The organism is Paenibacillus sp. 1-8 (assembly GCF_056316205.1).
The window spans coordinates 1494384-1551765 of record NZ_CM149995.1 but is presented as its reverse complement, the minus strand read 5'-3'; the positions used below and the strand labels follow the sequence as shown (position 1 = coordinate 1551765).

Genomic DNA, 57382 nt, shown 5'->3' with positions numbered 1-57382 from the left:
TTTCTTTTTTTACGAATCAGCCCGAACAAGGAGAATCCAAACTGATAGACCGCGATCAGCGCCAGTATAATCTGGAGCGTCACGAAAATGGCGTCTAGCATAATCTCTTGTTACCCCCTTTTTTATACCCCTTTAAAAATCCTGCGTTTGTTTGTTTTCTATCTGTGTAGCGCAAGTTGCGGCGCTTTGCGCGCCTTTTTTGTAGTTTTTGACCCGACCCTTACTTTTTTCATTGACTGTGCGCAGCCCCCTATTGGCTGACACAGGGACGCCATTACGATTTTCGTTGGTTTTCAATCTTTTGTCAAAGCCTTTAAACCGTTCTCAGCAGCAAAAAAATACGACAAACTCCCGTTTGAACCAGGAATGCGACGCTGAGCCTTTCATACATGACGGTAGGTCTTATTTTCATCCATTTGCTAACTTTTTATTTCTTTAGTCCCTCCTTTTTGTGGCGCATTTAACAGCCACTTCTAAATACTCTATCGTATTAGACGGATGAACGCAAAGAAAGTTATACAATTCAACTTATATTCCATTAACATTTTTGTGTAGAATTGAACCAGATAAGTTGTGATTCTTGAAATGAGCAGCGTTTAAAAATATGATGAGAGCAAGAGAATAATGACTTATCGCCTGATTCTGTCCAAGTGATTCAAAATATTTGCCGACCAACCCGGCACGGCAAGCGGAGGAAACCAAATGCAACGTCTAGTCGTAAAACTTGTAAATCTGGAGCAGCAGTTGTTCAAATGGATCAACGGACGCTTACACAATCGTTTTTTGAACTTCTGGCTTTATTATCTTACACATCTGGGTGGGGCGACCTTTACAATCACCTCCACACTGCTTGTATGGCTGCTTGCTCCGCTTCCATGGAAGGAATCCGGTATGAAGGGAGCTATCGCGCTTGGAGTCAGCCACATCCCTGTAGCCATCGCCAAGAAGCTGTACCCGCGGATTCGTCCGTACCTGGCACTGCCAGATACGAATACGTTCCGTAACCCCCTGTCGGATCATTCTTTTCCTTCAGGGCATACAACCGCTATTTTCTCAGTGACCGTTCCATTTATGCTACAGTCACCCATACTAACACTGCTTTTGCTGCCTGTCGCGCTGATTGTGGGTTTTTCCCGGATTTACCTGGGGCTCCACTATCCTACGGACGTACTCGCAGGAGCGGTCATCGGCACATCTGCGGCAATAGGAACGGTTGCATTCTGGCCTTAAAGCCGATATGGTATGATTGAGAACATCTCAGCAGGAACAGGTGAAATGAGAGTGGCTAAAAAACGAGTGTTATTATTATCGGAAGGTTTCGGTGCCGGACATACTCAAGCTGCGTACGCGCTCTCAAGCAGTTTGCGCAAGCTTTCTCCGAATGTGCAGACCAGAGTGCTGGAATTGGGGAGCTTTTTGAATCCGAGAATGGCTCCGCTCATTATTACAGCGTACAAGAAGACTATCATATCGCAGCCTCGCCTGATCGGAATGGTTTACCGTCATCAGTATAAAAAATCATTAAACCGTCTTACAACGCTCGCTTTGCATCGTCTGTTCTACACGCAGACCCGTAACATTCTCCGGCAGCTTCGTCCTGATTTGGTGGTATGCACTCATCCCATCCCAAGTGCGGTGATTTCACGTTTGAAGCGCTTGGGCGTACATGTCCCGCTTTGTACCGTCATTACAGATTACGATGCACATGGAACATGGATCAGTCCCGAGGTTGACCGTTACTTTGTATCTACGCCTGAAGTCATGCGTAAGCTGCGCGTACGTGGAGTGCCTATGTCGAAAATTCAAGTCACGGGTATTCCGGTTCATCCAAATTTTTGGGAGCATCCGGGGCACGACGAAATACGGGACCAATTCGGTCTTAAGCCGATACCCACCGTGCTCGTTATGGGCGGCGGCTGGGGTCTGATGAACGACGAAGTCATTCATCGCTCGCTTACCCATTGGAGAGAAAACATTCAATTTATTTTTTGTCTAGGTCATAATGATAAAATTCGTCGTAAAATGCAGCTGGACCCCCGCTTCGATCATCCGAATATTCATATTTTCGGATTTACGCGGGAAATCGACAAATTAATGGAGGTATCGAATCTGCTTATTACCAAGCCCGGCGGAATGACATGCACCGAGGGGCTTGCAAAAGGGATTCCTATGTTGTTTCACAAACCTCTCCCCGGACAGGAAGAAGAAAATTGCCAATACTTTACGGCTCAAGGCTTCGGAGAACCGATTACTTCGCTGGATGTTGTCGTTAAATGGATGAACCGGCTGTTACACGAATTTCCGGAAATCGTTCGCAAGCGACAGGATCATGTTCATAATGTAGCGCGATATTATCCTCTTCAGAGTGCACAGAGTATTTTGGATATACTGGAACCAAACAGGGTGCTTTCCTAAAAAAGGAAGCACCCTGTTTTATTTTATTATTTTCCATACTTCTCAAGACGTATTTTCTCATACTGTTCCAAAGCATCTTTGCCGATCAGCACCTCGACACGATGGATGTTCATGCCTTTGCCCATAAATTTATGCTCATATTCGGTCATGACATGCTCTTCGTTGATACCATCACGATGAAGGTTCAATGATATGTTCGTCATTTGCAGACCACTGTCGGCAAACGAATTTAGCGAGAACTCAAACAGCGTCTCCGAATCGGTTTTGAAATGAATTTGCCCCTTGCTGTTTAAAAGCTGACGGTACTTGTCCAAAAAGCGCGGATGCGTCAAACGACGACGCGCATGCTTGGCTTTAGGCCACGGATCGCTAAAATTCAAATAAATGCGCTCAATTTCCCCAGGTTCAAAAACATTTTCAATCTGTTCAATGTTCGCCAGCGCCAATTTGATATTAGGCGGTGTATCAACCTCTCTATCACTCCAGGCCAGACGCGACTTTTCCGCTGCACGACGAACCAGTTCATCGTACATATCAAAGCCAATATAGTTGATTTCCGGATTCCGATAGCTCATTTGGCTGATAAAACGCCCTTTGCCCATACCGAATTCCACATGAATCGGACGATCATTGCCAAAAAGCTGCTGCCACTTTCCTTTATACTGTCCCGGCTCCAAGATGACCAGGTCCTGCTGTTCTTCCAGACTTTCCCGTATTCCTTTTCTTCCGCGTAAACGCATGTTACTCCTCCATATGCTCTGTTATCAAGGAAAAAGGAATTTCACCCCCGCTTGAAGATACGGAAATGAAATTCCTTTTTCAATATATTTGGATTGGGGTCCAACTAATTTAATTGTTCATAGTCTACCCCATCAGCAGGTGAAAAATCAATCGTCTTTTGGCAAGCGGCTCTGATTTTTTGACGTGCGGCCGTTCCAATCTGGCGGTCCTGCCCAAAACGGACACCGGTTAGCGCCAATGCCTCATCAAAGGTTAACTCAACAGTAACTTTATCCATACGCGTTTTATCCTGCGTACTCATAAAAGATCACCTCACGGGTTATTAGTGATGGAACCGACGTGCATTTACCCTAAAGCAGGCGATAGAAGCAGCATAGCTGCCCTGAAAAATAATCATTAGCCGATGGTTAACTTTTATTTTCAGGATCGAAAACAGTCCTTTTATAGTATGTCTGGTACCGCTTACAATATAACACATGGTGTAACCTTTTTCAATCCTGAATCCAATAAAATCCGCACTTTCTCCTGCCTTTCGCTCTCAAGTGATTCCCAATTCCGACTGATTTTTGTTACAATAGGGTGATCGTAAAAAAAGGAGTACACCCATGAAAACAGATTTGTTGCCTGCTCCTCTCCTATGGGGAGATAAACGATTCCATACGTGGAATCACGAAATGCGCGAGCAATTTCAAAATAAAGTGTTTAAAGTCATGCTGGATGCGGGTTTTACCTGTCCGAACCGGGATGGTTCAATTGCCAAAGGAGGCTGCACCTTTTGCAGCGCACGGGGATCTGGTGATTTTGCAGGACGCCGCCGGGACGATCTCGTCACCCAATTCAATACGATTCGGGACCGTCAGCATCTAAAATGGCCAAACGCCCAATATATCGGCTATTTTCAAGCCTATACGAATACGTATGCCCCGGTTGAGGAGCTACGCGAATACTTCGAGGTCATTCTGGAGCAGCCCGGCGTTGTCGGTCTGTCCATCGCTACACGTCCCGATTGCCTGCCTGACGATGTAGTGGATTACCTTGCCGAGCTGAACGAGCGCACATACCTGTGGATCGAAATGGGCCTGCAAACTGTCCATGAATCCACCTCGGAGCTGATTAACCGCGCCCACGACACTCAATGCTATCTGGATGCGGTGGAAAAGCTGCGCAAGCGCAATATCCGCGTGTGCGCGCACATTATTTACGGACTGCCGCAGGAAACGCATGAAATGATGCTGGACACAGGTCGCGCAGTGGCGGCTATGGATGTGCAGGGCATCAAAATCCACCTGCTGCATCTCATGCGCAAAACGCCGATGGTCAAGCAGTATGAAGCCGGATTGCTACGCTTTCTGGAAAAAGATGAATACGTCAAGCTGATCGTCGATACGCTGGAATTTTTGCCGCCTGAAATGATCGTTCATCGGTTGACCGGGGATGCACCACGCGATTTGCTAATGGGACCGATGTGGTCGCTCAAAAAATGGGAAGTGCTTAACGCCATTGACGATGAGTTAAAATCACGTGAAACATGGCAGGGTAAGTATTGGAGGCAGCCTTAAATGGGCTTCTTGTCCGTTCTGAGCTACGCTCATCAATTGGTAGCTGCGCGAGTCCAGCCGGGCGATACCGCTATTGATGCCACAGTCGGCACTGGAGCGGATACGCTTTTCCTGGCTAAGGCTGCCGGAAGACGGGGACGTGTCTACGGCTTCGATATCCAGCAGGAGGCGTTGCAGCTCGCTCGTCGTCGGCTCGACGAAGACGAATCCCCTTCACTGGCGGAGGTGTCGCTGCTGCTGCAAGGCCATGAGCAGATGCGGGAGGCCGTTCCCGACAAGCTGCATGGCAAAGTCGCTGCGGTCATGTTTAACCTCGGCTACTTGCCCTCCGAAGGCGCTGACCCGTCTGTTATCACGCATACGGACAGCACACTCACCGCTCTTGATGCAGCAATGTATCTGCTACGCCCTCGCGGTATTCTGACCGCAGTACTGTATCCGGGGCACGCCGGGGGTGGCGAGGAGGCGGAAGCTGTCCTTCAATGGGCCTCCGTCCTCCCTGTATCCAGCGGTCAAAGCATTATTTACCGCCAATTACAACGAGCCGCTTCGCCTTACGTAGTGGCCGTTGAAAAGAAATAATGTCGGCTTTTTTAATTCGCCTATTCAGGTTATGAGCGGCTTTTTTAAGCCGCCTTACATATATCTTTTTTTGAGCGTCGTACGGGCTATTCATCCCAGTTTTATTGCCCCGGCGGCACGTTTCCGATTTCCCTATTCTGTTAGTCGCACTCATTACTCATTATGGAGGAGAGAAATTATGCTAAAGCCATACCCGCTGCAATTTCAACCTGAGTTCAAAGAGAGAGTTTGGGGAGGACGAGCCTTGGAACAATTCGGTTTGACCCCGCCGGAAGGACATATTGGAGAAGGATGGATGATTGCCGATCATCCAAATGGAACCACAACGGTCATCAATGGCGAGCTGGCTGGAAAAGGACTGGATGAAATTCGCGAAACCTACGGGCAGGACTGGCTCGGGGCCAAGGGCGTATCGGAAAAAGGCGGACGTTTTCCGCTTCTGATCAAGCTGCTGGATTGCAATGACGATCTGTCCGTGCAAGTGCATCCGACAGATGATTATGCAGGACTTCCAGCCGGAGAACTGGGAAAAACCGAAATGTGGTACGTGCTTGATGCCAAGCCGGATGCTAAAATTATTTACGGTCTGACCGAGGGCGTGACCCGGGACAGCCTGCGTACCGCTCTTGAAAGCGGAGACATCCTGGACAGCTTGCGTCAGGTTCCTGTCGAGGCTGGCGACACATTCTTCATCCCTGCTGGAACCGTACATGCGCTGTGTGCAGGTGTTGTTGTTGCTGAAATTCAGCAAAATTCAGATACCACCTATCGGCTATATGACTACAACCGTCCTGGTCTGGATGGTAAGCCCCGTGAGCTGCATATCGAGGACTCTCTCAATGTGACCTCTTACGAGGGGGCTGGTGCAACAACGATGAAAACAGGCGGTTTGCAGCCGGGCGAATGGCTTCAACTCGCAGCCTGTGAGTATTTTGTCGTAGAAAAGGGTATCGTAGAGGGAAGCTGGGCGCTTTCCACAACCGATGACAGCTTTACCATTCTCGTGATTTGCGAAGGTAGCGGTACATTAACGTGGGACAATCATTCGGCGTCTCTCTCCTGCAAAGCCGGAGATTGCTTCCTGTTACCCGCTAATCTGGGGGGGTACACGCTGAATGACGGAATGACTGTCCTTAGATCTTATCTTCCTTAAAGCTTAAAGGGTGTGTTGTCTAATCATGCGGGAATATACCTTCACCATCGCTGAAAATGACGGAACGGAGCTTTTTGCCTACCGCTGGCTACCGGATGAGCATACGCCCGTGCGGGGAATCGTTCAGATTTCGCACGGGATGTGCGAGACGTCCCACCGCTATATTCGCTTGGCTGAGAAGCTTACAGCTTCCGGCTACGGTGTATATGCCAACGATCATATCGGCCACGGACGTACCGCTGGTGATCCAGATAAACTTGGCATGCCGGGAGCGGATGCATTCAAACGAATGGCAAGCGGTATGCTGGAGCTGGGCGAAATTGCGGCCAAGGAGTTTCCGGATCGGCCTCGTTTTTTGCTCGGTCATAGTATGGGGTCCTTTTTAACCCAAAAAATCATGTATGATGACAGGCAACAGTATCACGGATTTATTTTATCGGGAACGAACGGGCGGCGCGGTCTGCTGAAACTTGGAGAGCAAGTTGCCCTGCTGCAAGCCAAACTGCAAGGAATGGATCACCGCAGCATACTGCTCAACGCTATGGTCTTCGGCGGATTTAATCGGGCCTTTCGTCCGGTGCGGACGGCGTTCGACTGGCTATCCCGCGATCCCGAGGAAGTAGATCAATTCGTGCATGATCCGTTATGCGGAGCCATCTGTACGACAGGCTTTTTTCTAGATTTTTTCCGGCTTTTGCAGGAAATACATGGGCCCTCCTCACTCGAAAAAATCAATCCCAAGCTGCCAGTCTATATTTTTGCCGGGGACCGTGATCCGGTGGGGTTGTTCGGTAAAGGCGTTCTATCACTGGTGGATATGTACCGAAGTCTGAAGCTTCAGGATGTAGAATATCGTCTCTATCCTGACGGCCGACATGAGATGCTGCATGAAACGAACCGCAACGAGGTCATGAAAGATATCGTGGATTGGCTGGATCGTCATGTCAACACAGCAGCGACCTCCGTTTCTGTTTTGTCTGGAGGCTCTGAGACATCCGGTTGATCCGCTTTGTCCAAAAATCATCCTCGCTGGAATAAAAAATAAACCTTCAAAACCACAATTACAGTGGACTTGAAGGTTTCTTTTTTGTGTTTACTTTTTACTTTGAGGTTATGTTCAAAATTACCATGCATTCCGTTCTCTTAGGGAAGTAATATGAGCTATATGATGTTTGCCATGCCAGGCATAGATGCCGATGTTTCGTTCCAGTCGAATCGTCTGACCCGATTCCGGATGGATAAACGTTCGGTGTAATTGATCAGCCCACAGCGAACGCAACACAACCACCCACCGTTCATGCAGCCCTTCCAGCAATTGCAGAGAAGGCTCCAGCGGAAGCTCCCTTGCATCCGTTATTTCGGCCCAACGCCCCTCATCATATGGCTTAATCGTGGGTGTATCCTCTGTTAGCGCCAGCTTGAAGCGAATATAACCGTTCATATGGCTGTCTGCCAAATGATGGACAACCTGCCTAACCGTCCAGCCTCCTTCGCGATAAGGCGTGTTCAACTGTTGTTCATCCAGCCCTTCCACCGCCTGACGAAGCTGAGAAGGCAGTTCAGCAATATCTTGAGTCCATGCCACAAGCTGTTCTTCTGTAATCGTATCTGGAACGACAAATGGCCCAATCGGGTAGCGCAAATCATGATCCAAAACAGTCCCCCACCCTTCTTTCGCATCTGAGTATCCTGTTACCTGTAATCTTATGTTTTAACTATGCAGGAAAAAAAGCAGACCCGCAAGAGCCTGCTTTTTCATAGACGTAAAAATTATATACAACTGTTGATGTATTTTATCCTTCTAGCAACAGCGATTCCGGATCTTCCAGCAATTCTTTGACCGTTACCAGGAAGCGAACCGCTTCGCTGCCATCAATAATCCGGTGATCGTAGGACAACGCGATATACATCATCGGACGATTTTCCATACGTTCCTCGTCAATGGCAATCGGGCGAAGCTGGATTTTATGCATACCCAAAATACCCACTTGCGGTGTGTTCAGGATTGGCGTAGACAGCAGGGAACCGAAAATACCTCCGTTGGTAATGGTAAAGGTTCCACCTTGCAGATCCGCCAGAGAAAGCGAATTGGAACGTGCTTTGCCAGCCAGCTCTGCAATGCTCTTCTCAATTTCGGCAAAGCCGAGACGATCAGCATCCCGTACAACGGGTACAACCAGCCCTTCCTTCGCAGATACAGCAATCCCGATATCATAGTATTTTTTCAGTACGATATCATCGCCGTTAATTTCCGCATTCACAGTAGGGAACCGCTTGAGCGCGCCGACCACTGCCTTTGTAAAGAAGGACATAAAGCCCAGCCCTACATCGTGCTTCTCCTTGAACTTATCTTTACGGCGTTTGCGAACATCGAGAATAGCTGTCATATCCACTTCATTAAAAGTGGTGAGCATAGCTGCCGTTTGCTGCGCCTCAACGAGACGTTTGGCAATGGTCGCTCTGCGGCGGGACATGCGCTGACGTTCTACCGGCTTGCTGTACTCTGTCTGAGACGGAGACGCAGCAGCAGGCTTATTCGCAGAGGGAGCCGCAGGTGCAGGTGATACAGTACGCGAAGCATCGGCGCTGTTCGCATGCGTTTTAACATCCTCCTGGAATACGCGTCCGAGCGGGTCCTTCCCCTGTACCTGCTCCAGATCAATTCCGCGCTCACGCGCTAGCTTCCGGGCAGAGGGGGATGCCGTCTGACCGTTCCCGTCACCGTTGGATGCAATAGGCTGTGCGGCCTGTTCCGCTGCTGATTTGCCACCGCCTGCTGTGGAAGCAGGCGAAGTAGCTACAGGCGGTGCCTCCGGCGCTTGGGTCGCTGCTGCTCCTCCGGCACCGGATTGTTCTGCGTTACCACTCCCACTACCGCTTCCGATCAAGCCAACTGATTCACCGATAACTACCGTTTCCCCTTCCTGTCGAAGGATTTTCTGGACTACGCCCGCTTCTTCTGCGCTAATTTCCAGGTTGACCTTATCGGTTTCCAGTTCCAGTAGAACATCTCCCTGTCCTACGGAATCCCCTTCCTTCACAAGCCATTTGGAGATTGTTCCTTCCGTGATGGATTCTCCCATTGCTGGCACTAAAATATCGCTCACAGCCGCTACCTCCCCAGTGTAATATTGTTTTTGGAATCCTGCTTCAACGCTGATTGAATAATTCGCTGCTGCTCTAGGCTGTGTACTTGCTGATAACCACTCGCCGGGCTGGAACGATCCGGTCTGCCTGCGTAGCGAATTTCCGCTCCTTGTGGCACTACATTCCGCAGACGAGGCTCGATGTAACTCCAGGCACCCATGTTTTTCGGTTCTTCCTGTGCCCATACGAATTCCTTAACATGTTGAAAGCGACTGAAAATATTCCGGATTTCCTCTTCCGGGAAAGGATACAACTGCTCGACGCGAATGATGTGCAGACGGTCCTCCGCTTCAGCCTTGTCCTTCTCCAACGCCTCTTCCAGATCAATAGCTATCTTGCCACTGCACAGTACAATCCGCTCTACACGATCCGGGCGCGTACCCAATCCGGGCTGCTCCAGCACGAGACGGAATGTTCCTTCGCTGAACTCGGAAGCAGGCGAAGCGACACGGTTGTTACGAATGAGGCTTTTCGGCGACATCATCACAAGCGGACGAGCTTCCTCACTTTCGCTTAATGCAGCCTGACGGCGCAGCAAATGGAAATACTGTGAGGCACTGCTCAAGTTAGCGACAGTCCAGTTATTTTGTGCAGACAGTTGGAGGAAACGCTCCAGACGTGCGCTTGTATGCTCCGGTCCTTGTCCTTCACTACCATGCGGCAACAACATCACCAGACTGGATTTCTGTCTCCATTTGGCGCGTCCAGCGGAAATGAACTGGTCGAAAATAACCTGCGCACAGTTGGCAAAATCACCGAATTGCGCTTCCCAAATCACTAACGTTTCAGGAGAGTACACGTTATAGCCATATTCAAAGCCAAGGACAGACGCCTCAGACAACGGACTGTTATGAATACTGAACGAAGCACGTGCTTCCGGCAAAGTATGCAGAGGGCAATGCGTATTGCCCGTTTCAGGCTCATGCAGCACGAGGTTACGGTGAGCAAAGGTTGCCCGCTCAGCATCCTGACCTGTCATACGAATCGGTTTGCCATCGGCCAGAATTGTAGCCAAAGCCAGCGTTTCCGCCAAGCTCCAATCTATCTTTTCGCCATCGTTCAGAGCTGTTTTTCTGCGCTGTAGAATACGGTCCAGCTTCGGATATACTTGAAAGTCTTTCGGCCATTTCAGCAGGTTTTCATTGATCTGGCGCAGCTTTTTCAGCTCTATTGCTGTACGAACCACAGAATCCGGACCCCGTTTTGCCTTGGCAGGAGCAATTTTCGGCTCCTCTTCCGGGTTATTCTTCACATGCTCGTGTGCTTCCTTCAGTCGATTTTGCACCTTATCGATAAGCCCAGCATTGTACACTTCATCCACAATTCCTTGCTTAATCAGGATTTGAGCGTACAATTTGCTAACCGTTGGATGGTTTTTCACCTTGCTGTATACCAGCGGCTGCGTTGTTTCCGGATCATCGGATTCATTATGACCGTAACGGCGGTAGCCGATCAGATCAATCAGGAAATCCTTCTTGAAACGGTTGCGATATTCACCAGCCATTCGAGCTGCTGCAATACACGCCTCGGGATTGTCCGCGTTCACGTGTACGATCGGAATTTCATAGCCTTTGGCCAGATCGCTTGCATAGCGGGTCGAACGTGAGTCCACGCTTTCCGTTGTAAAGCCCAGACGATTGTTAACAATAATATGAACCGAGCCGCCATTACGGAAACCGCGCAAATTCGTGAAATTGAGTGATTCGGCCACGATGCCTTCACCTGGAAAAGCCGCATCGCCATGCATGATAATGGTTGCCGCCTTGCTGACATCCAGCTTCGGATAGCCTGCTTCCCTGCGATCCTCCTGCGCTGCGCGGGAAAAGCCCTGCACGACCGGATTCACGTATTCCAGATGACTCGGGTTATTCGCCAATGTCAGACGGGCCTGTACCGCTTCCCCATCCTTTACAAAACGATCGGCACCCAGATGGTATTTTACATCTCCGGTCCAGCCGTAATTAATTCCTGTCGAGCCTTCCGACGGAATCAGATCCTTATTCGGAGAATGATGAAATTCAGAGAAAATTTTGCTGTAAGGCTTGCCCAGTACGTGGGCCAGTACATTCAGACGACCACGATGCGCCATCCCCATCAAGACGTGGCTTGCACCTGCATTCGTCGTAAGACGGATAATCTCGTCGAGTACTGGTACAAGGACATCATTACCTTCGATGGAAAAACGTTTCTGTCCGACAAACGTTTTATGCAAAAACTCTTCGAATTGCTCCACCTCTACCAGTCTGCCTAGCAATGCCTTGCGTTCCTGTGTGGTGAGTGGCTTGGAGGACCAGCCGGATTCAGCATAGCTGTTCAGCCAGCGGCGTTCCTCCTCATTATGAATGTGACTAAATTCATAGGCAATCGGGCCTGTGTATGCCACACGCAGACGTTGGATGGCTTCCCAGCCGTTAAGTGTTCCAGCAGGAGCGTTATCCCATATTAAAGAGGCCGGAAAAGCCTTTAGGTCCTGTTCAGTTAAACCGTAGGAGGCCGGATCAAGCAAGCGTGTATCCTGCTCCGCATCCAGTCCCAGCGGGTCTATTTGTGCTGCCAAATGTCCGTATTCACGGATGTTCCACACCATTTTCCCGGCTGTAACCGCTTTCTGTAATGTGTTCGAGTCAAGATGTCCCTGAGCACTTGCCGGGGGGCCTTGCAATTTGTAGTCTATCATGGAAGCAGCCGAGTATTCGGATTGCGGCGGCTCACCCCATTGATCAAACAGCTCGCGGTAAGCCGGATCAACTGTTCCGGGGTCCGCTACATACTTTTCATACTGGTCCTGCACATAACCTAGATTAGGTCCGTAATACGCCTGCCAAGGTACCTGTCTGCTGCTCTCTTCCATTGTCATCTCGTTCCCTCCGTCAAATTTTGAAATTCATAGCTGGACGGAAATCATTTTAATTTCAGTTTTTGCAAAATTCTCATTTTAAGTTGTTCACAATATGCTCACATTATATGAAATCCTAGATCAAAAGTCGAATTCCACAGTTCCTATCCTTCTTCCATTGTATAAAGTTTTCTAGCAATGAGCATTTCCTTTTTCTCAACATATCCATGCGTAAATGAGATGAATCGGGCTATTCTGTAATTCTTACACCCCCCATTATAGACGATTACCTTATTGATTATTTCAGACAACATATCGGACAATTAAAAGAAGCCATTCTAGATGGCGTTGAAGTGATGGGCTACACCAGTTGGGGAGCGATTGATATCATCAGTGCATCCACTTCAGAAATGTCCAAACGCTACGGATTTATTTATGTGGATCAGGATGACGAAGGTCACGGAACCCTTAACCGCAAAAAGAAGAAAATCTTTAACTGGTATAAAAAGGCGATTGCTACAAATGGCGCGGATTTAGCTTAATTATGATTGGAGACTGACACTCATTTGTGAGTCAGGAATCAAACACCTGGCTGGTTATTTAAGTTTAGTTGCTCCTCATACTACGCCAAACGAGTTTAAAAACAACTTCCCAGTCCACCCCACTATGATTATCGTTAACAGCAGAATTTAAAAGGCAGAGGGTCCGATACGATTCAAACTTAAAGTGACATTAAAGTCACTTTTCTGTACAATATTCCTACTTTTCACTATTATTTTAATTAGGCATCTAAAAACCGCTTTGAAAGCGAAAGGGATGGAACTGTGACTGGATTAAAACAAGTACTCAGAAACAAGAATTATGTCAGGTTTTTTCTGGCAACGTTCGCCTCACAAATGGGAGGAATTATTGGGGTTACTGCATTCATGTTTTATTTGTTGAAACGGTTTACGAATCAGCCATACTATGCAACGCTTGCCGAGTTAATGTATTCGCTCCCGATGCTGGTAGTATTTCTCGTGGTTGGAGTGCTGGCAGATCGGATGGACAGACAAAAAATTGCTGTTAATTGTGACTGGATCAGCGCTTTTTTATCCTTATGTTTGCTTATTTTTATTTGGGTCGATTCGATTCCTTTGATATTTGCCCTCCTCTTCATCCGTAGTGCTGCCTCCAAATTTTTCTTCCCAGCCGAAAGTGCCATTATACAGGGGATATTAAGCGAAGATGATTACACCATTGCCGCAGGGCTCAATCAAATGATGGGGAGTCTTTTCATGTTATTTGGAGGAACTCTGGGGGCCGTCGTTTACTGGCACTTTGGAATTACTGGAGCCATCCTAATTGATGCTGTTTCTTTTATTGTGTCTGCACTGCTTATTCGTTCCTGCAAAATTCCAAAGGAGGTACGCCTTCCGAACGGGGCACATCAATTTAAACAATTAAAATTCAAACTTGTCATGCATGACTTTAAACAAGGGTTTCTTTACATATTACGCAACAGACTATTGATTTGGTTGGTTTCAGGCTTTTTTATGTTCGGTATTTTAAATGGTGGTTTTAGCGTTTTACCGATGTTTATTCTTAAATATAAGCTAGCTCCAGACAACTATGAGCAGTATATGGTATGGACAGGTATTATTTTTGGAGCTGGTGTGTTGCTTGGTACCCTAATCGCTTCTCTCATCTCCGCCAAGCTAAAGCTACACCAAATGATTGCAGCGGGAGTTCTGGTAGCCGGAATGGGTATGTGCACACTTGGATTTGTTAACCACCTCTATGCTTTTCTGATTATCAACTTTGTCATTGCACTGATACTTCCGTTCATTAACATTGGCATAGGAGGATGGCTTCCTCGTATTGTAGATCCTCAAATGATGGGACGTGTGCAAGGTTTAATTAATCCGTTAATGATGCTGTCCCAGTCTCTTACATTAGGTTTCATTGCTGTAAGCTTTCCTTCATTTATTCCAATTGAAGTCTTGTTTTTATTAGTTGGGGTCTGTACCGTTATTGTAGGAATATACTACACTATTGTGCTTCCCCGTTATGCTGATTACAGCACTTCTTCTAAGACCCTTCAGGAATCTTTATAGGCAAATTAAAAAAGTCATAAATGGTGGCATTGAAGTGATTGCGATAATACGGTCCGTATTTTTTTATGGTCGCCAGTAGATGAACAACGCCCCGTGTTGTTGGACCCGCAAACCATTCCGCCAGCGATTGCGATTGTTGAATTGCCACTTCTGCCTCCGAATCCAGTGCAGAGGTGGCTTCATCATATCTCCCCTCAAATGTTCCACAAGTACATACATTCGTTGCATACGACTAGCTCGTCAAAATCCAGTAGAGACAAAGACCGATAGGATCTATAATATTCAAAAAAAACGCCCGGCAGACGCATTAGCTGCATCAGCAGGACATTTTGATTGAAATCGGAGTAGCGGGATTCGAACCCATGACCTCACCCACCCCAAGGGTGCGCGCTACCTGACTGCGCTATACCCCGATAACCCAGTGTATGTAGATCGATGCTGTTATTTACTATTATATTCTGGTCATAAAATTCTTTAAAGGGATTATTTCCCCATTCTTTCGTTGCATTCTTAAGTTGTTTTTATTATGGTAGATACAAAAGTTAAGAGGTCAAAAAACAGAGATCATAGGAGCTAACCATGCAAAGCAAAAAAGTGCTTATACCAGTTGCATTACTTCTTTTAATACAGTTAAGTGTTCCTATCTGCTGTACCTTTGCACAGGATAACCTTGTCATAGATCATAAAACGAAAGAGAGAATCAAAGAACAATATGGCTTGGAAGAACCTCAGTCACCTATATTAGAGCAGCAGCAAAACATTTTATTCGGAGGTGATTGGGGCTTTAGTCCTTCTGCTGGTGCTGTGATGCTGGAATTGACCATATTGATTCGGAATCCGCTCATTTTCATCAGTCAACAACTGATATATTCGGTGAAATCATAAGCTTTTTTTTCTATTCGGTAAGTTCCATGATATAGAGCATAAGGATCATTTATTTCGTAGCAAGTTGCCTGCCACTCGGGGTCACTTCATCCTTCTTATTGAAAAGGTTTAATTCAATGGGGCCCCTACCATGTAGCCACAGCAGTTCATCGAATAAAAATGTCAGTCCATCCTTGGCGCGTAAGCGTTCGATGATCTCCGTGACAACTTGCATAACCTCCCCTTGTATTCCCTCTGCCAGTTGCAGACCTCCGCTCTCTCCATCCAGATAAAGATGCGTATGATATGATTGCTCCACCTTCTTCACATGGCGCAGACACAGTATGCCATTTTCGAGGTAAAAGAAGTATTGATGGTCATAAAGAACCCCTTCGCATATCTCATACATATGAGGTGAATTATACGGCCCCTGAACCATGGATACCCGTTCCAATCCCATTACCCATTCTGTCATACGTCCTCGCTCCATTCCTTTGTCTATTTATCACAGCTTAGTTCGATGAAATATTAACATAGTGACTGTTGCTAATTTTAAAACATTTTGATACTATGAAGGCATCAGCTTAGTTTACTTATAATCTTGTTAACTAGATTACTTATTTACAAATATACACTTCTATCCTATACATGTCAACTAGTTTACTTGATTACTTTTGGAGGAATTGTTGTGATTAGATTTTCTCTTGATAAAATTATGAAGGACCGTGGACTCGAACAGAAAGATATTGTTTCTATTACGGGAATTAATAGGAATACGGTTAAAGCTTTGGCCTCCAACGCAAACGCCCGAATTGACTTTCCAACCTTGAACACACTCTGTAGAACCCTTGGCGTACTCCCTGGTGAACTGATCGAATACCTGCCAGAAGACGACGAAGAGAGCCGTTAACATGCTTAACGGCTCTCTGTTCTTTATATAATATTCAAATTTTTAACGATCTTCCCACTCAAATTAGGTTCGAAGATCATAATCCCTTCCTATCAGCGATTTCAAATAAACTCTTCCCACGTATGATAAATATCAAATAATGCATTAGGGTTACGTTGCCCTTTTAAAATTGCGTACATTTTATTCGATACAATCCTGATCACATCCATTTCTTTTTTCCTGAATCCAATAATAATTGGGCAATTAACGCTAACATAAGACTTAGGTTTAAAAACAACTCCTCAATCCAACCCACTGTGATTACTTTTTACAACCTCTCCTAGATAAATGGCAATATCCAGTGTAAAAGCTTGGGATTTTGTGTCGAGTTTATTCTCATATATATAGCTCTTCAACCATTCTTCGGTTTCTGAATGCTCCTCTTCTAATTCCGAAGCACTTTTACTTTGAATCTGTACACTCCCTAGATACCATTCCCAAATATCTATGAGCGAACGATCACTGTAATCCAGATGTATCTGTGAAAATGCGCCAAGTTGCTCTAAACGCGAAGGTATTTGTTGTTTAAACCAATTAAAATGTTCTTTTGCTTCCTTATTACTCATTTCTGAATACTCTTTCATATTAAAAGGTGGTTGCATTAATTTATATTCCATTTCAAAAATCCCTTCTTGCTTTGCTATCTTAATTCGAAGAAAAATTCACGGTAACACCGCCTGATACCAAGATCGTTAAAAGATCCATAAAATATTGCTGTGGTGAAAATCCATAACATCTCTCTTCTTGATCCCATTCTTCCTCGAATCTTTCCAAGAAATAATGTGCGTTTTTCCAATGGATCGTGAACGGTCCTACTGTCCCAAAATCTCCACAGAGACTGTCCGATATACTGTCCAAGCTAAATCCATAGTACCCTCCGGGCCCATTAATTGCTTCACCAAGTGCTATAAAAAATGTTGTAAAATCAGATATGTATTTCCCGTCTAAAGTGTAGACTTCTCCTCGTTTATCCAGTCTGGCAAAATGATTAGATGCAGAATGTATTCTAGTCACGTTTAGCCACCCGGACCGTTCTTCTTTAGAAAAGCCTTGCCATATATTATTTTCAAGCAACTGAGCTCCCTTTAAAAACTCCCATAATCTCAATTCCACAGGAGAGGGCTTAGTTTCAAGTATACCTGTTAGCTCCAGATTGAAGTTTCCTTTATTGTAATTTAGTTTATCGATTAGGTAGGATTCAGGTAGGTGATAATAATAGCTTCCAATCACTTTTTCTTCATCATTTAAAATAGCAATGTACAAGTTGTATACAGATTTTTTTGTCTTTGTTATGTTTCCTATGAAATCCTCATTAAATACAAATTGCTCAAAAATCACCTTTTCGTACGTTTCAACGATGAGTTCACCCGTTAAGCCAACCACATCTCTACAATAGCCAACTGTGAGCCCACTTTCAGCGTCAATGACAGCAAATCTATATTTCATATCACACCTCTTTTTGTATAAATTCCCTTAAAATAAAAGTGGATTATACCTTGGAGTTAATCTATAAACAATTCCCCTAAAACAGCCATTATTCGCATATATAACTGTGGTAATAAATCACCCGGTTCTTCACCTTCTTTTACGTATACTAGTTCTATTTCCACAGTGGTATACAAACGAAATAGTTTATATGCGAGACTCTTAGAGATGACCTGCTTGCCTTTTAAAATCTCACTCAACTGATCAAGGCAATTTAATATTTTATTAAATTCATGATGTAATATTATATTTTTCACTTTCAAAGCAGGAATTACTGTCAAAATAAGATTAGATACTTTATTTTCCAATTCATCTTCTATCATGAGTAAACCTCACAATCGTAAATTCAAATATAAAACACAAAACAACGAAAAGAGCACATAAAAGTGCCTGCGATTCTCTTGTCGTTTCTATAAACATGATAATCAATTAATTTGAAGCCAATAAGGATAAAAGTCCTCTACACTTTTTATTTTTTTTAGATCTTCTGCAGGTATTGCAAAATGAATTTTTCCCTTCTCGGACTTAAATGTTAACGAAGCATCGTACCTTTTTTTAACAATCCACCGCTTTATCTCCAACATTTCTTGAAGATACTGAGTGGTTGAGAAGTCACATTTAATATAAATTGAAGCTTCTGAGGAGAGTTTCTGACTAACCATAGAATAGCTTGGAACCTTGTCATGGTATGTTATACTATCCTCCCTCATAAGATTAACATTTACGATGACTTCGGCATCTGAACCTGTAACTTCCTTTGTTTTTTGTGTTACAGCTTTTTTTAACTCATCCCTCCACACAGAAGAGGCATAGTTATCCATCATTTGCCCATAATAGTCTTCATCCACCAAAAAAGAAATCCCTGAGCCAGAGATCACATTAGCTATAAATTTATCATTCTTAAAATCATAATCTACTGAGTCAATTTTCCAGTCCATAGTGTACATTTTATGTAGGTAGTCAGTAACGTTACTCCGAAATTGGACTCTTTCTATCGGACTTCCTGTTGTAATTGATATAACTGCATATGCAATTACAATAATCAGTATTAACCAAAACCCTTTTTTCAGCACTCTATTAACCCCTCCTGTTAAAAATACATTGTTGGCAATCTGAGTAGAATTAATAATTCTACTCAGATTGCCAATTTATTTAGTAATATATTTCTTACTTATGTTGAGAACACTGTTTAAAGATCAATGGCCCCTGGTAAATCTGTTCTTCCTAACAATATATTAATTCGATACATATTAAATTGAGCAAAGTTTATTTTACTATTTAACCAACCCATGCGTGAGTATGAATCATAGGAATCATGCAATTGTTTATTATAATCACTTATTGTAAAAGCATCGTTATAAAAAGTACTTTTAAATTCTTTGGCAGCATTATTTGGAATTTGGTCTCCAGTTGTCTCATCACTCCAAATACCATCAAAAAATCTGGATGCACTAGTTCCATTGTACAACTTACCTAATGAAAGTATTTGTACTGTCATATCAAGACAACTTGAGCCTATAAATGCATAATCTTTGTTCTTACCCCCAGGTAGATGAGCGTCGGCCAAATCCATAGCTTTCTTTGAACTTTCATTAAAATCCCCTTTTATATATGTCGATTTTGTATAACCTGATTTATTAAACCCTGCTAAAATCCCCTTGTCTCGTCCCCATTTATTTAAATTATTCAAACTTTTTAAGGCTTTAGGATCTTTGATTTGCTCATATTGTACATTTTTATCTCCCCAATAAAAATAAGACCAAATTTTATTTTTATCTTGAATTAATGCCGAAGTATGCCCAAATCCAAAAGCGAGATCAGGATTCGTAATAATAATAGCATCATGTCCGTTTGGATCAGCATAGCTTAACGGATTATTTTTCACATACGTGTATAAGTTCAAACTTAATGTGTCATTAATATCCCCTTCATGCGTATCCTCATTGATAAATCTTCCACTATCAGGGTCATACCATCTCGCACGCAGGTATTGCAGTTCCGTCGTATCATCCCACAATTCGCCCGAATAGCGGAATGGATTGTGGACTTTTTCTTCCTTGACCTCTTCATTACCCCAAATATCATATTGATATTGATTCAGCAAGGCTCCGGAGGAATCCCTGATTTCGATAATATCTCCATGACCATTGTAGACGGGATAGGCTTCCGTTTGATCTGCATATGCTATGGCCTCTAATTTTAGACCCCGAATATAATTGGCTTTTAAAACAGGTTTTCCATTTTCAATTGTAGCTTCTGCTATAATTTGGGCACTGTTTCCATCATAGTAGTATCGGGTTTGAACGCCATCCTGTAAACGGTCTGTCAGTAATCCATCCCCGTTGTAACGGTATTCTACGATCTTTCCGTCGATCTTGACTCGGGTCAATCGATTCTGATCGTCGAAGCTGTTCTCCCTCGGCTTCGTATGAGGAGCTCTCTCCGTTTCCATCGTAAGACGATTCCCTCTGGCATCATACGAATATGCATCCTGATTTTCGGTGGAGGTAGCAATCCGATTTAGCTTATCGTACGTAAAGGCATCCTCTACACCATTTTGAGTACGTTTGGTGATATTTTTACCAGGATCGTAGCTATATTGAAAGCTATTGGTTTCCGCATCGGATCGTGTGTGCTTCAATTCAACTAACTGAATCCCGTTATATTGGTTTTGCTGACGATAACCATTTGCAGATACGGTTGTGTCCAACAATCCATTTTTGGTGTAGGAATATTCTGAAACGGGCTTATCTTTTGTATTGCCTACGGTCTTCAATCTGTTCAAATGATCATACGTATAGTTTACTTGCTCGCCAAATGGTCCTGTCATTTCGGTTCGATTCCCATTAGCATCATAATGATTGGAGAGCTTTAGACCATCCGGGTAAGACAAGGTATCTAATTGCTCCGTATACGGATCATACGCATAGGAAGTTGTACCCGTTTGATCTGTCATGCTTAGGCGTTTGCCTGCCGCATCGTAGACATAGCTGACTGTCTCATCTTTGCCTACACGCGACTTCAACCGATTACGGCTATCGTATTCAAAAGAAGTGACGTTCCCGTTGCGATCTATTTTCTTGGATAAGTTCCCATTAGCATCAAAATAGCGCTTCTCAACCTGGTTTTTCTCATCCTTGGTTTGAATCACTCTACCCAATTCATCATACGACTTCACCTTAGCCTGACCATCTGGATACGTGATCCGAGTGAGATTACCCAGCATATCGTAAGTGTACTTCGTCGTTTCGCCGTTAGGCTCCGTCACAGCTGTCTGATCGCCCAGGGCATTATATGAAAATTGTGTCTCGTTTCCATTCGCATCGGTTTGTTTCAAAATCTGATCGTTTACAGCATCATAGGCCACTTTGGAGGTTAATTTCTGATTACCATCCATTGCTGATTTTTCTTCGTTTTGTACTAGACGGTTCCATTTGTCGTAGGTTTGAATTTGTTCATTCAACTCACCGTCTCGTTGCGTTACTTGACGAAGAGCATCATTATATCCTACTACAACTTCTGAACCGTCCGCGTAGGCTGTTGACGTAGTACGGCTCCAAGCGTCATAGCCATAACGTGTCAGGTGCCCAAGCGCATCTTCACTGGATACTAATCTGCCGTTGGGATCATAAGCTGATTTGGACTTGATCACGTAATCATTACCTTCATACAGCCCCGACTCGATATTCCAGCCCAAAGCATTGTAACGTGTTCTTGCTCGTATTCCCAGTTCATTCGTAACGGTTACGGTGTTTTCAAGATCATCATATGCAACACGGATACTTTTACTGTCTGGATAGGTTACAGCTTTTACGCGATCAAGTGCATCATATTGGTACTCTGTTTTTTGACCTTTACCATCCAGCGAGAAAGTTATTAATCCTGTTGCCTTGTCATAATCTGACTGTATGGTAACTGTAGATTTTTCTCCATCTATATTCGTAACCTCTACACTTTGTTTCGTTGGAAAAGCATGATCGTAGCCACTACTATACTCCGTTGTTGTCGTCACGGACTTATTACCATTCGCAATGGTCTGAACCGTTGTATTTCCGTAAGCATCTATACCCGAATAATTTACTTTTTGTAGTAATTCACCCCCGGAATGATCCTTGGAGACGATGACCTGTGTTACTTTCCCTTGCGGGTTTCGAGTGTACTCTGTAACTCCAGTGCTGTTGGAATCAATCGGTTCAGTAACGGTTTTAATTCGATGCTTGTCGTCATACGTATAAGCAGTTTGTGACCCCTTTTCATCTACCGAGCTTGTCATATTACCGTAATCATCATATTCAGCAGTCGTTGTCAAAACGTCTCCATTTTGATTATTGCTGGACGAGGTACGAGTAGGAATAGGTACGGTATAGGCTTTGCCTGTCACCTGCTTGCCATACTGATACGCTGTGTTCTTTTCAGAATCTCCTGCTTTGACCACTGACTGATCCAAGTAATACTGTGGTGGCGTATCTGCACTAATAAACTTTTTATTGTAATTGAAGGTCGAACGAGTTAATCCATTGTCTGTAATGGTAGAGAACGAAGTATCTTTCACATAGCTCTCACCCATATCGGAATTGTAATGAATGGTTTCCTGATTATAGTTTTCGGTTTGATTGTTTTGATATGTGATTTGATCTACACGTGAGACCGCTCTATACGTCTCGTTTACTGAGTTGGAGCCAATATAGCGTTTTACTGGCTGGTCCTCGTAAGTATACAGAGTAGAAGCTCCTGTAGGATGAAATACTTTGGTTAACAAAGCGTACGGATTAGAGATTTGTCTTTCAGGATGGGACGCGCTTAAATTAAACTTGGCAGGTGCTAATGTATATGAATATGTGGTTTTTCTGCCTTCGGCATCTGTCACGGAATCCAGTAATTCAACACCTTGTTCTGTATGTTTATGATAGACAATAGTGCGGTTTCCTTTAGACAGAGTGACATCTGTAGCCGTATATTGAATATCAATCGAGTTGCCGATTGCATCTTCTACCTTACTAAGCAATTTGCGTTTATAAGTAGCATTGAGTTCATAATTAAATTTTATCGTGTTATGGTATGCATCTTCAATTTGCAGCAACTGACCGTCTTTGGAAAAATATTGTTTTTTCGTCCCATCAACAGAAGTTAATACAGTAGCTGAGTTCTCCCCATTAACTGTTACTGAAGTGTCAGGAGTGAAGGTCAATCCTTTCCAGTCGTAACCTTTGAGCTGGTCACCCTCAATTTCATAGCTGCCACCATCCCCCAAGTGTATATACTGCTTGCCCTCTTTGGTTTCTACATAAGGTAAATTCCAGGACCACCCCTTGCCAAGAGGGTTCAATTGATCTTCTAGTGCAGGATAGGTACGGTTTTGAAAGATAAATGAAGGTTGATAGGCTACAATCTCAGCAAAAACGGTAGCATCCGCATCTGCTGCAATATAATATTTATTCCCATCATCACCCGGAATTTCAGCCTGAGGACTGCTGTTAATTATATCCCTATAGTGCTCAGCCTCAGCAATGGTTGTGAACAGTGCTGTCTGTCGACGAACAGCCGTTTCAAGCCCCTCAGAAACAATCGTTTCAATTTGTGGTGAGCCTTCCATGGTAAAGGCCGTTCTTGTCCTTCCGCCTTTTCCATTACTTGTCCACTCGCTATAACCAATATCGCTTGTATAACCGGGCTTAGTAACGGTTCCGCTATAATCTTGCCTCCATTCTCGGGTATCAGCAGTTCCCTTATTGTACACTGTTCCTGAATAATACGCTGTTCCGTACTCGCTACACATGATTCTACCAGGAGAAAAGCTAGGGCATCTTTGAGGAACAATCATACCTGTTAAGGACAAATCCCCTTCATATGAATCCCTGTCGTAATGTAATTTAGAGTCTCCGCATGACGAACCACTTGGATAATTCCGTGTTATATTTCCAGCGCTATCATAAAAGAACGTATTCATAACACTACATTGTTCCCCGAATACATTTTTAAAACTTGGAGCTGTATATGATCCCTTGATGACTCTAACTTGCCCATCTTTATTTAAGGTTCCAGTAAATCCGTCTTTACTATACTTTATTGAATCTGGAAAAGCCTTCTCCCATTTTCCAGTCCTAGAGTCTTTCTCTGTTCTGGATTCCGGGGGTGTAGTATAAGTTACTTTTTGTCCCGCCGCTTGACTAGCAGCTTCATAAGTTGTGTATGTGCCTATAACTTTTGTTTCTGGCTGAAGATTATAGGTGTTAATATCAACAGTTCCATCACCATTTGTATCCTCTTGCATCCACCTTTTTTGCTGATATGTCGCCTTGTATGACTTTGTGATGGGCTTCATCATCGCCTTAAAGTAAACATAGTAATTTTGTATGGCAGCACTGTTGTCAATGATTTCAGCGCCTTTGTCAAAAAACTGAGCACGATTCGTATCATATTGACGCGTTAATGAAAAGCCTAGTCCGTTTCGTCCAGGCAGTGTTAAATCTGTATTTTGCAGCGATAGGCTACCTGATAAAGTGGATATGGATTCCTTATCATCGCCAACAGAATAAGGCGCTTCATTAAAGGAGGATTTATTGTACACTGGGGCTTCTTCCCTGATCGGAGGAAGTTGCGGTACATTTGCCATGAGACTCTGTTTCAGGAAATCCATTTTATATACATCTTCGGTAACTTTTATTGCTGGATCAAGGTCATCTTTTGGATAAACATCATTTGTAACGTTATGGGAGATCAGGTTATCTAATGGGGCATCCGATATCTTATTATATATGTCACTTGTTACGGTCTGTGATTGGTTCTCTTCTGAAGGAAATAACGAAGCTACAGCCTGCTCATAGCTTATATGATCCTGTTCAGCCATATATAGCGCCGTATAAATTTGATTTAATGAATAACCTTTTCTTAATTGTTCTGAAACAAAAGATGATGTGACTCCAAATCGGGCAGACATTTGATCCGCCGAATATTGCGAATTGTCATTCCCCGCACCGAATACATTTGGAGGAACAAGTCCGCTAATTGTACCGAAAATAAATGTGATGATCATGATTATCGCTATATGACGTCTTGTTGTTCTAAATCGCAAGTTCTTCTCTCCATTCCTGACTTTAAATTTGGCTACATATCATTTATTTAGAAACTGCTCACTTTAGAAACTGCTCACTTTATAATCTGTATCAGGTTACCATTGGCATCGTATTGATATTGGAAAATAACCTGACCATCCTGCTCAATATGTTCAAGCCTTCCATTAGCGTCATAAACATATTTATACTTTCTGGATAGGCCGCTTTTAACACTATTGCTAAATTCCGAATAGTTACCAGCTGCATCCTTGGCTTTCACTGCAAACCTGTAAATTTTCTGAGGCTCTAGCTGGTTTACTTGAAAGGTTAACTCCTTGGTATTACCTATCATTTGACCATTACCATAAACATCATAGCTAACGACTCCAACATCATCGGTAGATGCTTCCCACGTTAAAATAATGCTGTCCGGCGTAGGTCTGGAGCCTGCTAACTTCTTAGGTTTGGAAGGGCTTGTTATATCCTTGGGCAAATCGTCAATAGCTGGTATACGATCTAAGCGGTCGTTAAGCTGTTGTTTGTCTGCATCATTGAGATGGACTAGTAAAGTGCGGGCCATATTAATCTCCGTTTGCAATTTTGAAGATTCTGCTTTTTCAACTGCCTGCGTAGCTGTCGTCAATTGTTCAGCATATGCAGCTTGGACATCAATGATTTTTTGTACTACAACCAATCTTTCAACCAACTTGCTCTTGTCTGGATCACGCAGCTTGTTTATTAGTTCTACTGCTGCATTTATATCCGTCTGTAATTGGGTTGTCTCTGCTTGTGCTACCGTTGCTTCAGCTTGTGCCAGTTGCTCTGCATATTTGGTATCCAAACCTTTAAAAACATAATAATACCCTTTTGAAACCCCCTCTTGCGGATAAGCTGAAGGATCTTCGCTTGTTACCTGACCTACAAGCTCCCGGTTGGTAAACTTATGAGCCCCTTCCTCTATTAACGCTTCAGCAGCCATATAGCTAATGGGTTTTACTGAGCTGGAGTAGAAATCAACTAAATATATATCATTAGCTTTAAAATGAAGTCGTTCTTCACTTGGTACCCCCTCATAAAACGGCTCAGACAAAGAAGTGGCTTCTGACCCTTTCATAAAAATTCGAAGATTACTCAATCTGTCCCATCTTTTAGGATCCCCAGTAAATAAATTTACGTATTGTACAATTTTTGGTTCCCGCCCGTAAAGCCAATCAATAACTGTGAATTTGCTAACCCCATCCGTTATACTTTCGGTAACAACTCCAGTTGTTTTCCCTGTACTATAGCCGGTGAAGTCTCCATACACATTTGGAATTTGGCCTAAAGCCTTAAAGAAATTTTCCTGTTCCATTTCTCCTACTTTTAAAGGTCTATCAGGTCTCCACCCCCCCAATTCTCCTACTTTTCCAGGTACTCTAGTCAGTTTATATGTCTTCACCTCAGTACCCTTGTACTGATCCCAAATATAATACTCTGTAGCTGCATAAGATACTCCACCGTTCCAGCCCACAGATGCCACCATAAGAACACCTAGCATCAATATTAATGTCCATTTTTTCAACATCATCTCTTAACCTCTTTTCTCCAAGTACCCTCAGATAACCATTAGTATTATAACTTTTCAATAATTCTACTAACAGTTAAATATTAGAAAAAAAATAAATTTCAAGCATGGATACTTGGAAATGTAACGTAATGTAGAGGAATAAAGTTTGAATTGAACAATGCTATTTCCCCGTTTTCTGCTGATCTGTAGCTGATCTGTAGCTGCTTTGAGTCGTTTTTTCATTTATGTAGATACCATAATGTTCAATAGCCCTATAAGGTATTGGTCTCATCTCTTGCTTTTTGATAGGCCGCAGCAAAGGATTTTTCATTCGGAGCAGGATTTTTAATGTCGCTTAGTTTCTTCCACTCCGGTTTAACGCGTTGATCATACATATTGTACAAACTGATATCTGTAGGTGTCTGTGCAACAGGCATCATAGATTCAAATTCCGAGGGAACCTTAAAGAACCCCAATGCGTTTTGGATGGTTGGATCAGAGTAATTATGCGTTTCATCACATCTTGCAAAATTAGAAGCCCTTCTCTCGACAAACAAAGAATTTTGACAGCCCTCTTTCCGTGTTAGAGGTTTCCTCTCATTTTTTGTAGGACTCACCCGGAGCAACTCCCTCTGTAAATTAGTATAGGCCTCATGAATAAATTCATCTGTATTCAGGTGAATTGGCTCTCCTGTGTATAAATTGACGACAGAGTCACTGGAAATCGCCCTTTCATTCACTTCACTCATTGATTGATTTTAAATAAACAAAATGTTATATTGTCTATAAAATAATCATCATTTAATCGAGGTGTTTGTTAAAATGGATCATTCCGAACTATTCTGGAATGCTGGAGTTGAGGAACTGAAGCGTGGATATATCCGTCAGGGGGAGCAGGTGGTTTGTCTGCTGGACGGACAGCGCTACGAACAAGGAATCATATATCAGGATCAAGGGGGATTTTATGACGCGGAGCGGTATATGCGTCTTTATATTGAGCGGACGTACGGTTCGGTCTTTGACTATTTGATCGGCCTGGACAAAAAGCTGACCGGACTGACGGATCATCAGAATCGATTGCTCCAGTTATTTTATCAAGGCATGGGCGATGCGGACATTCAAAAGGAGACCGGAATCGGCAGCGCATCCACCATACGCAATCATCGCTTTGGCCTCAAAGAAAAGGAACGGCAGGCCAAGGTATTTCTCACCTTGATGGAGCTGTTAAAGGAAAAAGACCGCCACGCTCCCGCTATCGTCGAGGTGCCGGTAAGAGCACGGATAGTGGATGAACGCTACAACATTACCGAAGACGAAAGGCAAAAGGTACTGGCAAAGTATTTTCCAGATGGTACACAGGGTCGCCTGAAAACCTTCAAAATGCAGGAAAAGCATAAGTTGATTGTACTACGTGAAATTGTGGGACGTTTTGAGGAAGGACGGACATATCAGGAGAAGGATATCAATGCCATTTTGCAGGAAGTGTATGACGATTATGTCACGGTACGAAGATATATGATTGAATATAGTCTACTGGATCGCAAACCGGATGGCAGTGAATATTGGTTGAAGGAATCTTGAAGAACGATATTTGTAAATTAGGAGGACTCAAAATGAATCGAAGAAAAGAACTGGTGCAGCAGTATATGGAGATCAAGACAGAAGCCGGAATCTACTGCATTCGCAATACACACAACGGGAAAATTTTTGTTGCTAGCACACGAAATTTAAAATCACTGAACGGTCGTCGGTTTGAGTTACAAATGGGAGCTTGTCAGAACAAGCAATTGCAACAGGAATGGAATGAGTATGGCGAAGATGCGTTTGAGTTTGAGGTGCTGGAACTTTTGAAGAAAAAAGATTCGGAGTTCTTCGATGTCAAAGATGCGCTGGCCAAGCTGGAGCAGACCTGGCTTGATCGGCTCCAGCCTTACGGAGAAAAGGGATATTTGTAAAATTACCGATCCACACGATATTCTTCTCGAAGGATGGCAAAAATAACAGCGTCGACAAACTGGCCTTTTTCATAAAAATAGTCTCTCAAGTGGCCCTCTTCGGTAAAACCACTTTTGAGCAGCAATCGTCTGGAGCCTTCGTTATCTGGATCAATGAAGGCTTCGATACGGTGAACCTGTGGCAAATGAAATCCATAATGAATCACTGCCTTCATCGCTTCTGCCATCAGGCCCTGTCGCCAGTATTCGGGTGCCAGCTCATAGCCAATTTCAATACGGGAATGCTTCTTGTGCCAGTTATGAAATCCAATAGTACCAAGTACACGTTCAGGAGCTTCTCTTAACGTAATCCCCCAACGTAAGCTGTCTTAAACGCAGTCGTCTGGTTTCCAGCACCGGAAATATTTCCTTTGTCATCATTTATCTCCTTCCTCATATTATGAAGATACTAATTCATCAGCCACCAGCCGATCCCCACCAACACCCCATTGATTAAAAATAATAAAATACATGCTTTCCATTTGTTTACTCCACTTGTTTGAAAAAATCCAGTCACCGTACTACGGCACATAAACACCGTAAACAGCAAATTCCAAACAATACGCATGCCATACTTTACGTAGTATAAAGCAGGACTTAGATGTACGCCCCCCAACATTGGAGGTACATCGGGAATAAACAGGATCGCACACGTATAACGCATCGTTTCATATGTAAAATAAAATACAGCCAGGCACCAGGCCCACTTCTTGCCAAATAACATACCGACACCGGCAGTTGCCCCCGACAAACCGAGCAAAGCGATGAACCCTTGAAACATCCCCCTGCAAATTCCCACCAGCGTAGAAGCCTCATTCAACGCATTAAGCGTCAACAGCTGTGTCACCAGCAGAAGAGCTCCATTAAAAATCAGTAAAATGGCTGCAATACTTACACCTAAAGGCCGTTCAAGAACTACGTTCGTTACATAATCTTCTACTTCTTTTTTCGTATACAGATCTGACACTTCTTCTACACTCCTAACCCAATCATCTACATCCATTTTCGGACGAGTACAATAACAGTGTGTTTTCGCCTCCTTCAGATATATCGGCTTTTAGGAAAATATGGTTTAGATCGTTAATAGAATCCCAAATAGAGTAATATCTAACCTTATACTACCATTCCAAGATAAGCTCTGACAAATAAAAGGATTAAAGTCCTACCTTCCTCCTTGGTCATTCTTCAATCGTTCATACCTAGACTGCCAAACATTTGGGCACGCCCCATAATATGAATTGGGCATGCCCAAATTTAAAATACGGAGGACATTATTATGACTGTAACCGCCGGGACAATGGGAATGGTGGTATACGGATGGTCATTTTACGAATGGATTATTTTTCGTAGCCAGTTTTCATATAGATGTGGACGCACAAGGAGTGAATAAGCCATTGAAAGCTTTGTAGACCCTGAATCCAATCATGGCTTTGGGGACGAGCAGAGGTGGATGGCATTACGGTTGTCGCTTCTTCGGTACGTTTTCGCCAAGACATGGGCGGTATCGAAACTCCATTATTGTATCTCGCCAGAGGTGAAGAAGTCTTATTGGATGCTATTAATGAGGAATTGACTTGTCTGGAAGGCAAAAAAATCCCGCATCCCGACACAGGCAAACCGATTAGCAGTGACTGTATTTATCTGTATGAGCAAGACGGCCGTCAGACGGCGGTGCGGTTTGATGGTCAACAGAACATCGTTGCTTCTTTTCCGTTTACGAATTCATCAGAGCAATGGGAAACCTTTTATGCCCGCTTTGGCGCGATCACTTCTGTCGATCTGCATATAGATGGCAAGCATATCACCGCAAAAGGTCATTCCACACTGGAGAACATGGACCTTTTCGGCAGATAAAAATAAATCGTCTCACAACCGAAACTGCTATATCCTATTCCATCCTATCGACAACTGTGTCTATATTTACCCGAAGCAGCAGCAGTTTTGTTTTTATATATAATCTGAACATACTCGCTTCGCAGCACGTCTATACGGGAAGCCTGGATATAGATGCAGAAAATGTGCTCATCTTCAGTGACAAATGGATAAAGACATGGACCGTAAGTGCGTATTTCTCCAAGGGTCAAGCTCTTTGCTCAGTACGTTATTCAGCAATTCGTGCATATTTCCGATTAAGCCCATATATAGATGAAGCAAAATATCTTCTTTTTTCTTAAAATAATAGTACAGATGGCCTCGTCCAATCTGCGCCGCTTCTGCAATTTGCCGAATGGTGGTGATGCTGTAGCCTTGGGACATGAATAATTCAGTTCCTTTTCTTTAAAATGGGTTCAATCCAAAAGCTCTTGCAGCGCCTGTTTATACTTTGCTATTCGTGCTGTATCCTTCTCCGTGGGATGAGGGATGCGTTCCAGATTCATATTTTCCTGAATATCCGCTATTTTCACCGCTCTGGACAATGGATTGTTTTTGGCTCGCCGTATAAAATCGCTGTATTCCTCTCCCTCGTTCCGAGTGAGCCCTTCCACCGCTTCAATGATGTGGTTGCCAAAGCCCGCTTCTTTCAGTTGATCCGCTGTGACCTCTGTATCCTCCAGCACATCATGCAGCACGGCAACTATTTTTTCATCCATACGCTCTACACGGTTCATGACCTGAAGCGGGTGGAAAATATAAGGCTGACCGCCCTTGTCCGTCTGTCCCTGGTGAGCCTGTGCGGCAATTGCAATCGCTGTTTCGATGTTCATTGTGCGCCCCTCCATACTCTGCTTTTACCTTGAATCACCCTTTAGCTATTAAGAATTAGCACTTACGAATGTAATCGTGTTATTTTCGTGGCTTCATAACCTTCAGATGACTGGATATGTTCTACTTGATAACCGGTTCGGATATCCAAAAGCTTTTCCATAAAAGGAAGGCACGGACTGTAAATAAAGCTTCCTCCAGGTCGGATTGCCCTAAGCAATTCCATATATTTGCGGGCGTATTCGTGAATATTGCCGTCCGCTTTCAGATGATGATGTATAAAATGATTGGAGAACGCCATATGAGAGATAATCGTTCCCCATGCGCCTTCCTCGAAGGTTGTCTCCAGCCAATCACCCTGAGTCACACCTGTTCCCTTTTCAGCCAACCGATCTGTCCCATAAGCCACAATGCCAAGAGAACGCAAATAGCCTACCAGCCGCGCCTCTGATCCACAGCCCACATCAAGAACAGGCTCCTGCAAGCGGGCAATGTCCAATCCTAGCAGCTTTGCCTGCAATTCAGGCGTATATTCCTCACAAGGTATCCAAAAGGTATACTCACTCACTGCATACTTGGTAAACATCGTCCGTCCGTTGGTACGAATTAGAAAATCTCTTAAATGCCCGTAGTGTTGCTGTAGCAGTATGTTTAGTATACTCCCATTCATAGTTTGCTTTTGGAACAGCTTTTGAATCCGGGTGAAAAGTCGATCATACAATTGCGTAAGCTCATCAAGATGGTCGGAGTGAAAATGAATATACTGATTGACACTCACAAACTGGTGCAGTGTTTTTGCCGCTACGCCAGTGACAAAAGCGGTGTATTCATGCTGCCGTTTCAAGCTTTGGAGCATAAGGAGCAGTTCCGGGCTTCTCCGTGTCAGCCAATACGTCATTTCCGGTGAAGGTCCCATCAGGGCGTTCCCGTCATGCATATAAAACAAACTCCGATGCTGATTATAGAGGATTTGACCATCAATGAGTCTGTTCAACTGGGCAACCGTCATTAGCGTTTCCTCCCGTGGCTCAAGTTAAATGAAGTTCCTATTTTGCCAATGAATGCTCAAACTGTTCGCACAGCCTGACGATATCCTCTACTCTCGCCAAGGAGGTAAGCCAATGCTGCGGAAGCTCCCCAAGCCCATAATAAATCCCTGCCAAGCCTCCCGTAACGGCCCCCGTTGTATCTGTATCTTCGCCCAAATGAATAGCACGCAATACGGCATCCGCATATCCGTCTGTCGTCAGCAAGCTCCACAAGCTCGCCTCCAACGTATGAACGACATATCCGCTGGAGTATATTGCACGCTCAGCCAACAGAGGAAGCTCCCCTGATAAAATCCGTTCAAAATGCCGCAGCTCAGGAGCACCCTGAAATTGCGATTGTACATAAAGGATTGTTTCCCGGTAGCTCTCGTCCAGAGCCTTGCCACGAATCAGAAGCATCGCCATATGCACATAAAATACGCAAGCGATGATAGAAATGGGATGTCTATGTGTAATGGAGGACACTCGAGTCACAGCCTGGATCAGATCCACACGATCATGGGCTGACCCATACCAGGCGAGCGGCAAAATTCTCATCAGCGAACCGTTGCCGTTACTATATTCATCATCGCCACCTGCCAGCTCCGGCTTGATCCCATCCCGGCTGATTCGATCCAGTGCTTTACGGGTCGCGATGCCGATATCAAACACTTTACCATGCGGTGTCCAACATTCTGCATGATACCACTGCACAAATCGACGGGCGATATCCTCTGTGTCGATGCCCCTGCATGCAGTAAGGCTATCCAACAGACACAGCGTGAGCGAGGCATCATCCGACCAGGTACCCGGTGGCTGATGATGTGTGCCGTAGCCCATCATATCCGTCAAGGGTTGCTCCCGCCGCGCCTCTCTGCTGCTGAATTCCACAGGCACGCCAAGCGCGTCCCCGATGCACAGACCCAAAATACCGTCCTTTACGTTACTCATGCCTGTCCTCTCCTTCTTCTGCTCAGAACGTTAAAGCCCTACCCAAGCCGGAACAGAGCCATCTTTGGGTAGGGCCAGCTTATTTTCTAAGTATACCATGCGTATGGAAATAGCGTTTTATGGTCAATGATTCGCCCGTACATAAGAGGATAAAGGGATATTCAGCTCACGGACACCCTGTGCTACCAGACGGGCTATTTGCTCCGCACCATACTCCTGAAAATGTGTATCGTCCTTCACCCCATTAAGGAACGCAGGATACACTCCCGGCTCCAGATGTAAAAATAACGGAAGTGTCCCTTCCGAACCAAGTGTATTATAGTACGCCACACTTAACCGGCTTAGATCGATCAGCGCAACACCTGTCTCGGATGCCGTTTCCTTCATGGCCTGCACGTATTCCGGAAAACTGATCCGATAGGAAGCACTTGCGGCATCATAATCCCTGCGGCTAACAGGGGTTATCAGCACAGGTGTAGCCCCGCGTTGTGTCGCTCCTTGAATGTAGGTTTTCAAATAGACTTTATAATCCGCTGGAGAAACATAACGCTCTTGGTTGTTGATTGCCGCATCATTATGACCAAACTGGATGAGCAAATAATCACCCGGTCGGATGGTCCGCAAAATATCGTCCAGTCTTCCTTGTACGAGGAAAGTCTTCGTGCTTCGTCCACCAATAGAACGGTTCACAAAAGTCGTCTCGTCTGTGAAGAACGGCGCAATCATCTGTCCCCAACCAGCCTGAGGCTTCGCAGAGGATTTATAGGTTTGGACCGTGGAATCCCCAGCAAGATATACGGAAGGATGCTCACTCTGCGTCCGAGTCTCTTTTGGCGTAATAACGAGCGCGTTAATCTTCGGATCATTTCCCGAGAAATACAATTCCAGCTGACCGTCGATGAGTGCAAGCTCAAATGTGGCCTCGACAAATTGTCCTGCTGTTTTGGCGGTAGGCTCCACCTTGACGATGGACTCGGCCTTCACCGTAATGTCTGTGCTTCCGGCTGTATCCCCGGCGATCAGGGAAAGCGTATAATCCGCAGGCGGCAAATTGACGACAAAGGATGATCCCTGAACACGAACGAAATCCGAACGAATAGCGTCATTTCCACCACGATCCTCTTCTTTCACCTTGGAAAGATCGGTAAATCCATAACCTCGCTCAGGCGTGTATGCATCCTTGGCGGTGACCTGAGTGTAGCCCTCAGCTATGCTTCCCGGGCCAAAGTCAAAACGAAGAGGCCCCACGAGCTGCTTATCGGCCAATGCCTGCCCCGGAACAATTATGGTCGCAAACAACAAGCTGAACCCTGCACATAATCCGATCATTTTACCCAACAACCTGTGACGCTTTCCCTTTTGTCTCAAGCGCAACCCTCACTTTTCAGGTTATTTGAATGACTCGTCATCGTCTATACGTGTAGTGCGTGTTGTGATGTCCGCCAGCCTTTGGCAGCCTTCGTCCAACGCCCAGGATACCGCAATACCCACCGTGTACCGGATCAGATCGGCGGTCAAGAACCCTTTTCCCAACACCAGCCCGCCCAATGTCGTCGCCCGGATACTGTTAATCCAGGGAGCCTGATACATCTGACTGAACTCAATGGCGAAACAAAACAGCAAACTGCCCCACAGCGCTACAGACAACCGACGTTCCACCCACAACATCCTCAGCCCAAAGTAAATCATGCACGCCCACAAGGCATCCCCAAAATGATTGGCAACGAATTCAGGCAACCGGGAGGAAAAGGCCCGACTTCCCAAGCCCAACAGGATAGCGACCAGCACAGCAGCCAGATACATAGCTCGGGCCTTCCAGCGAAATTTCGCACCCGCTTTCCGATTCGTCTTCCTGTCGACCCCGACGCTTTTACGAGTTCTTCCCATGCTAGATCACCTGTCCTAACGCTGGAAAATCTTCGCCATGCTGCTGGAATCTCGTCGAGTATACCCTTAGGTTAGCGCTTGCAAGAGTGCTGATATTCCTGCTGATGTCATATTGTATGCACACCAGCTTGTCTGTATTTTTCGTGATCCAATTCATCATAACGAGCCTCCGCAATATCGTACAAACGTAGCTTGTAAAGCCATTTAAATCATACTGGTCTGGACCGTAGTAACTACATCTGGCACCAACCAGCAGCAATTGATCCTCCCCTAGCGGCTGCACAAAATGATAATTAAACTTCTGTCCAGAAAGCAGCAGTTCCTCCATATGATCGCCATCGAGCGTTAACACTTTGTATGTATGCCCATCCGTTGTTCGGGAAGGAACTAACATCCCCTGCTCCCTTTCCGGCGCACAGTCAATCCGTAAAATATACAGGCTGTCGTCAAAGCCAATGGAGGAGGAAACGACTTCAAAACCATCTGTGTATGCACAAATATCGGCATAAAGCTGAAGTTTGTGCTTGGTTGTTGTCTGCTTGCTTTTTCGGTTCATATATTGTATCCCCACTCCACTCCTGATGCTAAAATTCAATACCGCGCACCTTGGCAAAAATCATTTGGTTGACCAGTGTTCTCTCTTCATCATACTCGACATTCCGCAAAATGCCCTCCAGCGTAAAACCTGCCCGTTCTGCTACCTTGGCGCTGCGTGTATTTCTGGAATCACAACGAATCTCCAGCCGATTCGCTCCCAAATGCTGTATGGCAAAATTCGTAATACCATGTACAGCCTCTGTTATCATGCCTTTCCCTGTGCAAGACGTTCTAAGCCAGTACCCGATTTCAAACCTGCGTGCAGCCCAGTCGATACGGTGCAAGCCACTGCTGGCTACAAAAGCTCCCGACGCCGTATCAAATACGTACAACATCATGTCAGACCGGTCCAGAAATTGAAGTCTGGCTTGGCGTGAGCGGATTTCAGATTCCTCTGGCGTAGGAAGATTTCTCGCAAAAGGCAGCCAAGGACGCAATTCATCCACACTCTCCCGAATGGCTTCATTGACCTTCGCTCCATCGCCCCACTGTGCGCGAATTGTCAACCGTTCTGTCTGGAATTGCTCCGGAAACGATAATAAGATGGGGCTAGTCTGATCCGTCTGCACCTTACTCATGATGCTCCCTCCTCCATATTCCCCGAATAGCTGGCATGATCCAGCCAACCGATGATTTCACGCAAACTGCCAATCCTGTAATCCGGTACAATACCCGTTTCCTGCCACGGCATAAAGCCCTCCAGCCAGATCGTATGCAAACCCGCGCTTTGGGCACCACGAATATCATTTGTCGGATGATCGCCTACATACCAGACATTGCCTGGGTCTGTTATCCCAAGTTCATTTAACGCCAACTCAAATATGCGAGGATTAGGCTTCTCGACGTGGACTCCTCCCGAGACGATAATGGAATCAAAATAATCCTTCAGCATCACACGGTTGATCTTTGCTTGTTGCGTGCGAAGTGAGCCATTGGTGATGATGCCAAGCTTCAAGCCCCGCGACCGCAGCTCGGACAGCACTTCCTTGGCCCCATCCATCAGTACCGTAAACTTATGAAATTCACCATACCAAAAGCCCAGCATTTCCTGCACCGTCGTATCTGGATTTTTCAGTTCCAAAGCTGCATGCAGCTCCGTATACAGCTCCCTTTTGTCCCGGTATCCATCCTGATCCGCCAAGCGTATGTGTTCGACTATTGCTGCCCGGCTCGCCGGGTCTTCCGCCACAATGAATCGTTCCACAAAACGCTCCGTATATACCGCAAACGCCTGTTTGCGATGAATCAGCGTATTATCCAGATCAAAAATAATCGCTTCTATGGACATCACGAACTCCCTTCTTTCGATTCCTTTACCGATGAGTCGGAAACAAATTGAACAACTCCGATCAGCAAAAGCAAGAAAAATACAGACAAGAAAATGATAAGCAAGGTTTTTAGTATTCTTCCGGAAGTCGACCCTCGTTCTAATTTAACGGTTCAAAATACTTAAAAAATGAAATAGTCTCTTCCAGATCCTGCTCATTTTCGTAAATGTCCATGAGCTTTCCCAATTCAATACCAAAATCCACATAGGCGTTGGCCTTGGCTGTAACGATATGTCCATCTGTAACAACATTGGTATTTACGAATGTTCCCTGCGGGCCAAGCTTCTCCATCTCTTCAACTACGTTAGTCGTAAATGAGCGCCCATTCAGCACACCCGCCTGACCCAACAATAATGTACCTCCACATATAGCTCCGATCCCTTTTTTATTCTGATGCAACTGCTGGAGCAATTTGTGCAGATGCTTATTCGCGACAACTCCGCTTATGTCACCACCCGGAATAACCAGCAGATCCACACTCTCCATATCCACTTGTTCTATTGAGCAAAACGGAAGAATTGAAAAACCCTCGTATGAAGTAACAGGATCTGTGCTAATCGCAAAAGGGATAATTTCTCCACGTGTTTTTAAAAAATATGTTGCCAACATGATTTCAAACTGTACAAAACCTTCGTAAATAAATACGTATGTTTTCATGCCACATGTACTCCTCATAAAATAAGAATAATTACACAGCTTTCTGACCATTCATTCACACAAGCTGCTCCAAAATCGAACTTTCTTTACGGAATCAAAATCAATTTCTTCATAACACTTCTGCCGAATCTATCTGAGTTGTCTCAGGTCCTTCCAAAAATATGTACTTCTCTCTAGTGTAATCTAACAGGAAAAGGAATCCAAGACCCATTCGCAATGAGTTGCCGAATAAGCTTGGATGACATAAGTCCCTCTTGGGTCAGAAAATATGACTTCTATACTTGCTGTCCATTCACCTGAATATCTACGGCTACCTGCTGCCCCAGCCATTCCCGCATACGATTCCACGAAAAACACTGCTCCATGTGAAATACACCATGAGGAAGCTCAGAGCGGTATAGCGCTAGCCCTGCAAAGACGGCTGCCTTGGCGGTTAAATCGGATTGATGATGTCCCCTTAGTTGGCATTCGACTTTCGTTATCTTGCCATGGAGAGTTCCTCGCGCGTCCACCTTGACCGCCACCGCGTTCCCTCCCAGATGCAGCTTGCTAAAGCTGCGAACTACTGCATTACGCACGGACGACCGTCGAAGCAGACCCGATATTCCTGTGGTCCGAAGCCCTGCCAGAAGGCGGGTAGTCAACCGCGAATCGAAACACAGACGGGTGCTGACCGTGGGAATGTCGAGCGTATGTGGAAGTGTCTGCTGATCGGAAAAAGGAAAACGATATGCGCGATGGCGTCCCACACCTGCGCCGAAATCTGCCACTCGCCCGTCGCTAAAGCTTTTTCGAATCACCGGGCGCCCCTGTTCCATAACCTCCAAATCCGTATGAATCTGATCCACTGTCCATTCAATGGCAGCCTGACCGTGTTTGTCTCCCAAGCCCAGCATCAGAGATATGTTCAACTCATCTGTCTGATCCATAAGCTGCGTCGCTTGCAGCGCCAACAGATTCGTCAGTCCGGGGGCCAGCCCCACACTTAGCAGGGCAGTAGCCTGATAAGCTCGTGCTTCCTGATGATACCGCTCGACCTGACTCAAGAAGGCTGCATTCGCGGTAATATCCATATAGTGCACCCCATGCTGAAGGCAGGCACGTACCAAGTCTGTATTTTCCTGATCCAGACACATGATAACGATCTTGGCCTGCTTTAAAATAGACGGGGCTATCGGCTCATGAATATTAAGCTGTAAAGGCAGCACCTTCCCACCCGATTGCTTGCTGAATTCAGTGGCACGTTCCATACTGCGCCCTGCGGCAAACACCTTGCCGGGAAACATTTCACTTAGTTCTGTGCATAAAATTTTTCCGACATGACCGTATCCGCCAATGATGATAATGTTATTCTTTGTCATGAGTAAATTCTCCCCCTTTAACTGCAAACCACGCATTCACTAAAAATGCACCAAAATACCGGGTGATATGGGTAAAGCCTGCATCCACCAGCATTTCCTGTATAGCCGTATTGGACACCGGGTCGGACTCACGTCCAATGGAAGCAGCGAATCGCTCCCAATCCTCCAGAGGAATGCCCTGATCCAGCATATGGCTTTTCCACGCTTGCATTTGAATGGCAAAAGCAGGCTCCTGTGGATTTCCATTGATGGAGGCCAGGCAAAAAGGCGCGCCCGGTTTGAGACGAGCGGATATCTGTTGTAGCAATGCCCGTTTGCTCTCCAAGCTGTGAAGAAAATGAAGCACCAGCAGGCAGGTGGCCGCATCATAATTCAGCTCCGCGTGTACTTCCTCGGTCGGTTGTCCAGACTGCTCCTTGGGCTGTTCCTGAAGTAGTTCTCCGTGAAGCTCTCCCAACGTACCTGTGACAAATGATATTTTTGACCTTATGCCCGCTTGCGCCACACGCTGACGTGCCAACTCCAGCATGCGTTCGGATGGATCAACTGCCGTAAAAGACCATGCCGAATGTTGTCCTCCGAGCGTGATCAGTTCCTGACCACCGCCAGCCCCCATGATTAGTACATTCGGATCTGCGGCCTGCGTGCGGGCCTGAGCCTCAAGCTGTGCGGTTATCAAGCGGTCAGTCATCTCATACAAATGAGCATATCCCGGTATTTTTAAGGAAATCGTGTCCGGGTACTTGCGTACATTCGGATCGTTCCAGCTCATAGACTGGTTAGGAAGCGTATGTTCAGCGCTTGTATGATGACTGTTGACTGTGTGATGGGCATCCATAGGATCGTTTGGCTTACTGTTGCTATATTCCATATATCGTTCCCTCCAAAATTCGAACAACTGGAAAAAGATGCAGCTGGGCCTTACATTTAGCCTTGATCTTCCCCAAGCATTCGTATATTGTTGATTTAATTAAGAATTATTCTCAATTATAACAACCACACGTATATCCACCATCCCACAGATGTGGGATTTACTTCGATACACTTTGGCGAAACTCCAGCTTTTTACGATAGGAGCAATCTATGAACGCACAATTCACACCATTGGCACAGCTAAAGGATGCTCGACAGCAAATCATTCGACTGGGAGAAAAAGCTCCTTCATCCCAAGCGTACAAACATACGCTCATCGACCGCTTACGTACTCAGGTTTCATTCGATGCGGCGTGTTGTACGTCAGTAGATCCACATACGCTGCTTTCCACGGGGGCATTCACCGAATCAGGCGTGGATGGTATTCATTACAAGCTATTAGAATACGAATATCTGCGCAATGATGTAATGAAATACGAACAGTTAGTACGGGAAGGGCATTCCATAGCGTCTCTCAACGGAGCCACGGAAGGTGAACCGGGTCGGAGCGCACGCTACAGGGATGTTTTGCAGCCTGCCGGATTCGGGGATGAGCTACGTATTCCTTTAATGTACAAAGGAAGCTGCTGGGGATTCCTCACGTTGTTTCGCCATCATACAAAGCCGGTATTCAGTGAAGAGGACCAGCAGCTTCTTGAAGCCTTAGCGCCATCCATAGCCTACCATTTGCGTCAGGCCAGTGTGGGCTTATCTCCAGACCCCGGTATAATTATGGAAAATGATATGGAGCCAGGGGTTTTGGTGCTTTCCGGCAAGCTGGAGCTGATTTCCTCCAATCCAACGGCAGACCAGTGGTTAAATTTGCTTCGGCAGCAGGAAGGTATCGACGAAAGTAGCCTCCCCGCGCCCGTTCGGGCGGTATGCTTTCGGGCACTATCCACAGCCCTTCCGGGAGCTTTCACTACTTCCGCTTCACCAGCCAAACTATGTATTCCCTCCGCAGACGCGGGAACACCGTGGGTAACACTCAGAGCCACCCTCCTTCAAGGCGGACAGGGAAGTAATGGTGAGCATCAACTTGCTGTATGGTTTGAACCTGCTAAAGCCTCTGAAATGCTTCCGCTTATGGCCGAGATGTATGCATGGTCCGAGCGGGAAAGACAAATTGTCCGGCTCATTGTTCAAGGCTTATCGACCCGAGAGCTGGCAAGCGCACTTCATATTTCAGCCTACACGGTGCAAGATCATCTGAAAGCGATTTTCTTGAAAACCGATGTAAGCAGCCGCCGTGAACTGGTATGGAAGGTATATTCCAGATTCAACTAATTTCAATTCTCCTATGCCACAATAAATGCATGCCAAAAAGACAGATGACCCGATTAAGGATCATCTGTCTTTGCATGTCTGCTCTCTTTGTTCGCAAGAGCCTTATTGGTTCGAAGAGGATTTCGTATCATCGTAGGACACAGGTGAAGGCTTCGCAATCCATTCGTCAGCCTCCGGCTCGATATCTACGCCGTTTTCCAGCTTATTTTTCTCCATCAAGGAATCTCCGTCCTCGTTCTTCTTGTTGCGGATTTTCGCTTCGTCTTGAGTGTGGTCGCTCATATTGATTCCTCCTTTTTAACTTCATCTGATTGATGTGTACCTTACTCAACATTCCCCATTGCCGCCCTGTGCAAACCTCTACACGACCAGATGCCCTTTTTTCTCTGCCGGACCAATGGTCGCCTCAATCCCGGCATTAAACTCCAGAAAGTCGCTTTCTACTCCATCGCTGAAAATGACTCCATGTTCCGGCATCTGCGAAGCAATCCGCAGCGGTTTTTCGGCTGCCACCTGACCAAACACCAGATCCGCAGCAGTCGTCCGACTGGGAAAGGGCTCTCTCACCGTAAAATATAACGATGGCGAACTCCACGTTGCGCGGTTATCATGATGATCGTTATCATTCCCGCTATAGTCGCGCCCGCTGCTCCCCCGGCTCCGTTTTCGTCCTTCTGCCGCTGCTTCTGGACGGAAGGCTGCGCCCGACACCAGATGATCTGGAGTCAGCGAAATCGGACGCTGCGTAGCGCTACCGACAATTCCGGCCGCCCCAGCAAGCACGCTGGTCAGCCAGCCCGTCGCGCCCAGCCCCGTCGACACGATGATGCCGCTGGATGACTGCTGCTCTACCTGATCCTCCAGCCTCAGCTCATATCTTGCAGAAACATGAGTTTTGCGTCCAATGAACAAATCGTTCACCGCATACAACGACTGACCATCATTGAGCTGGGCTTTAGCCAGCGTAACCTCCTTGATCGGACGTCTGTGTACGAATACATCTGGCACAACCCAGCGCAAATCCGATACCGTAAATGGCAGCAGTACCCCGTCCCAACGCAATGGATCTGGATTCACACCGATCAACGGCTGCTCGGTCAAGTATTTTAACGTGTTAGCCACCAGCCCGTCCTGACCCAGCACCACCACTGTATCCTGCTCACCAAAAATAAAATTGGGCACATGCTCCCGCTCCACAATCTGAACCCGACCCAAGGCTGTCAGCTCCGAGGTTGCCGTTGCCGCTGCTCTGCGGTAATTTTCATCCTCCAGCACATAATCACTGAAATCCGCGCCTAGCCGTTCAATAAAAAAACGGGCCTGCTGCACCGTGTTATACCGGACAATCAGTTCCTCCAGGCGTGTTTTACGCTTCACCAAAATGATCTTGTGCTCTGTCATCCGACTGCTCATCGCACTCTTCCTCCCGATCCTCTCGTTCCTTCCGATCCGCCTGTTCCCGTACCCGACATCAGACCTTGCAACAGGTCAGGTGTAATGTTTAACTGACCGATTTTCCCTGCATTTTCTGCAAGCTCCTGGAATGCAATGGCAATCAGCTTATCCGGACTCATATCCATGTTCGCCATAGCCTGAAGCACGTTCGGCTCGACATCCTGCAACGATTTCATGACTGCTGTCAGCTCATAGGCTTTGGCATCGGCTTCCGCCTTTTTATTCGTTACGGTCAGCTCAATCAGCTCACGTTTTTTCTCCTCCAAAGCCGTGTCAAAACGCAGTTGCTCCTCCTTCATCTCGCTTTGCTTCTGCTTTACTGAACGTTCGGCATCGAGCTGGGTTTCACGGATTTGCTTCTTTTTCGTCTCTACTGCAATTTCGGTATTCAGCTCATTCTCCTTCACACGCCGCTCCTGTTCAATGGAAGCATTCCGACGCTCATACAGGGCGTGATCCGCATTGCGAAGAATTTCCTCCCTCGCCTGTGCCTCCAATGCTCTCATTGTTTCTTTATTCGGCAAAATCGCCAAAATCGACAGGCCCATGACCTCAATGCCGAGCTTTTCGATTTCCGCATGCTGGGCGATATCCTTCGTCATGCTTTGGGCCAAACGTTCACTGGATTGAACAGCCTCTTTGAGCGGGATCCGCTCCAGATATTTTTTGGTGAGCACCTTGCCAATGTTAATCACCCGTTGGGCCAGCTTGCCCGGGTCATCCGAAATGTAGCGTTTGGTCTTCAAATCATACGTATAATTCAAAATCTGCGTCGTTCTCCGGTAATCCACAATCCGATAGGTCAGTTGCCCCTGCACAGTCACCGCCTGAAAATCATGGGTCATTTCCTCAAATATGAACGGCACATCAATAGAAGATACAGGAGCGACGACGACCGAGGTTGTTGGAGCGTAATAATAAAAGGATAATCCCACGCCTTCCCGAACTACTTTCCCGTTTCTCACCTTCATCACATACTCACTGGGCTGAAATTTCACAAAATTAAATCCGAACATGGCAGATGCCTCGCCTTCGTTATAGTTTTTATTATTTTGTTATTATCAATTTGTTATTAACAATAAAATAGCACACATCCTCGATAATATCAATATGACATTTATAAAAAAAGAAAGGCCGCTTCCCCTCCGATACACTCGGTTAGAGGAAACAGCCTTATTGAAATACCTTATTTATCATCCACATTCCACTCTCTGTAAAACTGCTCCAAATACATCTCCATCCATTGATGCCTGACAGCCGCCAACTCCTTGGCATACGTGGTATTCATTAAATCCTTAAGCTTTAACAGCTTTTCGTAAAAATGGTATATGGCACTCTTCCCCGTAGCACGATAAGCATGCTGTGAAAAATCCTTTTCCGGGTGATGCATCATGCTGCCTTTTGAGCCTGCATACATAAAAGTCCTCGCAATGCCAATCGCTCCAAGTGCATCCAGCCGATCTGCATCCTGCACAACCTGACCTTCCAGCGTATTCATAGGCGGATTTTGCCCACCGTTGTAGGACATTGTAGCGATAATGGTCATCACATGCGTAATCACGCCCGGATCGCTTACATGCAGACGCAGCCAGCGCTCCACTTTATCCAGCCCCGCTTGTTTGGAGTCGTTTAATTTTTCATCCGCTACATCATGCAGTAGCGCTGCCAGTTCACAAACAAACGAATCTGCGCCTTCTTTGGCAGCAATTTCGAGGGAAAGCTTTCTCACCCGGTCAATGTGCCACCAATCGTGACCACTGTGGTCATGCTCCAACTGCTGCTGTACATAGGGTTCTGCCTTTTGAATAATATCTGCTAAAATAGCTTCCTGTTGCTCTGTTCGATTCTCCATAAGTCACCTTCCGCTCCCGCCTTGTATTCCATGGCAGGCTATTTAAATTTCTAATCCTTGTTCTTTTGCTTATTCATTTGCTTACTACGGATCATCGAAAGCGCCTTGCGGGCGGACATACTCTGCTCCTTGTTATGTACAAGCAAAGCTTCCAAAGCCGGAACTTAAAAGTCTCATATGGTGCCACTGCGCAGTCGGATGGTGCTTCCCATCGCGACCGCTTCGCTTGTACAGCACCATTCCGCCTACTCCATTTTATTCTATAATGTGTATGGCATCCAACCTTTGTGATGGAAGTTAGTGATCATAGAAGTTCTTTTGCATTTTGCCTACCCTATTCCTATTCTATTAAACTTATTTTCGTGTCTTACTCCACGACACCAAGCTCGCGGTTTTTTTCTTTGAAGCGGCTGTTGTGGGAAGATACATAGGCCACTTTATCTGCTGCGGGATCAATGTACAGCTTGGCGCTGTTCAGCGCAAGAGCAGCATCCGTGAATGTACCTGCAATCAGATACAGCTTGCTTCCGTACTCCACAAAATCGCCTGCGGCAAAAATCCCCGGCAGATTCGTTTCCAGCTTCTCACTCACTCTGGCGTGCCACTCACCCATATCCAGTCCCCAATCCCGAAGCGGGCCGAAGTCGGATTTCAGACCATGGTTCACTATGATTGCATCAACATTCAATATCTGTGTTTCACCCGTCTCTATATGGCTGATCGTCACCTGTTCAATCGTCTCGCCATTGTTACTATGTAGCTGGCTCACCGCGTAAGGTGTCAGGACTTGGACAGAAGACGCTTTCATGCGAACTATATTTTTCTCATGTCCGCCAAAATGCTCTCGACGATGGACTACCGTCACACTCGCGGCAATAGGCTCCAGCTCATTCGCCCAATCCACAGCCGAGTCGCCTCCGCCAGAAATCAGGACATGCTTGCCTCGGAACGGCTCCAATTCTTGCACAGTATAATGCAAGTTCGTAACCTCATAGCGGTCAGCGCCTTCAATCTCCAGCTTGGCCATTTTGAGAATGCCATAGCCTACTGCCAAAACTATCGTACGTGTCCAATGCTGTTCCCCTGTCGCAGAGGTCAGCAGGAACGTTCCATCCTCTTGCCGATCCAAACCTGTGATCTGCTGTCCCAGCACAATCGTAGGCTCGAATGTCCGCGCCTGCTGCTCTAGCTGATCGATCAGCTTTTCACATAATATCGGCGTGACACCTCCAACATCCCAAATCATCTTCTCCGGGTAAATGCGCATCCGTCCGCCCAGCTCATGCTTGGCTTCGATCAGCTTGGTCTTCATATCCCTCATTCCGCTGTAAAATGCAGTATACATACCGGCAGGACCACCGCCGATTATCGTTACATCATATAATTCCAAGGACTCTGTCACTCTGCAACTCTCCCTACCTTAACGTGATATGTCTGCTTCTATTATAAGTGATAATAATTATCAATATCAATTAAGAATTAAAAACATATCCGCTTCGAAGGCTTTTGCGACCTTGGAACTACATTTTTATACGGTTTATATGGATGTTACTTTCTCTCATTCTCCTGAGGTATTCAGGGATTGCAGAACTATAGCACGCAACGCTTTTTCAGCTATCCTCCATCCCTTGCTTATATGTAATCGTCGGATCTATGAGTCTGGCTGCGTTTCTACGCACATGCACCATGATATGGTTGACAATACCACCTATACTGTTCGTTTCCCAAATATTCTACGAGAACCAAGGTATTCCTTTGAAAGCTCATTACTTAAACCTAAAATATATTATAGCTCTAACCGATAATAGGGATATGTTGGAAGATAAAACAAATCATGATGAGGAGGAGAGATTCTATGAAACCCAAACAATGGAGGATGTTCCTATTCTCACTTGTAACCTTGCTGCTCTTTAGCTTCACGTATCCACCTGTCAGTATCCATGCGGAGGACAAGCCTTTCATTCATCCGGGTATGCAACATACCCGGAGTGAGCTGGATCAAATGAAAGCCCAGGTGGCTGCGCAAGCCTCCCCGTGGATCGAAGAATGGAATATTTTGCGCGACAATAGTCTGGCCTCCTTAAACTATACGCCCAGACCCCAAAATGTCGTTTATCGGGCAGATCGTAGCCACGGTACCTCTGGGACCTACGAGTTGGAAAATGACTCTTCCGCCGCATACTATCATGCCATCCAATGGTACATTACAGGAGATCAGGCACACGCAAATAAGGCGATTGCGATTTTGAATGGCTGGTCCAGCACCCTTCAGAGCATCGAGGGCAATGAAGCTTTTATTACCGCAGGCTTGAACGGCTATAAGCTGCTCAATGCAGCGGAAATTTTGCGATACTCCAATGCGGGCTGGCAACAGCGCGATATGGATCGCTTTTCGGCACTTATGACAAACGTATTTTACCCGAACGTTAGCGATTTTGGATACCTGAAAGGGTTTGTAAAGGATGCTGCTCAGGAAGCGCTGTGTATGCTGTTTGTGATGGATTACGGGGTATGGATGAACGACCAAGCCATTTACAATACAGCCGTAGATTATTACAAGAATGGACAAGGACATGGCGCAATTCAAAACTTTATTCAAACAAGTGAGGGACAGACACAGGAAGCCGGACGCGATCAAGCGCATAATCAGCTAGCGGTAGGACTGCTCGTACAAGTAGCTGAAGTAGGCTTTAACCAACGTTCGGTCAATGCCAATGGAGCGGATATGTATTCCTACCCGAACGGTTCAAACCTGCTTGTCAAAGGTCTGGAATACACAGCGAAGTATAATTTGGGATACACGGTTCCGTTTAATGCCAATGTAACAGATTCCAACGGGAGAACTGGACGTTACAGCAAGGTATCCCCGAATAACCGTGGAGAATTCCGACCCATGTATGAGCAAGCGTACAATTTTTTGCGTAATAAAGCAGGTTTGCCCGCCTCCAACCTTACTTATACCCGCGAGGTTATCGACACGGTCAAGCTTGAAGGGTATACCAATGACCATCTATCCTACGGCGGATTACTAAGCGCTCAAGATAACCGTCGTCAAATGACATCTACGAAAGTGGCCCTATCGCCAAGGAGCCAAAACAAGCTCGTCGTCACGGTTCCTTCCAAAAAAGCACCGTTAACTGTGCAAACCGACCGTTTTAAAACGGATGATCAAAGTAATATTAAAAAGCCGGAAACCTTTACACTGGAGTATATAGGCAACAAGCTCTACACCTTTAAGTCCGAAAGAACAGGCTCCTACGTATCCGTAGGCGATGATCAGCTACTTACCGCCGGAAGTGCAACAGCAGGTGATGCAGAGAAATTTATCGTTTCCCAAGCGGCCAACGGATTAATTACACTGCAATCGCAAAAGAATCATCTTTTTGTGAGCGTTACGAGCGATAACCAACTGCGTGCCAGTGCATCAGCCAGCAATACAGATAACGAACGGTTTATTGTATTGCCTCAAAAATAGCCTACTTCGGCTGGACTGAACATTTTTTCAAACTCAGCATATATATCTTCACTTTAATCATCAAAAAAGGCGAGTCCAGAATGCCACCAAGCGGAATCGGACTCGCCCCTTTCTTCTTTCCCTACATGAATGTATCCACCCTATCTGCCTATCACCGAAATGTAATTTATATATCACGTCTGCACATTCCTGTTCATCGTATATATACTGCTTACAGTTCTATCCAAAATCGATTCATACGTTTTCCATCTTCATCAATGTAATCCTTGTCCGGTGTTCCTCCATTGCGAAGGATTGTCTTTTTGGAGGCGATATTATCGGAGTCGCATACGACCAAGGCTCTGGAAATCCCCAGCTCTTTTGCTTTTTCCAGTGCCAACGCAAGCATACTAACCGCGTAGCTATTCCCCCGTGCGGAAGGACAGATACCGTAGCCGATGTGCCCTCCTGCATTCAACAGCTTTTCATTAAGATTATGCCTGATGTTCACCACTCCGACGACCTGCTCAGTGGCAGTCACCAGCCAGTACGTTGAGGTTTTGACCCAGCCCTCGGGCAGGTCAATTCCATTTTCCTGATTACTCAAAAACGTCAGCATACCTTCAAAATCATACGATTCTGTAGAAATCACCCACGGTACCATAAGCTCCTGACTCTTTTTCCAATCCTCATAAAAAGAAAGATAGGCCTCTTTCCATACGTTTTCCGGCTTTACCAATCTGACTGTTTGCACGTCAATCACTTCCTCATATTAAAATCTCAATTCTTCTGCCTAGTGTTCATAACCCTCGATATCCGTGAATTTCCGAGCCCAATCTGCAAAAGAAAGCTTGTCATCCCAAGTGACTTGCTTCATCGCTTTGGCACAGCCCCAATTTAGAATCTGCTGATGCAGCATATGCACCCGGAAGCGCTCAGCAAATCCTTTTTGGGTTTCCATCCCTTTCAAATAAGCTGTAAGAAAGCGTCTGGCCAGCTCTTCCTCTCCGTTCTCCAAATACATTATGGTTATTTTCGGAAGGTCTGCAACCCCGTCACCAAAATAGGCTGTCGTAAAATCAAAAAGCCCGCTGACTTTCCAGTCGTTATCCCCGTTTTGCACAAGAAAATTTTGTGGTTTAAAATCCCCCATCACGAATGTACTGGTATCCAGATCATCGAATGCTTGGCGTGCGTCTTCCAAAATACACTCTACCCATGCCATATCCTGTTCAGAAATGTCCGAGTACTTTTGGGCATCTTCAAGCCAGTATCGAATCCGCCCATACAACCACGCCCGATAAGAAACTTCAAAAGGACGAATAGCCAGACTGATTGTATCCAGCTCTCCACTGTTCTCAACCTTCCAGCTGTGAAGCTCCAACAGTACAGAAGCAAGCATCTCAGCAATCTGTTGTTTAGCCAGCGGAGTCCATTTCGCCTGCAACTCGGGTGTATGTATGTGCTGACCGTCTAAACGGGGCATAACAGCATAGCTCCAGCCAAAAATATCCCCGGTTTCATCCACAAGATACGGAGTGGGCACAGGAATTGAAGTCCGTGTGTGCAGCTGCTCCACCATAAATCTTTCTTCCACCCATTGTCCCGAAAAAAGCGGGCTGCCCTTTAACACAAACTGTCCAGCCGTTGAGGAAATATAGAGAGTTTGTCCCATCACTCCTTCTGCCGTTTTTCCGGAAGACAGCAGACGCCCCAAATCAAAACGATCTAGCACCCTCTGCAATTGATCATTCGTGACCTCTCCTAGCCGATTAGATGAAAAATAAATAGTCGTCGTCATCTCTATACCCCATAATTTTTAATCGTTGCTTCCGGCGTTTCGTCGGTATCCGCCAGCCAAACTAAACTAACCTCAAACGTTCCCGGCTCGAAAAACAACGGAAATCTCCGCTTAAACCAATCCTGCATCGGCAAGTCTAGCGCTTCCTTCATATCTACCCATAGCAGTTCTCCCTCAGGGGGATTTTCCAGTAATTCTCCTTCAGATGCTGTAGCTAAATAGTTAAAGACCATATATCTTAAGCCTTGGCTCGGGTCGCAATATTCGTCAATTCCTTTAAATACAATCTCCGTAACCGTTAGTCCGGTTTCTTCCTTCACTTCACGAATGGCTCCATTGACAATGCTCTCTGGAAACTCTACTTTCCCTCCTGGCGCAATGTAACCCGGAAAACCTTTTTTATCTGGTCTGTTGATGAGCAATACCTTGGTTCCGTCCTGAATCATGCACATCGTATATATTTTATGTGTCACTTCCGTGGTCAATCCGATCATACCTTTCTTTATCACTATTCTTTAGTAGTATAACTTCTATCTTTCCAGCCGACACATTGTGGTTAAATATGGTATTCCCCATACTTTAACTCCCTTTACCCGCATATATAGGGTCCTCGCTAGATGTTTTTCTTATAATAATAGTGCTTAAAGCCTCGCGGGGCATCATCAATGACGCCGATCACTTCGTACCCCTGCTTTTCATAAAAATAGGGTCCTTGAAAAGTAAACGTGTTGAGCTGTATAAAAGTACACTTTTTATCTTTGGCGATTTGTTCGATCTCACCAAGCAACTGTGAACCATAGCCCTTCCCTCTGTAGCTCTGATCTACCCACAAAATATCTACCTCTACCCAGTTCCAGCACAGCACACTTAAAAGCCCACCGATCACCTGACCATCGTCGCTTTTGAGGGTAAGATTAATCTCCTCGTACCGGGTTCGGATATCCTCAGGTATGTGCTTCGCATTAAATTCAATCAATTTATTCCTGATAAATCGCGCTTCATCCTTACTGCTTCGACTCATTTGATTTTCCAATGTCATGGCATAGTTCCTCCAAATTAAAAATTTATCATCGCTTGAAATAGATATTCACGTTAAGGCTTCACCCTTCTTTTTATTCGTGGTCAACATTTCTCATATAAGGAGTTGATATTAATGGCAGTAAACAAAAAGGAACTCTCCCAACTTATACAGCAACTTCCCGATAAAGATGTCCCTCTCGTTGCAGACTTAATCAAACGTCTGATCAATCACCCTTTAGACTCTCACATCCCATATGACGATGAGCCGCTTACAGACAGCGATATCCAAGCTATGAAGAATGCAAAAAAAGATTTTGACAATGGAACAAGCTTCAAGTTAAAGGATTTTGAAAATGAATTACGAAATTGAATTAGGCTCTGATGCACAAAAATACTTATCCAAAATGGAAAAACCTCTTCGTATACGCATTCTTGATCAACTCCATATCTTATCTGAAAATCCACGACATCCTGAGTTAAACATAAAAAAAATTGCAAGGTTATATTAACTGTGACTGTTTTATATTGTATAAATATTTCCATGTAAAGTCACCCTTTCATTATTCAAGGGTTATATTTAGATACAGTAACAAGATAGAAACTGGTTATCTTTTGTAAAATTAAATACAAAAAGGTAGTTGCCCTCTCAGTGTACATAATGTTTTTAGTTGCCCACCCCTCTTTCATCGGTAGCGAAACTGGATGCAACCTGAGAATACGCTGAATTTCTTTCCTTCTTCGTTTAAAATGATTACACTAGACGCAACAATATGTTTGGGTGTTGCCATCCGATCTACCTCCCCTCTTTCCCTGCTTCTTGGACTATAGTCAAGGAAAATCCCCGCCGCAGGACGGGGATATGAACCCTACTCCAGACAGGAGCAAGCAAAGGTATAATTTGTTACTCTTAGCAGAGAATAAACGAACGTATTCAGAAAATCGAAAGTAGGGAAACGGTTCATGATCCGTATTAGTCATTTGGTTCACGAGAGATTTCTGTTCTTATTTAAATTTTTGCATTCGCCAGCATATGTGGGCAGTATAACGCCAAGTTCCAGATTTTTAGCCAAAAAAATGATTGAGTCAATCCCATGGAGTGAAGTTCATACCGTTGCCGAGCTTGGTGCTGGCACCGGGGCAATTACCCAGTATATCCCGTCTGCTGCCAGGGAACAAACCAAGGTGCTACTTTTTGAGAAGGATCAGACGATGCAACGAGATTTAAAAAAGAGATTTCCGAATTATCTTTGTTATTCCGACTCCCGTGAGCTTCAACGTGCTATGCAAAATGCCGAAATTGAACAGCTTGACTGCATTATAAGCGGGCTGCCATTTTTTAATTTTCCACAAACGATGCGAGATCAAATTGTAGAACAGATTCACCTGTCGCTTAAGGATCAGGGAATGTTTATCGCCTTTCAATATTCCAAGCAAATGAAACAGCAGTTAGGGGAATGGTTTGATATTGAGGAAATCAAGTTTGTGCCCATGAACATTCCACCCGCGTTTGTCTATGTTTGCCGGAAAAAAGCATGAGCAAGGGGGATGGATATGGACGTTGAATACTTAATTTCCATCATCGAGCAGTATGGCTATGCGGCACTATTTTTTGCCCTATGGCTCGGGATCGTGGGGCTACCCATTCCAGACGAAGTCATTGTGATGACTGGCGGGGCTGTAACCAGCATGGGAATACTTCAACCGTTACTCGCCTTTTTCATCGTATATCTAGGGGTTATATCGGGCTTATCCTTAGGTTATGTATTGGGAAGATTCTTGGGCACAACCGTTCTGGATCGTTTACGACGAAAAAAGAAAATGGACAAGTACATTACATTTTCGGAAAACTTGGTACATAAGTATGGTAATTTCACCATTTGCATCAGTTATTTCCTGCCGATTGTCCGTCACATCATCCCTTATATTGTCGGAATCAATAAAATGAGCTTCAAGCGTTATGCTCTGTTCTCTTACTCAACAGGCTTGATCTGGACGCTAATCTTCTTTTTGCTCGGACATTTCTTCGGCGATCATGTACAAACCGCAGGAGAACTTATACATCATTATGGCTTACAGATCGCGTTGCTTCTTATGGTACTGGCCATTATATTTTTTATAATGAAATATGTTTGGGGGAGGAGAACAACAGAGGAGTAAGCGTTACTTGCCTACATAAATTAAAAGTTACCTTAGTGCCACTACGCAGTCGGATGGTGCTTCCCATCGCCACCGCCCCCGGATTTCTGAAATAAAGTCTTTTATAGGTAGAAATCCGGGGACAAAAGCGACCGCTTCGCTTGTACAGCACCATTCCGCCTACTCCGTTTTCTATGTACATTTTTTCAATTCAGCTATAGAGTCAGATCATAATGGTAAAATTCCTCGTCCTTGATATATTGATTTCTTTCATACACTCTTTATGCTGTAACATTATTCTTTCCTGTCGTTAATCCAATCCCTTTGGCTCCTATTAGTTGGCCATGTTGTTGAGCTGCGTCCAATAATAGTTGAGCAATTCCTTGTTTTCGGTAATCTTCATCTACAAATAAATCATTCAATATCCACGATCTTTTCATCGAAATAGAAGAAAACGAAGGATATAATTGTGTGAATCCAATCAATTTATCTTCTTCTGCATCCTTTATGATAAAGATGACAGATTCCATTGCGACAAAACGCTCGCGCTCCCTCGATATCCGATTCCAGTTTATAAAATATTCGGTATTAATCAAACAATTCTGCGATTTTATCCAGCTTTTCAATGGTAGCTTGTCTGACAAAAATCTGTTTAGAGGGAATAATTTTCCCTTTTTTAAGTCTATCTAAGAATGTTCACAAAATGTTCGATATTTCCCTATTGATTTGATGTCACTATGATGTCACCTTTCGGTATACCAGATCTCTATGTAATGATACAATATTTACATGATAATTTTTAATAGCGTGTTAAAAATATTTTTCATCCCGGAGGTTTGCAAGTCATGTCTAATTCTTTAGAGATATTAATTGAACCCATCATCAGAAACCGATTAGAAAAATTGTATAGCATGCTTTCCAAAAACACACCAGAATACAATCAATTTTCTATGGAATGTAACCAATACTTCCAGCAAATTCGTGAATCCGTTCCTGAACATCTCGAACACACACTATTCTTATATGAAGATGCTCAAATCTCTCTTCAATCTATTTTGGAGAACCAAATATATTTACAAGGATTTAAAGACGCCATACAATTTTTAGATGAATTGCGCGTATCTTATACCGACTAATAATTACAATCTAAACCTATTTTCTCAAATAGAAAACAAACACCTAGAAACAGGCGTTTTCATTTTTGTCCTTTTTAGCAACACTACCCATATGATATACTATTATTTAACAACAGAATGGCTTAGATGGGCGGTCGGCTAGTCTCCTGCAAAGGAGGTGATGCCTGTGGAGGTTAAAGATACGCTGATGTTGATGATTCAATTTGCAACGTTGGTGATCTTGATTATTTCCTTCAACAAAAAGAAATAGACCGCCCTCTGGAAAAGGAATGCGGTCTTATTTCGATGACTAAAACTTTTTGAACAGCCACCGCCCTTATAAGCGGCTGTTGTCAAAGAGTGAGGATGTTGGAAGCATCCTTACTCTTTTTTAGTATATACCTTTTGGCTATAGTTTATCACAGGAAAAACCATATTGCCAATATGGAAAATCTTTTATTCAGGCACCCAAATGTAAGATTGCCCACCTAACATTCTCTATTCATATATCAGATGACAGCATTTCATCACAAGTTATTTTTTTGAAAGCAGGGTTATTTGTAAAAACCGTTGAATAACCGGGATATCCGGAGGACTAATTTCATCAGGAAGATGATCGAGATCAAAAAACCTTAATTCCTTGACTTCATTTGGATCTTCCTTTAGCTCCCCCGTATATTCGATGCAAATATAGGCCGTAACGACATTGTATACTTCGTCCCCATGCGGGTATTTATAGTATAATTGCGGCCCGGAGAATACATCCAATAGAGTAAGGCTACCTGCCTTCAGTCCTGTTTCCTCAGCTAATTCTCTTACCGCGACCTCTTCCATAGATTCTCCCGGTTCCAATGACCCGCCTGGCAATCCCCACAAACCATTATCTGTTCGAAGTCCTAGCAGTAATTTGTTTTCATGAAGTAATAGCACGCAAGCGCCTGCCATGATTAAGGGTCTGGTACCTACCACTTTTCTTAAGTCCATAATATAGCCCAACCTGATCACTCTTTTCATTCGTCAAAAGAAGGCACCGACTCTTGTGTTGTCAAGGTCGATGCCTTCTGATGTTTAGATGTCATTTGTACCTTATTCCTCTTAAATCGCAGCAATTTCCTTGCCAATCGGCATGATGTAGTACAGTGGTTTTTGCTGTTCGTTTTGCTGATAAACTACGAGTAGCAGCGTGCGGCCTTCGGCGGTCAAAGGGCTGCCGCCACTCAGAATATGATCCAGCCGGAACGGCAGAATATCCAGAACGGCGTGCTTTTGCAGTTCCTTTTCACCCAGCTTCAAGGAAGCGAAAGCCGGAATGACCTCGCGGTATGGCTGCGGCTGATCTGCCACAAAGTCTGCCACCACAGGTGACAACAGCGCATCCGGGTGCTGGAGAGCCATTTTCATATAGCTGGACCAATCGTCCTTCTCCAAGGCGTGTTCCCACCAGATTTTACGCGGCTTGTATTTATGGTTCAGGAAATAGTCGAGCTTCATCAGCCCAAGCACCATATCCATTCGCTTCGTTCCGCGTGATTCAAGAAAGGACTGGAGACGCGTGAACAGGTCTTCGAGCTGGTGGCCGATTTTTTGCCAGCCTTGTCCCTCCCAATAGTCTCCGAACTCCTGAAAGAAATCGAAGGCAGACGCAAATTCGCGCTCGATCAGATAGTTCACCGTATGATCCATACGATGAGAGTTCCAGTATTTCTCCAGCACATCTTCCAAACGTTTGAGCCGAACGATATCGGCAAAGGAAAGGACGTCATTGCTCAGCATTTCATAAGGCGCAACATCCATGTACGTATAGTTGTACTTGTCTGCGTCGATACGCAGTCCCGTGCCACGCAGCATTTTGAGGAAGCCGAGCTGAAGCTCTTCCGGGCCGAGCGCAAAAACGTCATTAAACGTTTTACGGAACGTGTTGTAATCCTCCAAAGGCAGGCCGGCGATTAAATCAAGATGCTGGTCGATCTTGCCGCTTTGCTTGACCTTCGTAACAGTACGGGAAAGCTTGGCAAAGTTCTGGCGACGCTTGACCAGCTCATTGGTCGGATCATTCGTCGACTGGACGCCGATTTCAAAGCGGAATACGCCCGGCGGCGCGTTTTCCGCCAAATAATCCAACACCTCGGGACGCATAATATCTGCCGTAATCTCAAACTGGAAGACACATCCGCGATGGTTTTCAATGAGAAACTTGAACATTTCCAGGGCATAATCGCGTTTAATGTTAAAGGTCCGATCGACGAACTTGATCAGGTTGGCTCCGTTGTCGATCAGATACAGAATATCCGACTTCGTACGCTCAATATCGTAATAACGTACCCCTACCTCAATACTGGACAGACAAAACTGGCAACTGAACGGGCAACCCCGACTGGTTTCAAAATAAACAACCCGTTTGCCTAATTCCGGTATATCCTCTGCAAAGCGGTACGGTGACGGCAGCTCATTCAAGTCCGCCTTTGGACGGCCCGGCATCTGAATGACCTCTTCTCCCTTGCGGTAGGCCAGTCCATATACAAAATGGTACTTTTGCGTACCCTCAATCTCCTGAAGCAGTTGATGAAAGGTTTCCTCCCCCTCACCGACGACGATAAAATCCACATTCGGCAGGCGTTTCATCCAATGGTCGGTATCGTAGGATACCTCCGGGCCACCGAGAATGATTTTGACCTCTGGCATAATCTTTTTCAATACATCAATGACTTTAATCGTCTCTTCAATGTTCCAGATATAGCAGGAAAAGCCGATGACATCCGCTCCCCGCTGAAACAGGTCGGATACGATGTTCATCACAGGGTCCTTGATCGTATACTCCGCCAGCTCGATGTCAAAGTCCTTTTCACTGTAGGCTTTGAGACACCGGATCGCCAGCGAGGTATGAATATATTTTGCGTTTAACGTTGATAAAATGACTTTCATAGGTCACAACCTTTTATAGTTTGCATGACGCCTCATATCTTTTAGTATATCTATTCAAAATCCTCATACACATCGTCCGCATAAATCTCATCTTCACTCACCGTTCCCCCGGCATTCCCCTGATTTTGAAAAAAATCAAGGAATAGCTTGCCGTACTTGCGGAACTTCACTTCGCCGACACCCTTGATTCGCAGCATATCCGCCTCGGATTGCGGGTTCGCTACACTCATCTCACGCAGCGTGGCGTCGTTAAATATGATATAGGACGGCACATGCTCCTGCGCGGCCAAATCGCGGCGAATCAGGCGCAGTTGCTCGAACACCGTTTCGTTGACTGCCGCTGGGTACGCATCGCGTCCCTGTCGTCCACGTGAGCCTGTCCCACCTGCAAAAGCTGTGGCATGTCGCACCACACGCTGCATGACCTCGCGCTGACCCTTCAGCACTTCAGCAGCAGGCTGCTGCAAGCGCACAACCGGATATTGTCCCTCAGACAA

General features: G+C 45.1%; 61 protein-coding genes, 1 tRNA gene and 1 pseudogene (2 of these 63 only partly in view). 20 read left to right on the top strand and 43 right to left on the bottom strand.

The window, feature by feature from the left end; all coding sequences use genetic code 11:
- Positions 1–101: the 5' end (the start) of a glycosyltransferase family 2 protein gene (locus AC0WRU_RS07135; protein WP_476127794.1), read on the bottom strand. 1138 nt of this gene lie to the left of the window's left edge; the window shows 101 of its 1239 coding nt (coding positions 1–101); the start codon lies at positions 99–101; its stop codon lies off the left edge, out of view.
- Between the two features lie 601 nt (positions 102–702).
- Here AC0WRU_RS07135 and AC0WRU_RS07130 point away from each other — a divergent pair.
- Complete coding sequence (locus AC0WRU_RS07130; RefSeq protein WP_025682970.1) at positions 703–1230, top strand: phosphatase PAP2 family protein; 528 nt, start codon at positions 703–705, stop codon at positions 1228–1230.
- A gap of 51 nt (positions 1231–1281) precedes the next feature.
- A complete protein-coding gene (locus AC0WRU_RS07125; protein ID WP_025682971.1) occupies positions 1282–2415 on the top strand; it encodes an MGDG synthase family glycosyltransferase in 1134 nt (377 codons plus the stop codon).
- Between the two features lie 26 nt (positions 2416–2441).
- On the opposite strand, the gene trmB is transcribed toward AC0WRU_RS07125, so the two are convergent.
- A complete protein-coding gene (trmB, locus tag AC0WRU_RS07120) occupies positions 2442–3155 on the bottom strand; it encodes a tRNA (guanosine(46)-N7)-methyltransferase TrmB (protein WP_025682972.1) in 714 nt (237 codons plus the stop codon).
- Positions 3156–3259: 104 nt separating this feature from the next.
- The gene (locus AC0WRU_RS07115) at positions 3260–3457 is read right to left on the bottom strand and encodes a hypothetical protein (protein WP_014280552.1); all 198 of its coding nucleotides are present in this window, start codon (positions 3455–3457) and stop codon (positions 3260–3262) included.
- A 304-nt stretch (positions 3458–3761) separates the two neighbouring features.
- On the opposite strand from AC0WRU_RS07115, the gene mnmL reads away from it, so the two are divergent.
- The 4 genes from mnmL (at position 3762) to AC0WRU_RS07095 (ending at position 7453) form a co-directional block, all read left to right on the top strand.
- The gene (mnmL, locus tag AC0WRU_RS07110; RefSeq protein ID WP_476127793.1) at positions 3762–4715 is read left to right on the top strand and encodes a tRNA modification radical SAM protein MnmL/YtqA; all 954 of its coding nucleotides are present in this window, start codon (positions 3762–3764) and stop codon (positions 4713–4715) included.
- Positions 4716–5297, top strand: a complete 582-nt coding sequence (gene mnmM, locus AC0WRU_RS07105) for a tRNA 5-(aminomethyl)-2-thiouridylate-methyltransferase MnmM (protein WP_476127792.1) — start codon at positions 4716–4718, stop codon at positions 5295–5297.
- 178 nt (positions 5298–5475) lie between these two features.
- On the top strand, positions 5476–6450 hold the full coding sequence (locus AC0WRU_RS07100) for a type I phosphomannose isomerase catalytic subunit (RefSeq protein ID WP_476127791.1): 975 nt from the start codon (positions 5476–5478) through the stop codon (positions 6448–6450).
- 25 nt (positions 6451–6475) lie between these two features.
- A complete protein-coding gene (locus AC0WRU_RS07095) occupies positions 6476–7453 on the top strand; it encodes an alpha/beta fold hydrolase (protein WP_476127790.1) in 978 nt (325 codons plus the stop codon).
- Between the two features lie 120 nt (positions 7454–7573).
- On the opposite strand, the gene AC0WRU_RS07090 is transcribed toward AC0WRU_RS07095, so the two are convergent.
- The 3 genes from AC0WRU_RS07090 to AC0WRU_RS07080 all read right to left on the bottom strand — a co-directional run bounded on the left by AC0WRU_RS07090 (position 7574) and on the right by AC0WRU_RS07080 (position 12454).
- The gene (locus AC0WRU_RS07090; protein WP_476127789.1) at positions 7574–8104 is read right to left on the bottom strand and encodes a YfiT family bacillithiol transferase; all 531 of its coding nucleotides are present in this window, start codon (positions 8102–8104) and stop codon (positions 7574–7576) included.
- Positions 8105–8243: 139 nt separating this feature from the next.
- Positions 8244–9557, bottom strand: coding sequence for a 2-oxoglutarate dehydrogenase complex dihydrolipoyllysine-residue succinyltransferase (gene odhB, locus AC0WRU_RS07085; RefSeq protein WP_476127788.1), 1314 nt, complete (start codon positions 9555–9557; stop codon positions 8244–8246).
- 5 nt (positions 9558–9562) lie between these two features.
- Positions 9563–12454 (bottom strand): 2-oxoglutarate dehydrogenase E1 component, encoded by a 2892-nt coding sequence (locus AC0WRU_RS07080; protein WP_476127787.1) that lies wholly within the window; start codon positions 12452–12454, stop codon positions 9563–9565.
- Between the two features lie 254 nt (positions 12455–12708).
- Here AC0WRU_RS07080 and AC0WRU_RS07075 point away from each other — a divergent pair.
- A pseudogene (locus AC0WRU_RS07075) lies at positions 12709–12975 on the top strand (family 1 glycosylhydrolase); the annotation flags it as partial.
- A gap of 282 nt (positions 12976–13257) precedes the next feature.
- Positions 13258–14529 carry an MFS transporter gene (locus tag AC0WRU_RS07070; protein WP_476127786.1) on the top strand — a complete coding sequence of 424 codons (1272 nt, stop codon included), beginning with the start codon at positions 13258–13260 and terminating at the stop codon, positions 14527–14529.
- Between the two features lie 63 nt (positions 14530–14592).
- On the opposite strand, the gene AC0WRU_RS07065 is transcribed toward AC0WRU_RS07070, so the two are convergent.
- Entirely contained in the window at positions 14593–14715 is a 123-nt protein-coding gene (locus AC0WRU_RS07065) for a hypothetical protein (protein WP_476127785.1), read from the bottom strand.
- Between the two features lie 153 nt (positions 14716–14868).
- A tRNA-Pro gene (locus tag AC0WRU_RS07060) sits at positions 14869–14942 on the bottom strand.
- Between the two features lie 166 nt (positions 14943–15108).
- Here AC0WRU_RS07060 and AC0WRU_RS07055 point away from each other — a divergent pair.
- Positions 15109–15414, top strand: coding sequence for a hypothetical protein (locus AC0WRU_RS07055; RefSeq protein WP_192511504.1), 306 nt, complete (start codon positions 15109–15111; stop codon positions 15412–15414).
- Between the two features lie 49 nt (positions 15415–15463).
- Here the strand turns inward: AC0WRU_RS07055 and AC0WRU_RS07050 are convergent, their stop codons facing one another.
- Positions 15464–15868, bottom strand: a complete 405-nt coding sequence (locus AC0WRU_RS07050; protein WP_476127784.1) for a hypothetical protein — start codon at positions 15866–15868, stop codon at positions 15464–15466.
- A gap of 213 nt (positions 15869–16081) precedes the next feature.
- On the opposite strand from AC0WRU_RS07050, the gene AC0WRU_RS07045 reads away from it, so the two are divergent.
- Positions 16082–16303: a helix-turn-helix domain-containing protein gene (locus AC0WRU_RS07045; RefSeq protein ID WP_010349271.1), complete on the top strand. Its 222-nt coding sequence runs from the start codon at positions 16082–16084 to the stop codon at positions 16301–16303.
- 281 nt (positions 16304–16584) lie between these two features.
- On the opposite strand, the gene AC0WRU_RS07040 is transcribed toward AC0WRU_RS07045, so the two are convergent.
- The 7 genes from AC0WRU_RS07040 to AC0WRU_RS07010 all read right to left on the bottom strand — a co-directional run bounded on the left by AC0WRU_RS07040 (position 16585) and on the right by AC0WRU_RS07010 (position 27042).
- Positions 16585–16959 carry a hypothetical protein gene (locus AC0WRU_RS07040; protein ID WP_476127783.1) on the bottom strand — a complete coding sequence of 125 codons (375 nt, stop codon included), beginning with the start codon at positions 16957–16959 and terminating at the stop codon, positions 16585–16587.
- 28 nt (positions 16960–16987) lie between these two features.
- Complete coding sequence (locus tag AC0WRU_RS07035) at positions 16988–17788, bottom strand: barstar family protein (protein WP_476127782.1); 801 nt, start codon at positions 17786–17788, stop codon at positions 16988–16990.
- 56 nt (positions 17789–17844) lie between these two features.
- Entirely contained in the window at positions 17845–18150 is a 306-nt protein-coding gene (locus tag AC0WRU_RS07030; protein WP_476127781.1) for a hypothetical protein, read from the bottom strand.
- Between the two features lie 102 nt (positions 18151–18252).
- Positions 18253–18900, bottom strand: a complete 648-nt coding sequence (locus AC0WRU_RS07025; RefSeq protein ID WP_476127780.1) for a hypothetical protein — start codon at positions 18898–18900, stop codon at positions 18253–18255.
- Between the two features lie 116 nt (positions 18901–19016).
- Positions 19017–24860 (bottom strand): RHS repeat-associated core domain-containing protein, encoded by a 5844-nt coding sequence (locus AC0WRU_RS07020; RefSeq protein ID WP_476128594.1) that lies wholly within the window; start codon positions 24858–24860, stop codon positions 19017–19019.
- 113 nt (positions 24861–24973) lie between these two features.
- A complete protein-coding gene (locus AC0WRU_RS07015) occupies positions 24974–26446 on the bottom strand; it encodes a fibronectin type III domain-containing protein (RefSeq protein ID WP_476127779.1) in 1473 nt (490 codons plus the stop codon).
- 251 nt (positions 26447–26697) lie between these two features.
- On the bottom strand, positions 26698–27042 hold the full coding sequence (locus AC0WRU_RS07010; protein ID WP_476127778.1) for a hypothetical protein: 345 nt from the start codon (positions 27040–27042) through the stop codon (positions 26698–26700).
- 205 nt (positions 27043–27247) lie between these two features.
- On the opposite strand from AC0WRU_RS07010, the gene AC0WRU_RS07005 reads away from it, so the two are divergent.
- Both AC0WRU_RS07005 and AC0WRU_RS07000 read left to right on the top strand, forming a co-directional pair.
- Positions 27248–28006 (top strand): DUF2087 domain-containing protein, encoded by a 759-nt coding sequence (locus AC0WRU_RS07005; protein ID WP_476127777.1) that lies wholly within the window; start codon positions 27248–27250, stop codon positions 28004–28006.
- A gap of 32 nt (positions 28007–28038) precedes the next feature.
- The gene (locus AC0WRU_RS07000; RefSeq protein ID WP_476127776.1) at positions 28039–28380 is read left to right on the top strand and encodes a GIY-YIG nuclease family protein; all 342 of its coding nucleotides are present in this window, start codon (positions 28039–28041) and stop codon (positions 28378–28380) included.
- Between the two features lie 2 nt (positions 28381–28382).
- On the opposite strand, the gene AC0WRU_RS06995 is transcribed toward AC0WRU_RS07000, so the two are convergent.
- Positions 28383–28730: a GNAT family N-acetyltransferase gene (locus tag AC0WRU_RS06995; protein ID WP_476128593.1), complete on the bottom strand. Its 348-nt coding sequence runs from the start codon at positions 28728–28730 to the stop codon at positions 28383–28385.
- Positions 28731–28828: 98 nt separating this feature from the next.
- Positions 28829–29386 carry a hypothetical protein gene (locus AC0WRU_RS06990; protein ID WP_476127775.1) on the bottom strand — a complete coding sequence of 186 codons (558 nt, stop codon included), beginning with the start codon at positions 29384–29386 and terminating at the stop codon, positions 28829–28831.
- 479 nt (positions 29387–29865) lie between these two features.
- Here AC0WRU_RS06990 and AC0WRU_RS06985 point away from each other — a divergent pair, with 479 nt between their 5' ends.
- Positions 29866–30273 carry a hypothetical protein gene (locus AC0WRU_RS06985; protein WP_476127774.1) on the top strand — a complete coding sequence of 136 codons (408 nt, stop codon included), beginning with the start codon at positions 29866–29868 and terminating at the stop codon, positions 30271–30273.
- Positions 30274–30447: 174 nt separating this feature from the next.
- Here AC0WRU_RS06985 and AC0WRU_RS06980 read toward each other — a convergent pair whose 3' ends face one another.
- From AC0WRU_RS06980 to AC0WRU_RS06925, 12 genes are all read right to left on the bottom strand, one after another.
- Complete coding sequence (locus AC0WRU_RS06980) at positions 30448–30675, bottom strand: TetR/AcrR family transcriptional regulator (protein ID WP_476127773.1); 228 nt, start codon at positions 30673–30675, stop codon at positions 30448–30450.
- Between the two features lie 32 nt (positions 30676–30707).
- Positions 30708–31124 (bottom strand): HD domain-containing protein, encoded by a 417-nt coding sequence (locus AC0WRU_RS06975; protein WP_476127772.1) that lies wholly within the window; start codon positions 31122–31124, stop codon positions 30708–30710.
- Between the two features lie 62 nt (positions 31125–31186).
- On the bottom strand, positions 31187–32131 hold the full coding sequence (locus AC0WRU_RS06970) for a class I SAM-dependent methyltransferase (protein WP_476127771.1): 945 nt from the start codon (positions 32129–32131) through the stop codon (positions 31187–31189).
- Positions 32132–32168: 37 nt separating this feature from the next.
- Positions 32169–33101, bottom strand: a complete 933-nt coding sequence (locus AC0WRU_RS06965; protein WP_476127770.1) for an ADP-ribosylglycohydrolase family protein — start codon at positions 33099–33101, stop codon at positions 32169–32171.
- Positions 33102–33224: 123 nt separating this feature from the next.
- Entirely contained in the window at positions 33225–34430 is a 1206-nt protein-coding gene (locus AC0WRU_RS06960) for a rhamnogalacturonan acetylesterase (protein ID WP_476128592.1), read from the bottom strand.
- A gap of 60 nt (positions 34431–34490) precedes the next feature.
- Entirely contained in the window at positions 34491–34988 is a 498-nt protein-coding gene (locus tag AC0WRU_RS06955; protein ID WP_476127769.1) for a ribosomal maturation YjgA family protein, read from the bottom strand.
- Between the two features lies 1 nt (position 34989).
- Positions 34990–35544 carry a hypothetical protein gene (locus AC0WRU_RS06950; protein ID WP_476127768.1) on the bottom strand — a complete coding sequence of 185 codons (555 nt, stop codon included), beginning with the start codon at positions 35542–35544 and terminating at the stop codon, positions 34990–34992.
- A gap of 28 nt (positions 35545–35572) precedes the next feature.
- Positions 35573–36163: a GNAT family N-acetyltransferase gene (locus AC0WRU_RS06945; RefSeq protein WP_476127767.1), complete on the bottom strand. Its 591-nt coding sequence runs from the start codon at positions 36161–36163 to the stop codon at positions 35573–35575.
- Positions 36160–36873 carry an HAD family hydrolase gene (locus AC0WRU_RS06940; protein WP_476128591.1) on the bottom strand — a complete coding sequence of 238 codons (714 nt, stop codon included), beginning with the start codon at positions 36871–36873 and terminating at the stop codon, positions 36160–36162. Before AC0WRU_RS06940 ends, AC0WRU_RS06945 begins: the two co-directional genes overlap by 4 nt.
- A gap of 139 nt (positions 36874–37012) precedes the next feature.
- Positions 37013–37570: a DJ-1/PfpI family protein gene (locus tag AC0WRU_RS06935; protein ID WP_476127766.1), complete on the bottom strand. Its 558-nt coding sequence runs from the start codon at positions 37568–37570 to the stop codon at positions 37013–37015.
- A 275-nt stretch (positions 37571–37845) separates the two neighbouring features.
- Entirely contained in the window at positions 37846–38931 is a 1086-nt protein-coding gene (locus tag AC0WRU_RS06930; protein ID WP_476127765.1) for a saccharopine dehydrogenase family protein, read from the bottom strand.
- A complete protein-coding gene (locus tag AC0WRU_RS06925) occupies positions 38918–39703 on the bottom strand; it encodes a class I SAM-dependent methyltransferase (protein ID WP_476128590.1) in 786 nt (261 codons plus the stop codon). Before AC0WRU_RS06925 ends, AC0WRU_RS06930 begins: the two co-directional genes overlap by 14 nt.
- A gap of 311 nt (positions 39704–40014) precedes the next feature.
- On the opposite strand from AC0WRU_RS06925, the gene AC0WRU_RS06920 reads away from it, so the two are divergent.
- A complete protein-coding gene (locus AC0WRU_RS06920; protein ID WP_476127764.1) occupies positions 40015–41130 on the top strand; it encodes a LuxR C-terminal-related transcriptional regulator in 1116 nt (371 codons plus the stop codon).
- Positions 41131–41232: 102 nt separating this feature from the next.
- Here the strand turns inward: AC0WRU_RS06920 and AC0WRU_RS06915 are convergent, their stop codons facing one another.
- From AC0WRU_RS06915 to AC0WRU_RS06895, 5 genes are all read right to left on the bottom strand, one after another.
- Positions 41233–41412: a hypothetical protein gene (locus AC0WRU_RS06915; RefSeq protein ID WP_025682442.1), complete on the bottom strand. Its 180-nt coding sequence runs from the start codon at positions 41410–41412 to the stop codon at positions 41233–41235.
- 78 nt (positions 41413–41490) lie between these two features.
- Positions 41491–42543 carry an NAD(+)/NADH kinase gene (locus AC0WRU_RS06910; protein ID WP_476127763.1) on the bottom strand — a complete coding sequence of 351 codons (1053 nt, stop codon included), beginning with the start codon at positions 42541–42543 and terminating at the stop codon, positions 41491–41493.
- The gene (locus AC0WRU_RS06905; RefSeq protein WP_476127762.1) at positions 42540–43601 is read right to left on the bottom strand and encodes an SPFH domain-containing protein; all 1062 of its coding nucleotides are present in this window, start codon (positions 43599–43601) and stop codon (positions 42540–42542) included. The genes AC0WRU_RS06910 and AC0WRU_RS06905 overlap by 4 nt, the downstream gene beginning before the upstream one ends.
- 170 nt (positions 43602–43771) lie before the next feature.
- On the bottom strand, positions 43772–44437 hold the full coding sequence (locus AC0WRU_RS06900) for an HD domain-containing protein (protein ID WP_476127761.1): 666 nt from the start codon (positions 44435–44437) through the stop codon (positions 43772–43774).
- 367 nt (positions 44438–44804) lie between these two features.
- The gene (locus AC0WRU_RS06895) at positions 44805–45839 is read right to left on the bottom strand and encodes an FAD-dependent oxidoreductase (protein ID WP_192511522.1); all 1035 of its coding nucleotides are present in this window, start codon (positions 45837–45839) and stop codon (positions 44805–44807) included.
- Positions 45840–46292: 453 nt separating this feature from the next.
- On the opposite strand from AC0WRU_RS06895, the gene AC0WRU_RS06890 reads away from it, so the two are divergent.
- On the top strand, positions 46293–47912 hold the full coding sequence (locus AC0WRU_RS06890) for a hypothetical protein (RefSeq protein ID WP_476127760.1): 1620 nt from the start codon (positions 46293–46295) through the stop codon (positions 47910–47912).
- A gap of 211 nt (positions 47913–48123) precedes the next feature.
- On the opposite strand, the gene AC0WRU_RS06885 is transcribed toward AC0WRU_RS06890, so the two are convergent.
- From AC0WRU_RS06885 to AC0WRU_RS06870, 4 genes are all read right to left on the bottom strand, one after another.
- The gene (locus AC0WRU_RS06885; RefSeq protein ID WP_476127759.1) at positions 48124–48645 is read right to left on the bottom strand and encodes a GNAT family N-acetyltransferase; all 522 of its coding nucleotides are present in this window, start codon (positions 48643–48645) and stop codon (positions 48124–48126) included.
- A gap of 39 nt (positions 48646–48684) precedes the next feature.
- Entirely contained in the window at positions 48685–49692 is a 1008-nt protein-coding gene (locus AC0WRU_RS06880) for a phosphotransferase family protein (RefSeq protein ID WP_476127758.1), read from the bottom strand.
- Between the two features lie 2 nt (positions 49693–49694).
- Positions 49695–50186 carry an NUDIX domain-containing protein gene (locus tag AC0WRU_RS06875; protein WP_476127757.1) on the bottom strand — a complete coding sequence of 164 codons (492 nt, stop codon included), beginning with the start codon at positions 50184–50186 and terminating at the stop codon, positions 49695–49697.
- A gap of 119 nt (positions 50187–50305) precedes the next feature.
- Complete coding sequence (locus tag AC0WRU_RS06870) at positions 50306–50731, bottom strand: GNAT family N-acetyltransferase (RefSeq protein ID WP_476127756.1); 426 nt, start codon at positions 50729–50731, stop codon at positions 50306–50308.
- 114 nt (positions 50732–50845) lie between these two features.
- Here AC0WRU_RS06870 and AC0WRU_RS06865 point away from each other — a divergent pair, with 114 nt between their 5' ends.
- From AC0WRU_RS06865 to AC0WRU_RS06855, 3 genes are all read left to right on the top strand, one after another.
- Positions 50846–51082, top strand: a complete 237-nt coding sequence (locus AC0WRU_RS06865) for a hypothetical protein (RefSeq protein WP_476127755.1) — start codon at positions 50846–50848, stop codon at positions 51080–51082.
- Between the two features lie 590 nt (positions 51083–51672).
- Entirely contained in the window at positions 51673–52248 is a 576-nt protein-coding gene (locus AC0WRU_RS06860; RefSeq protein ID WP_476127754.1) for a class I SAM-dependent methyltransferase, read from the top strand.
- A gap of 15 nt (positions 52249–52263) precedes the next feature.
- Positions 52264–52869 carry a DedA family protein gene (locus AC0WRU_RS06855; RefSeq protein ID WP_025682454.1) on the top strand — a complete coding sequence of 202 codons (606 nt, stop codon included), beginning with the start codon at positions 52264–52266 and terminating at the stop codon, positions 52867–52869.
- Positions 52870–53129: 260 nt separating this feature from the next.
- Here AC0WRU_RS06855 and AC0WRU_RS06850 read toward each other — a convergent pair whose 3' ends face one another.
- Entirely contained in the window at positions 53130–53378 is a 249-nt protein-coding gene (locus tag AC0WRU_RS06850) for a GNAT family N-acetyltransferase (protein ID WP_476127753.1), read from the bottom strand.
- A gap of 315 nt (positions 53379–53693) precedes the next feature.
- Between AC0WRU_RS06850 and AC0WRU_RS06845 the strand changes: the two genes are divergently transcribed.
- Together AC0WRU_RS06845 and AC0WRU_RS06840 are read left to right on the top strand one after the other, a co-directional pair.
- Entirely contained in the window at positions 53694–53984 is a 291-nt protein-coding gene (locus tag AC0WRU_RS06845) for a hypothetical protein (protein WP_025684591.1), read from the top strand.
- 160 nt (positions 53985–54144) lie between these two features.
- Complete coding sequence (locus AC0WRU_RS06840) at positions 54145–54234, top strand: putative holin-like toxin (protein WP_007429455.1); 90 nt, start codon at positions 54145–54147, stop codon at positions 54232–54234.
- Positions 54235–54497: 263 nt separating this feature from the next.
- On the opposite strand, the gene AC0WRU_RS06835 is transcribed toward AC0WRU_RS06840, so the two are convergent.
- The 3 genes from AC0WRU_RS06835 to recQ form a co-directional block, all read right to left on the bottom strand.
- The gene (locus AC0WRU_RS06835; protein WP_476127752.1) at positions 54498–54959 is read right to left on the bottom strand and encodes an NUDIX hydrolase; all 462 of its coding nucleotides are present in this window, start codon (positions 54957–54959) and stop codon (positions 54498–54500) included.
- Between the two features lie 99 nt (positions 54960–55058).
- On the bottom strand, positions 55059–56885 hold the full coding sequence (locus AC0WRU_RS06830) for a B12-binding domain-containing radical SAM protein (protein ID WP_476127751.1): 1827 nt from the start codon (positions 56883–56885) through the stop codon (positions 55059–55061).
- 50 nt (positions 56886–56935) lie between these two features.
- On the bottom strand, positions 56936–57382 hold the 3' end of the coding sequence (gene recQ / locus AC0WRU_RS06825) for a DNA helicase RecQ (RefSeq protein ID WP_476127750.1). Its footprint extends 1452 nt past the window's final position; only the last 447 of its 1899 coding nucleotides appear in the window; its start codon lies off the right edge, out of view; it ends in the stop codon at positions 56936–56938.

Bases quoted from the DNA above. Each gene is read 5' to 3' on its own strand.
- AC0WRU_RS07130 (WP_025682970.1), top strand. From the start codon at position 703: ATGCAACGTCTAGTCGTAAAACTTGTAAATCTGGAGCAGCAGTTGTTC.
- trmB (WP_025682972.1), bottom strand. From the start codon at position 3,155: ATGCGTTTACGCGGAAGAAAAGGAATACGGGAAAGTCTGGAAGAACAG.
- AC0WRU_RS07115 (WP_014280552.1), bottom strand. From the start codon at position 3,457: ATGAGTACGCAGGATAAAACGCGTATGGATAAAGTTACTGTTGAGTTA.
- mnmL (WP_476127793.1), top strand. From the start codon at position 3,762: ATGAAAACAGATTTGTTGCCTGCTCCTCTCCTATGGGGAGATAAACGA.
- mnmM (WP_476127792.1), top strand. From the start codon at position 4,716: ATGGGCTTCTTGTCCGTTCTGAGCTACGCTCATCAATTGGTAGCTGCG.
- AC0WRU_RS07100 (WP_476127791.1), top strand. From the start codon at position 5,476: ATGCTAAAGCCATACCCGCTGCAATTTCAACCTGAGTTCAAAGAGAGA.
- AC0WRU_RS07095 (WP_476127790.1), top strand. From the start codon at position 6,476: ATGCGGGAATATACCTTCACCATCGCTGAAAATGACGGAACGGAGCTT.
- AC0WRU_RS07080 (WP_476127787.1), bottom strand. From the start codon at position 12,454: ATGACAATGGAAGAGAGCAGCAGACAGGTACCTTGGCAGGCGTATTAC.
- AC0WRU_RS07065 (WP_476127785.1), bottom strand. From the start codon at position 14,715: ATGATGAAGCCACCTCTGCACTGGATTCGGAGGCAGAAGTGGCAATTC.
- AC0WRU_RS07055 (WP_192511504.1), top strand. From the start codon at position 15,109: ATGCAAAGCAAAAAAGTGCTTATACCAGTTGCATTACTTCTTTTAATA.
- AC0WRU_RS07050 (WP_476127784.1), bottom strand. From the start codon at position 15,868: ATGACAGAATGGGTAATGGGATTGGAACGGGTATCCATGGTTCAGGGG.
- AC0WRU_RS07040 (WP_476127783.1), bottom strand. From the start codon at position 16,959: ATGGAATATAAATTAATGCAACCACCTTTTAATATGAAAGAGTATTCA.
- AC0WRU_RS07035 (WP_476127782.1), bottom strand. From the start codon at position 17,788: ATGAAATATAGATTTGCTGTCATTGACGCTGAAAGTGGGCTCACAGTT.
- AC0WRU_RS07030 (WP_476127781.1), bottom strand. From the start codon at position 18,150: ATGATAGAAGATGAATTGGAAAATAAAGTATCTAATCTTATTTTGACA.
- AC0WRU_RS07020 (WP_476128594.1), bottom strand. From the start codon at position 24,860: ATGATCATCACATTTATTTTCGGTACAATTAGCGGACTTGTTCCTCCA.
- AC0WRU_RS07015 (WP_476127779.1), bottom strand. From the start codon at position 26,446: ATGATGTTGAAAAAATGGACATTAATATTGATGCTAGGTGTTCTTATG.
- AC0WRU_RS07005 (WP_476127777.1), top strand. From the start codon at position 27,248: ATGGATCATTCCGAACTATTCTGGAATGCTGGAGTTGAGGAACTGAAG.
- AC0WRU_RS07000 (WP_476127776.1), top strand. From the start codon at position 28,039: ATGAATCGAAGAAAAGAACTGGTGCAGCAGTATATGGAGATCAAGACA.
- AC0WRU_RS06980 (WP_476127773.1), bottom strand. From the start codon at position 30,675: ATGTCCCAAGGCTACAGCATCACCACCATTCGGCAAATTGCAGAAGCG.
- AC0WRU_RS06975 (WP_476127772.1), bottom strand. From the start codon at position 31,124: ATGAACATCGAAACAGCGATTGCAATTGCCGCACAGGCTCACCAGGGA.
- AC0WRU_RS06970 (WP_476127771.1), bottom strand. From the start codon at position 32,131: ATGACGGTTGCCCAGTTGAACAGACTCATTGATGGTCAAATCCTCTAT.
- AC0WRU_RS06965 (WP_476127770.1), bottom strand. From the start codon at position 33,101: ATGAGTAACGTAAAGGACGGTATTTTGGGTCTGTGCATCGGGGACGCG.
- AC0WRU_RS06960 (WP_476128592.1), bottom strand. From the start codon at position 34,430: ATGATCGGATTATGTGCAGGGTTCAGCTTGTTGTTTGCGACCATAATT.
- AC0WRU_RS06955 (WP_476127769.1), bottom strand. From the start codon at position 34,988: ATGGGAAGAACTCGTAAAAGCGTCGGGGTCGACAGGAAGACGAATCGG.
- AC0WRU_RS06950 (WP_476127768.1), bottom strand. From the start codon at position 35,544: ATGAACCGAAAAAGCAAGCAGACAACAACCAAGCACAAACTTCAGCTT.
- AC0WRU_RS06945 (WP_476127767.1), bottom strand. From the start codon at position 36,163: ATGAGTAAGGTGCAGACGGATCAGACTAGCCCCATCTTATTATCGTTT.
- AC0WRU_RS06940 (WP_476128591.1), bottom strand. From the start codon at position 36,873: ATGTCCATAGAAGCGATTATTTTTGATCTGGATAATACGCTGATTCAT.
- AC0WRU_RS06935 (WP_476127766.1), bottom strand. From the start codon at position 37,570: ATGAAAACATACGTATTTATTTACGAAGGTTTTGTACAGTTTGAAATC.
- AC0WRU_RS06930 (WP_476127765.1), bottom strand. From the start codon at position 38,931: ATGACAAAGAATAACATTATCATCATTGGCGGATACGGTCATGTCGGA.
- AC0WRU_RS06925 (WP_476128590.1), bottom strand. From the start codon at position 39,703: ATGAGCTGGAACGATCCGAATGTACGCAAGTACCCGGACACGATTTCC.
- AC0WRU_RS06920 (WP_476127764.1), top strand. From the start codon at position 40,015: ATGAACGCACAATTCACACCATTGGCACAGCTAAAGGATGCTCGACAG.
- AC0WRU_RS06915 (WP_025682442.1), bottom strand. From the start codon at position 41,412: ATGAGCGACCACACTCAAGACGAAGCGAAAATCCGCAACAAGAAGAAC.
- AC0WRU_RS06910 (WP_476127763.1), bottom strand. From the start codon at position 42,543: ATGAGCAGTCGGATGACAGAGCACAAGATCATTTTGGTGAAGCGTAAA.
- AC0WRU_RS06905 (WP_476127762.1), bottom strand. From the start codon at position 43,601: ATGTTCGGATTTAATTTTGTGAAATTTCAGCCCAGTGAGTATGTGATG.
- AC0WRU_RS06900 (WP_476127761.1), bottom strand. From the start codon at position 44,437: ATGGAGAATCGAACAGAGCAACAGGAAGCTATTTTAGCAGATATTATT.
- AC0WRU_RS06890 (WP_476127760.1), top strand. From the start codon at position 46,293: ATGAAACCCAAACAATGGAGGATGTTCCTATTCTCACTTGTAACCTTG.
- AC0WRU_RS06880 (WP_476127758.1), bottom strand. From the start codon at position 49,692: ATGACGACGACTATTTATTTTTCATCTAATCGGCTAGGAGAGGTCACG.
- AC0WRU_RS06875 (WP_476127757.1), bottom strand. From the start codon at position 50,186: ATGATCGGATTGACCACGGAAGTGACACATAAAATATATACGATGTGC.
- AC0WRU_RS06870 (WP_476127756.1), bottom strand. From the start codon at position 50,731: ATGACATTGGAAAATCAAATGAGTCGAAGCAGTAAGGATGAAGCGCGA.
- AC0WRU_RS06865 (WP_476127755.1), top strand. From the start codon at position 50,846: ATGGCAGTAAACAAAAAGGAACTCTCCCAACTTATACAGCAACTTCCC.
- AC0WRU_RS06860 (WP_476127754.1), top strand. From the start codon at position 51,673: ATGATCCGTATTAGTCATTTGGTTCACGAGAGATTTCTGTTCTTATTT.
- AC0WRU_RS06855 (WP_025682454.1), top strand. From the start codon at position 52,264: ATGGACGTTGAATACTTAATTTCCATCATCGAGCAGTATGGCTATGCG.
- AC0WRU_RS06850 (WP_476127753.1), bottom strand. From the start codon at position 53,378: ATGGAATCTGTCATCTTTATCATAAAGGATGCAGAAGAAGATAAATTG.
- AC0WRU_RS06845 (WP_025684591.1), top strand. From the start codon at position 53,694: ATGTCTAATTCTTTAGAGATATTAATTGAACCCATCATCAGAAACCGA.
- AC0WRU_RS06840 (WP_007429455.1), top strand. From the start codon at position 54,145: ATGCCTGTGGAGGTTAAAGATACGCTGATGTTGATGATTCAATTTGCA.
- AC0WRU_RS06830 (WP_476127751.1), bottom strand. From the start codon at position 56,885: ATGAAAGTCATTTTATCAACGTTAAACGCAAAATATATTCATACCTCG.